The 56,718-nt window shown below is 68.0% G+C and carries 50 protein-coding genes (2 of these 50 running past the window's edge); 34 read left to right on the forward strand and 16 right to left on the reverse strand.

Annotated features, from left to right (window positions below; translation table 11 throughout):
* The 3 genes from ACIPR8_RS12895 to ACIPR8_RS12905 all read right to left on the reverse strand — a co-directional run.
* Positions 1-317 carry the beginning of a TonB-dependent receptor gene (locus tag ACIPR8_RS12895; RefSeq protein ID WP_446541288.1) on the reverse strand. Its footprint begins 2,029 nt before the window's first position, so only the first 317 of its 2,346 coding nucleotides appear in the window; it begins with the start codon at positions 315-317; its stop codon lies off the left edge, out of view.
* Positions 318-542: 225 nt separating this feature from the next.
* Entirely contained in the window at positions 543-1,544 is a 1,002-nt protein-coding gene (locus ACIPR8_RS12900) for an extracellular catalytic domain type 1 short-chain-length polyhydroxyalkanoate depolymerase (protein ID WP_192286453.1), read from the reverse strand.
* Positions 1,545-1,632: 88 nt separating this feature from the next.
* The gene (locus tag ACIPR8_RS12905; protein ID WP_446541289.1) at positions 1,633-3,036 is read right to left on the reverse strand and encodes a GntP family permease; all 1,404 of its coding nucleotides are present in this window, start codon (positions 3,034-3,036) and stop codon (positions 1,633-1,635) included.
* A gap of 156 nt (positions 3,037-3,192) precedes the next feature.
* On the opposite strand from ACIPR8_RS12905, the gene ACIPR8_RS12910 reads away from it, so the two are divergent.
* From ACIPR8_RS12910 to ACIPR8_RS12925, 4 genes are all read left to right on the forward strand, one after another.
* The gene (locus tag ACIPR8_RS12910) at positions 3,193-5,391 is read left to right on the forward strand and encodes a TonB-dependent receptor (protein ID WP_446541290.1); all 2,199 of its coding nucleotides are present in this window, start codon (positions 3,193-3,195) and stop codon (positions 5,389-5,391) included.
* Positions 5,392-5,401: 10 nt separating this feature from the next.
* Positions 5,402-6,280: an alpha/beta fold hydrolase gene (locus ACIPR8_RS12915; RefSeq protein ID WP_446541291.1), complete on the forward strand. Its 879-nt coding sequence runs from the start codon at positions 5,402-5,404 to the stop codon at positions 6,278-6,280.
* Entirely contained in the window at positions 6,277-6,756 is a 480-nt protein-coding gene (locus ACIPR8_RS12920) for a MaoC family dehydratase (protein ID WP_446541292.1), read from the forward strand. Before ACIPR8_RS12915 ends, ACIPR8_RS12920 begins: the two co-directional genes overlap by 4 nt.
* Before the next feature lie 81 nt (positions 6,757-6,837).
* Positions 6,838-10,179, forward strand: coding sequence for a hybrid sensor histidine kinase/response regulator (locus ACIPR8_RS12925; RefSeq protein ID WP_446541293.1), 3,342 nt, complete (start codon positions 6,838-6,840; stop codon positions 10,177-10,179).
* Between the two features lie 11 nt (positions 10,180-10,190).
* Here the strand turns inward: ACIPR8_RS12925 and ACIPR8_RS12930 are convergent, their stop codons facing one another.
* A complete protein-coding gene (locus ACIPR8_RS12930; protein WP_446541294.1) occupies positions 10,191-10,892 on the reverse strand; it encodes a response regulator transcription factor in 702 nt (233 codons plus the stop codon).
* 89 nt (positions 10,893-10,981) lie between these two features.
* On the opposite strand from ACIPR8_RS12930, the gene ACIPR8_RS12935 reads away from it, so the two are divergent.
* Both ACIPR8_RS12935 and ACIPR8_RS12940 read left to right on the forward strand, forming a co-directional pair.
* Entirely contained in the window at positions 10,982-12,820 is a 1,839-nt protein-coding gene (locus ACIPR8_RS12935; RefSeq protein ID WP_446541295.1) for a 3-hydroxybutyrate oligomer hydrolase family protein, read from the forward strand.
* 31 nt (positions 12,821-12,851) lie between these two features.
* Positions 12,852-14,510 (forward strand): fatty acid--CoA ligase, encoded by a 1,659-nt coding sequence (locus ACIPR8_RS12940; protein WP_446541296.1) that lies wholly within the window; start codon positions 12,852-12,854, stop codon positions 14,508-14,510.
* A 97-nt stretch (positions 14,511-14,607) separates the two neighbouring features.
* Here the strand turns inward: ACIPR8_RS12940 and ACIPR8_RS12945 are convergent, their stop codons facing one another.
* From ACIPR8_RS12945 to ACIPR8_RS12955, 3 genes are all read right to left on the reverse strand, one after another.
* Positions 14,608-16,293 (reverse strand): amidohydrolase, encoded by a 1,686-nt coding sequence (locus tag ACIPR8_RS12945; protein ID WP_446541297.1) that lies wholly within the window; start codon positions 16,291-16,293, stop codon positions 14,608-14,610.
* A gap of 89 nt (positions 16,294-16,382) precedes the next feature.
* Positions 16,383-17,036, reverse strand: coding sequence for a glycine zipper 2TM domain-containing protein (locus ACIPR8_RS12950; protein WP_446541411.1), 654 nt, complete (start codon positions 17,034-17,036; stop codon positions 16,383-16,385).
* 142 nt (positions 17,037-17,178) lie between these two features.
* A complete protein-coding gene (locus ACIPR8_RS12955) occupies positions 17,179-17,613 on the reverse strand; it encodes an OsmC family protein (protein WP_132864700.1) in 435 nt (144 codons plus the stop codon).
* 301 nt (positions 17,614-17,914) lie between these two features.
* Here ACIPR8_RS12955 and ACIPR8_RS12960 point away from each other — a divergent pair, with 301 nt between their 5' ends.
* From ACIPR8_RS12960 to ACIPR8_RS12975, 4 genes are all read left to right on the forward strand, one after another.
* A complete protein-coding gene (locus ACIPR8_RS12960) occupies positions 17,915-18,313 on the forward strand; it encodes an HU family DNA-binding protein (protein ID WP_132864701.1) in 399 nt (132 codons plus the stop codon).
* A gap of 201 nt (positions 18,314-18,514) precedes the next feature.
* Positions 18,515-18,820 (forward strand): DUF3861 family protein, encoded by a 306-nt coding sequence (locus tag ACIPR8_RS12965; protein ID WP_446541298.1) that lies wholly within the window; start codon positions 18,515-18,517, stop codon positions 18,818-18,820.
* 64 nt (positions 18,821-18,884) lie between these two features.
* Positions 18,885-19,424, forward strand: a complete 540-nt coding sequence (locus tag ACIPR8_RS12970; protein ID WP_446541299.1) for a hypothetical protein — start codon at positions 18,885-18,887, stop codon at positions 19,422-19,424.
* 74 nt (positions 19,425-19,498) lie between these two features.
* Positions 19,499-20,083 carry a DUF1439 domain-containing protein gene (locus tag ACIPR8_RS12975; RefSeq protein WP_132864704.1) on the forward strand — a complete coding sequence of 195 codons (585 nt, stop codon included), beginning with the start codon at positions 19,499-19,501 and terminating at the stop codon, positions 20,081-20,083.
* A 143-nt stretch (positions 20,084-20,226) separates the two neighbouring features.
* On the opposite strand, the gene ACIPR8_RS12980 is transcribed toward ACIPR8_RS12975, so the two are convergent.
* On the reverse strand, positions 20,227-20,694 hold the full coding sequence (locus ACIPR8_RS12980) for an SET domain-containing protein (RefSeq protein ID WP_132864705.1): 468 nt from the start codon (positions 20,692-20,694) through the stop codon (positions 20,227-20,229).
* A 260-nt stretch (positions 20,695-20,954) separates the two neighbouring features.
* Between ACIPR8_RS12980 and ACIPR8_RS12985 the strand changes: the two genes are divergently transcribed.
* The 19 genes from ACIPR8_RS12985 to ACIPR8_RS13075 all read left to right on the forward strand — a co-directional run bounded on the left by ACIPR8_RS12985 (position 20,955) and on the right by ACIPR8_RS13075 (position 40,783).
* Positions 20,955-21,401 (forward strand): SUF system Fe-S cluster assembly regulator, encoded by a 447-nt coding sequence (locus ACIPR8_RS12985; RefSeq protein WP_132864706.1) that lies wholly within the window; start codon positions 20,955-20,957, stop codon positions 21,399-21,401.
* Between the two features lie 18 nt (positions 21,402-21,419).
* Entirely contained in the window at positions 21,420-22,895 is a 1,476-nt protein-coding gene (sufB, locus tag ACIPR8_RS12990) for a Fe-S cluster assembly protein SufB (protein WP_132864707.1), read from the forward strand.
* Positions 22,892-23,302 carry a lysozyme inhibitor LprI family protein gene (locus ACIPR8_RS12995; RefSeq protein ID WP_446541300.1) on the forward strand — a complete coding sequence of 137 codons (411 nt, stop codon included), beginning with the start codon at positions 22,892-22,894 and terminating at the stop codon, positions 23,300-23,302. Before sufB ends, ACIPR8_RS12995 begins: the two co-directional genes overlap by 4 nt.
* A gap of 39 nt (positions 23,303-23,341) precedes the next feature.
* Complete coding sequence (gene sufC, locus ACIPR8_RS13000; RefSeq protein WP_132864709.1) at positions 23,342-24,106, forward strand: Fe-S cluster assembly ATPase SufC; 765 nt, start codon at positions 23,342-23,344, stop codon at positions 24,104-24,106.
* The gene (gene sufD, locus ACIPR8_RS13005) at positions 24,106-25,368 is read left to right on the forward strand and encodes a Fe-S cluster assembly protein SufD (RefSeq protein ID WP_446541301.1); all 1,263 of its coding nucleotides are present in this window, start codon (positions 24,106-24,108) and stop codon (positions 25,366-25,368) included. Before sufC ends, sufD begins: the two co-directional genes overlap by 1 nt.
* On the forward strand, positions 25,365-26,621 hold the full coding sequence (locus ACIPR8_RS13010) for a cysteine desulfurase (RefSeq protein ID WP_446541302.1): 1,257 nt from the start codon (positions 25,365-25,367) through the stop codon (positions 26,619-26,621). Before sufD ends, ACIPR8_RS13010 begins: the two co-directional genes overlap by 4 nt.
* Positions 26,622-26,804: 183 nt before the next feature.
* A complete protein-coding gene (locus ACIPR8_RS13015; protein ID WP_446541303.1) occupies positions 26,805-27,341 on the forward strand; it encodes a GNAT family N-acetyltransferase in 537 nt (178 codons plus the stop codon).
* On the forward strand, positions 27,338-27,670 hold the full coding sequence (locus ACIPR8_RS13020) for a non-heme iron oxygenase ferredoxin subunit (protein ID WP_313253862.1): 333 nt from the start codon (positions 27,338-27,340) through the stop codon (positions 27,668-27,670). The genes ACIPR8_RS13015 and ACIPR8_RS13020 overlap by 4 nt, the downstream gene beginning before the upstream one ends.
* Before the next feature lie 318 nt (positions 27,671-27,988).
* Positions 27,989-28,402, forward strand: a complete 414-nt coding sequence (locus ACIPR8_RS13025; protein WP_446541304.1) for a hypothetical protein — start codon at positions 27,989-27,991, stop codon at positions 28,400-28,402.
* A 162-nt stretch (positions 28,403-28,564) separates the two neighbouring features.
* Positions 28,565-30,871, forward strand: a complete 2,307-nt coding sequence (locus ACIPR8_RS13030) for a catecholate siderophore receptor Fiu (RefSeq protein WP_446541305.1) — start codon at positions 28,565-28,567, stop codon at positions 30,869-30,871.
* A 48-nt stretch (positions 30,872-30,919) separates the two neighbouring features.
* Positions 30,920-31,606: a Fe2+-dependent dioxygenase gene (locus ACIPR8_RS13035; protein WP_446541306.1), complete on the forward strand. Its 687-nt coding sequence runs from the start codon at positions 30,920-30,922 to the stop codon at positions 31,604-31,606.
* 143 nt (positions 31,607-31,749) lie between these two features.
* Positions 31,750-32,151, forward strand: coding sequence for a hypothetical protein (locus ACIPR8_RS13040; protein WP_132864718.1), 402 nt, complete (start codon positions 31,750-31,752; stop codon positions 32,149-32,151).
* Positions 32,152-32,276: 125 nt separating this feature from the next.
* A complete protein-coding gene (locus ACIPR8_RS13045) occupies positions 32,277-34,682 on the forward strand; it encodes a TonB-dependent receptor domain-containing protein (protein ID WP_446541307.1) in 2,406 nt (801 codons plus the stop codon).
* 167 nt (positions 34,683-34,849) lie between these two features.
* Complete coding sequence (locus ACIPR8_RS13050; protein WP_446541308.1) at positions 34,850-35,923, forward strand: acyltransferase family protein; 1,074 nt, start codon at positions 34,850-34,852, stop codon at positions 35,921-35,923.
* A gap of 80 nt (positions 35,924-36,003) precedes the next feature.
* Positions 36,004-36,648 (forward strand): PepSY-associated TM helix domain-containing protein, encoded by a 645-nt coding sequence (locus ACIPR8_RS13055; RefSeq protein ID WP_313253877.1) that lies wholly within the window; start codon positions 36,004-36,006, stop codon positions 36,646-36,648.
* 25 nt (positions 36,649-36,673) lie between these two features.
* Positions 36,674-37,195 carry a DUF2271 domain-containing protein gene (locus ACIPR8_RS13060; RefSeq protein ID WP_132864721.1) on the forward strand — a complete coding sequence of 174 codons (522 nt, stop codon included), beginning with the start codon at positions 36,674-36,676 and terminating at the stop codon, positions 37,193-37,195.
* A gap of 28 nt (positions 37,196-37,223) precedes the next feature.
* Positions 37,224-38,030 (forward strand): DUF4198 domain-containing protein, encoded by an 807-nt coding sequence (locus ACIPR8_RS13065; RefSeq protein ID WP_132864722.1) that lies wholly within the window; start codon positions 37,224-37,226, stop codon positions 38,028-38,030.
* Positions 38,031-38,201: 171 nt separating this feature from the next.
* On the forward strand, positions 38,202-39,176 hold the full coding sequence (locus tag ACIPR8_RS13070) for an FAD:protein FMN transferase (RefSeq protein ID WP_446541309.1): 975 nt from the start codon (positions 38,202-38,204) through the stop codon (positions 39,174-39,176).
* Positions 39,173-40,783 carry a sulfite reductase subunit alpha gene (locus tag ACIPR8_RS13075; protein WP_446541310.1) on the forward strand — a complete coding sequence of 537 codons (1,611 nt, stop codon included), beginning with the start codon at positions 39,173-39,175 and terminating at the stop codon, positions 40,781-40,783. The genes ACIPR8_RS13070 and ACIPR8_RS13075 overlap by 4 nt, the downstream gene beginning before the upstream one ends.
* A 62-nt stretch (positions 40,784-40,845) precedes the next feature.
* Here ACIPR8_RS13075 and ACIPR8_RS13080 read toward each other — a convergent pair whose 3' ends face one another.
* Both ACIPR8_RS13080 and ACIPR8_RS13085 read right to left on the reverse strand, forming a co-directional pair.
* On the reverse strand, positions 40,846-41,442 hold the full coding sequence (locus ACIPR8_RS13080; RefSeq protein ID WP_132864725.1) for a HutD/Ves family protein: 597 nt from the start codon (positions 41,440-41,442) through the stop codon (positions 40,846-40,848).
* A 180-nt stretch (positions 41,443-41,622) separates the two neighbouring features.
* Positions 41,623-43,455 carry a 3-hydroxybutyrate oligomer hydrolase family protein gene (locus ACIPR8_RS13085; RefSeq protein WP_446541311.1) on the reverse strand — a complete coding sequence of 611 codons (1,833 nt, stop codon included), beginning with the start codon at positions 43,453-43,455 and terminating at the stop codon, positions 41,623-41,625.
* Positions 43,456-43,570: 115 nt separating this feature from the next.
* Here ACIPR8_RS13085 and ACIPR8_RS13090 point away from each other — a divergent pair, with 115 nt between their 5' ends.
* A complete protein-coding gene (locus tag ACIPR8_RS13090) occupies positions 43,571-44,368 on the forward strand; it encodes a 3-hydroxybutyrate dehydrogenase (RefSeq protein ID WP_446541312.1) in 798 nt (265 codons plus the stop codon).
* A gap of 123 nt (positions 44,369-44,491) precedes the next feature.
* Positions 44,492-45,154, forward strand: coding sequence for a response regulator transcription factor (locus ACIPR8_RS13095; RefSeq protein WP_132864728.1), 663 nt, complete (start codon positions 44,492-44,494; stop codon positions 45,152-45,154).
* Positions 45,155-45,262: 108 nt separating this feature from the next.
* Here the strand turns inward: ACIPR8_RS13095 and ACIPR8_RS13100 are convergent, their stop codons facing one another.
* From ACIPR8_RS13100 to ACIPR8_RS13110, 3 genes are read right to left on the reverse strand one after another with little or no spacing between them, the layout of a single operon-like run.
* Positions 45,263-45,688 carry a DUF6691 family protein gene (locus tag ACIPR8_RS13100; protein WP_446541313.1) on the reverse strand — a complete coding sequence of 142 codons (426 nt, stop codon included), beginning with the start codon at positions 45,686-45,688 and terminating at the stop codon, positions 45,263-45,265.
* A complete protein-coding gene (locus ACIPR8_RS13105; protein ID WP_446541314.1) occupies positions 45,685-46,098 on the reverse strand; it encodes a YeeE/YedE family protein in 414 nt (137 codons plus the stop codon). Before ACIPR8_RS13105 ends, ACIPR8_RS13100 begins: the two co-directional genes overlap by 4 nt.
* Entirely contained in the window at positions 46,095-46,985 is an 891-nt protein-coding gene (locus ACIPR8_RS13110; RefSeq protein WP_446541315.1) for an MBL fold metallo-hydrolase, read from the reverse strand. The genes ACIPR8_RS13105 and ACIPR8_RS13110 overlap by 4 nt, the downstream gene beginning before the upstream one ends.
* Before the next feature lie 78 nt (positions 46,986-47,063).
* Between ACIPR8_RS13110 and ACIPR8_RS13115 the strand changes: the two genes are divergently transcribed.
* Positions 47,064-47,387, forward strand: coding sequence for an ArsR/SmtB family transcription factor (locus ACIPR8_RS13115; protein ID WP_446541316.1), 324 nt, complete (start codon positions 47,064-47,066; stop codon positions 47,385-47,387).
* Positions 47,388-47,459: 72 nt separating this feature from the next.
* Here the strand turns inward: ACIPR8_RS13115 and ACIPR8_RS13120 are convergent, their stop codons facing one another.
* Both ACIPR8_RS13120 and ACIPR8_RS13125 read right to left on the reverse strand, forming a co-directional pair.
* On the reverse strand, positions 47,460-50,795 hold the full coding sequence (locus ACIPR8_RS13120; RefSeq protein WP_446541317.1) for a PAS-domain containing protein: 3,336 nt from the start codon (positions 50,793-50,795) through the stop codon (positions 47,460-47,462).
* A 690-nt stretch (positions 50,796-51,485) separates the two neighbouring features.
* Positions 51,486-53,726: a TonB-dependent receptor gene (locus tag ACIPR8_RS13125; RefSeq protein WP_446541318.1), complete on the reverse strand. Its 2,241-nt coding sequence runs from the start codon at positions 53,724-53,726 to the stop codon at positions 51,486-51,488.
* Positions 53,727-53,887: 161 nt separating this feature from the next.
* Between ACIPR8_RS13125 and ACIPR8_RS13130 the strand changes: the two genes are divergently transcribed.
* Complete coding sequence (locus ACIPR8_RS13130) at positions 53,888-55,294, forward strand: GntP family permease (RefSeq protein ID WP_192286485.1); 1,407 nt, start codon at positions 53,888-53,890, stop codon at positions 55,292-55,294.
* Positions 55,295-55,885: 591 nt separating this feature from the next.
* On the opposite strand, the gene ACIPR8_RS13135 is transcribed toward ACIPR8_RS13130, so the two are convergent.
* Positions 55,886-56,293, reverse strand: coding sequence for a ComEA family DNA-binding protein (locus ACIPR8_RS13135; RefSeq protein ID WP_192287272.1), 408 nt, complete (start codon positions 56,291-56,293; stop codon positions 55,886-55,888).
* Positions 56,294-56,429: 136 nt separating this feature from the next.
* Between ACIPR8_RS13135 and ACIPR8_RS13140 the strand changes: the two genes are divergently transcribed.
* Positions 56,430-56,718: the start of a M20 family metallopeptidase gene (locus ACIPR8_RS13140; protein ID WP_446541319.1), read on the forward strand. The gene runs 1,205 nt beyond the window's last position; only the first 289 of its 1,494 coding nucleotides appear in the window; it begins with the start codon at positions 56,430-56,432; its stop codon lies off the right edge, out of view.

A 56,718-nucleotide genomic window follows, 5' to 3' on the forward strand; every position in this document is an offset into this window, starting at 1 on the left:
AAGCTCGGCACCCGGCCGGACAGCGCCAGCAGCGTGTCGTCGGCGCCTTCGGTATAGCTGCGCAGTGCTTCGCCCTGGACCACGCCAACCGAGACCGCGACGTCCTGCAGGTTCTGCTCGCGGCGCTCTGCGGTGACGGTGATGGTGTCCAGCGCGGTGGCCGCGCTGCGCTCGGCGCCTGGCGCGGCGTCCTGCGCCAGCGCGGACTGTGTGGCCAGCGGCAGGACCAGCAGAGCGCAAGCCTGCGCCAGCAGCGAGCGGCGCGGCAGCGTGCGGATGGAACGATTGAAAACACGTGAAACAGGGTGAAGCTGCATGGAGTTGCCCTTGGTTGGCAGGTGATGAGTCCGTTCGGCCCGGGCCGCACCGATGGCGCGGCATGAAAGCGCGCAGATCATCACTGCACAACATTGCAGTTGCGTAACACGGTCGCCCGCGTACGCGCCGGCCGGCCGACGGCCCGCCGTCCTCCATGCACCGCCGCCATCCCGGACCTGCATCAGGTCCGGGATGGCGGCAGGCAGATCACCAGGCGCCAGCGCTCAGCGCTGGTAGCCCTTCAGGAACAGCCAGGTGATCAGGGTTGCGTCCGGGCCCTTCGGGTCGGTGAACGGCAGCCCGGAGGTACTGCCACTCCAGGCATGCCCCATTCCGTGGATGACGTAGTGCTGGGCCAGCAGTTGTCCGCCATAGGTGTAGTTGTAGACGGTGTAGGCACGCCCGCCCGGCACTTGTCCGGCAATCGTGCTGGTGGGTACGTACTTGACCGAGTCGTTGTCGATGCCGTCATCGGCCAGGTCATTGGTCTGCAGGAACTGGCGCACCGCCTGCTGGCCGTTCACCGGGTTGACCGTGACATCGGCGCTGCCATGGAACACCAGCAGCGGGATCGGCCGTGGCGACGGCGAGCCCGAACACTCCCAGGCGCTGCGCCCGTTGCCGTCCGGGGAGTAGATGCTGCCGGCCAGCAGCGCGTAGGCGCTACCGGAAACGGTGGTCGCACCCTTGTACATGCCGCCGGAGTGCACCGCGCCGGCGGCGAACACGTCCGAGTAGCAGGCCAGCATGATCGAGGTCATCGCACCGCCGGCGGAGATGCCGGTGACGTAGACCCGCCGCGCATCCACGTTGTAATCGCCCTTCACCGCATCCACGATCCCGGCCAGGATCGACGCTTCGCCGCTGCCGCGCGCCTGGTTGACCGGCAGTTGCCAGTTCCAGCAACGTGCCGGGTTGGCGGTGACGTTCTGACGCGGGTACACCGTGATGTAGCCCTCCACGTCGGCCACGTCGTTGAAGCCGGAAGCCTCGCCCATCAGGTTCGGCCCGTTGACGCAGCCGTGCAGCACCAGCAGCAACGGCCGGGGTTGCGCCGGGTCGTAGCCGGCCGGTACCCACACCTGGTATTCACGGGCACCGTAAAGATTGCCGTATACGCCGAAATCCCAATGCCCCACCGCCTGCGCGTGCGCGGGGCCCGCCACTGCAAACCATGCACACAGGGCCAGCAGGCCCGCCTTGATCATCTCGATGCCGGATTTCATAGCCAGATCCTCATGCGTGAGTCGTGGATGAAGTCGTGCCGAAGTCACCACGGGGAGAAACACGCCCGCGGGTGTTGCCCTGCCGCCGTCACACCCAACCGGTTGCGTAATGGATGCCGATCACCACGAATACCGCGACCGTCTTGATGATCGTCACCGCGAAGATGTCCTTGTAGGCCTGCCGATGGGTCAGCCCGGTCACCATCAGCAGGGTGATCACCGCACCGTTGTGCGGCAGGCTGTCCATGCCACCGGAGGCCATCGAGGCGACCCGGTGCAGCACTTCCATGGGGATGCCGGCCGCCTGCGCGTTGGCGACGAAGGTCTCCGACATCGCCGCCAGCGCGATGCTCATGCCGCCGGAGGCCGATCCGGTCACGCCGGCCAGCCCGGTGACGGTGACCGCTTCGTGCAGCAGCGGGTCCTTGATCGCCCCCAATGCGTTGGCCACCACCATGAAGCCGGGCAGCGCCGCGATCACCGCGCCGAAGCCGTACTCCGAGGCGGTGTTCATCGCCGCCAGCAGCGCACCGCCGATGGCGGCCTTGGTGCCTTCGGCGAACTGGATGACCACCGGCCGCCAGGCCAGCACCAGCACCGTGGCGATGCCGACCAGCAATGCGCCTTCCACCGCCCAGATCGCGGCGATCTTCGGCACCTCCTGCACCACCGGTGCGGCCTTGCCGAGCACCGCGGGCACGAAGCTGTGCTCGGCCCCGTACCAGTGCGGGATCCCCAGCGTCAGCAGCTTGTTGGACACGAACACCAATACCAGCGGCAGCACCGCCACCCCGGCGTTGGCCAGCGTGGTGCCGGCGAACGGCGCCGGCTCGTTGACCAGCGTCGCCGGGTCGCCATACCCCTCGCCATGACGCGCGGCCACGCGGCGGCGCCATTCCAGGTAGGCCATGCCGACGCCGAGCACGAAGAGGCTGCCGAGGATGCCCAGCACCGGCGCAGCCCAGGTATCGGTGCCGAAGAACGTGGTCGGGATGATGTTCTGGATCTGCGGCGTACCCGGCAACGCATCCATCGTGAAGCTGAAGCCGCCCACCGCCAACGTGGCCGGGATCAACCGCTTGGGGATGTCGCTCTGCCGGAACATCTCCGCGGCGAACGGGTACACCGCGAACACCACCACGAACAGGGACACGCCACCGTAGGTCAGCAGCCCGGACACCAGCACGATCGACAGCATCGCCCGTTGCGGCCCGAACAGGCCGATCGCCGCCTGCACGATCGACTTGGAGAACCCGGACAGCTCGATCAGCTTGCCGAACACCGCCCCGAGCAGGAACACCGGGAAGTACAGCTTCAGGAAGCCCACCATCTTGTCCATGAACAAGCCGGTGAACATCGGCGCCACCAGCGAGGGGTCGGTCAGCAGCACCGCCCCCAGCGCGGCGATGGGCGCGAACAGGATGACGCTGTAGCCGCGGTAGGCCACCAGCATCAGGAAGCCCAGCGCGGCAAGCACGATCAGCAACGACATACGGCGCTCCCGGAAGAGGAGGCGCCAAGTATCCGGATATGGCCGCCGCTGCCGACTGGACCTAGGTCCACTCGCTGGGCCGGGGGGTACGCCGCTAGCCTAGGCTCCACGGGTGGCAATGGGCCATCCACAACGCACCTGCCTGGGGAGGACCGAATGAAGCGGAACTGTTTGAGCCTGATGATCGGCGCGCTGCTGGCCTCCGGGCCGGCACTGGCACAGGAGGCGCCGCAGGCCGCGCCGGCGGCGGACAGGGGCGCTTCGGCCACCAACCTGGACACCATCATGGTGACCGCGCGCAAGCGCGAGGAAACCCTGCAGGAAGTGCCGGTGGCGGTGACTGCGTTCACCTCCGAGGCGCTGGACAAGTTGAACGTGCAGGACATCGGCGACCTCGACGCCCAGGTGCCCAACCTGACCATCTACGCCGCGCGCGGCGCCAGCAGCACGGTCACCGCCTACATCCGCGGCGTCGGCCAGTCCGACCCCACCTGGGGCGCCGACCCGGGCGTGGGCATCTATCTGGATGACGTCTACATCGCCCGCCCGCAGGGCGCGCTGCTGGACGTATTCGACGTTTCGCGCATCGAGGTGCTGCGTGGCCCGCAGGGCACGCTGTACGGCAAGAACACCATCGGCGGTGCGATCAAGTACGTTTCGCGTGGCCTGCCGACCACCACCGAGGGCTTTGCCCAGGTCACCGTGGGCAACTACAACCAGCGCGATGCCAAGGCCGCCATCGGTGGCCCGCTGGGCGGGCCGGACAGCGGCCTGCGTGGCCGCATCGCGGTGGCCAGCATGAACCGTGACGGCTTCGGCGAGAATACCTACAACGGCCAACCGGTCAGCGACAAGCAGGTCAACGCCGCGCGCCTGAACCTGGGCGCCTACGCCGGCGACGATTTCGACGTGCAGTTCGCGCTGGACTGGATCGACGACCAGTCCGGCATGCGCGGCTCGAAGATGCTCGCGCGCAACCCGTTCTCCCCGGCCTACCCGCCGATGGACGACCGCTACGACATCCGTTCGGGCATGCCCAACGTCAACAGCGTGGAAACCAAGGGAGCCTCGGCGACGGTGAACTGGCGGCCCAACGAAGACTGGGCGCTCAAGTACGTGGTCGCCAAGCGCGAGTCCGACTCGCACTCCAACATCGACTTCGACACCACCCCGGTCAAGCTGGCCGATGTCGGCGGCTTCTACGAGGACAACCAGGTCAGCAACGAACTGCAGGCCAACTACGATGGCGGCGGGCGCGTGCGCGGCGTGGTCGGCCTGTACCAGTTCAGCGGCGAGGCCGGTGGCCAGATCCGCAACAACTTCTTCAACCTGCAGTTCGGCGACACCCGCGGCAAGGTACTCACCGACAGCGTCGCGCTGTATGCGGACTGGACGTTCGACCTGACCAGCAGGCTCAAGCTCGACGTCGGCGCCCGCTACACCGACGAGGACAAGCGCGCGATCGTGCTCAACCGCTTCTACGCCGATGCCACCTTCACCCGGCCGATCGCGGTGGCCGCCGACTTCGACAAGACCACCAACTTCAAGAACGTCTCGCCGAAGGTGTCGCTGGACTACCAGATCACCCCGGACATCATGGTCTACGGCCTGGCCACGCGTGGCTTCAAGTCCGGCGGCTACAACATCCGCGCCAATGCCGTGGCGGTGCCGCGCTCGGCCGAACCGTTCGACGACGAGACCGTGGACAGCTACGAGATCGGCAGCAAGATGGCCTTCCTCGACCAGCGCCTGTTCCTGAACCTGTCGGCCTTCCACAACAAGTACAAGGACATCCAGCTGTCGGTGTTCACCGGCATCGACACCAACGGCGATGGCGTGAACGATGCCTTCTTCGGCGACTTCACCAACGCCGGCAAGGGCACGGTCAACGGCCTGGAGGTCGAGTATCAGTACCTGCCGACCCAGAACTGGCTGATCACCGGCAACCTGGCCTGGCTGGACACCAGGTACGACGAGTACATGGACCGTGGCGTCAACGTCGCCGACCAGATGAAGTTCACCAATGCACCCGAGTTCTCCGGCGCGGTGAACGTGGAGTACCGCACCGGCCTGGCCAATGGCGGCAACCTGTCCGCGCGGGTGGGCTACAGCTACCAGAGCGAGGTCTGGCCGACCACCGACCTGAGTCCGGTGATCCGGCAGGATGGCTACGGCCTGGTCAATGCCGGCGTGATCTGGAAGCTCAACGATGCCTGGACGTTCTCCCTGCAAGGCACCAATCTTGCCGACAAGGAGTACCGCACCACCGGTTACAACATCCCGGCGGTGGGCACGCTGATCGGCTTCTACGGTCCGCCGCGCCAGTACAGCCTCAGCGTCCGCTACGACTTCTAGGAACCCCTGCATGACCCGGTCTTACGATGACCTGTACTGGAACAGCAGCGACGGCCTGCGCCTGCATGCACGTGACCACCGGCCGGCCGCGGGGACATCCCCCCGCGGCACGGTGGTGTGCATTCCCGGGCTGACCCGCAACGGCGCCGACTTCGACGCGCTGGCCACGATGCTGTCCGCGCGCGGCTGGCGCGTGCTGGCGGTCGACCTGCGCGGCCGCGCCGGCTCGGCGCGCGCACCCGACCCGTCCAGCTACAACCCCCGCACCTACGCCGATGACCTGGTCGCGCTGCTGCGCGCGCAGGGCATCGACAGGAGCGTGTTCATCGGCACTTCGCTGGGCGTGCTGGTCACCATCACCCTGGCCACGCGCGCCCCCGGGCTGATCGCCGCCGCCGTGCTCAACGATGCCGGGCCGAAGGTGCCACGCCAGGCGCTGGCACGGATCGGCAAGTACGCCGGCAAGCACCTGCCGCCGATGGACCTGGCGCAGGCCGCCGCCTACGCCGAGTCGATCGGCAAGGCATCGTTCCCGCGCTTCGGCGCCGACGACTGGCGTGACATGGCCACGCGCATGTTCCGCCAGCGCGACGACGGGCTGCTGGAACTCGACTACGACCCGGCCGTCATCCGCACCACCCGGCCCTGGGTGTTGTGGTTGCTGCGGCCGCTGCTGTGGCGCGCGGTCCGCACGCTCACCGGCCAGGCACCGACCCTGATCGTGCGTGGCGCGCTTTCGGACATCCTTCCGCCCGACGTGGCACGGCAGATGGCCGCCACCTCGGCGAACGCCCGCCTGGTCGAAGTGCCCGAGGTCGGTCACGCCCCGACCCTGTCCGAGCCGGAAGCGCTCCAGGCCATCCTCGCCTTGCTGGAGCGCGTGGCATGAGCACCATCGACGACCACCTGCCGCCGGCAGTGGCGGCACTGCAGCGTTGGGCCGAAGCCGAGCGGTTGGGGACGGGCGTGCAGGTGGGGCAATCCCGCATCGATGCGTTCGCCGATGCCACCGGCGACCACAACTGGATCCATGTCGATCCGGCTCGGGCGCAGGCCGAGCTGCCCGGCGGGCAGACCATCGCCCATGGTTTCCTGCTGCTCTCGCTCACCGTCCAGGACGACGTGGCCGCGCTGGCCGCGATCCCCGGCATCACCCGGGTGCTCAACTACGGCTTGAACAAGGTGCGCTTCCTGGCCCCGGTGCCCAGCGGCGCGGACGTGCGCGTGCGTTCGCGGCTGCTGTCGCTGCAATGCCGCCAGCCCGGGCAATGGCTGCTGACCCAGCACAAGACGGTGGAACTGCAGCCGACCGGCGACGTGGCGCTGGTGGCCGAACAGCTCGCCCTGGTCCTCATCGACCCCTAGCCCGCCACGCCCTCGCCGCGACCGCGCCACCGTGTCGACCGGCACCTGCCGGGCGGCTGGCCGGATCCCTACACTGGAGCGATGTTGACGCCCTCCATCGTCCTGTTGGCCTGCCTTGCCTGGACCGTGCTGCTGTTCGGCGTCGCGCTGTGGGGCGAACGCCAGGGCCATCGCCTGGCACGTGCCTGGCCGGTGATCTATGCGCTGTCGCTGGCGGTGCACTGCACCGCCTGGACCTACTACGGCGCCGCCTCGCAGGGCGCGCAATGGGGCTTCGCGATCCCGCCGACGCTGATCGGCATGGCGTTGATCTTCGCCTTCGGCATGCCGTTCCTGGCGCGGCTGAGCCGGCTGGCCAAGCAGCACAACAGCGCCACCATCGCCGACCTGGTGGTGGCACGGCTGCGCACCGACCAAGGATTGGGCATGACCATCACCCTGGTCGCGCTGATCGGCATCATTCCCTACATCGCCTTGCAGCTGAAGGCGATCAGCCAGGGCCTGGGCGCACTGCTCGGCGACCAGTTGGCCAGCGGCGGCGCGCCGCCGGACGTGTCGTTCTGGTTCGCGCTGACGATGGCGGCGTTCACCCTGCTGTTCGGCGCGCGCAAGGCGTCGGCCACCGAGCACAACCGCGGCATCGTGGTGGCGCTGGGGCTGGAGTCGCTGCTCAAGCTGGCCGCACTGCTGGCCATCGGCCTGTATGCGGCCCTGTCGGTACAGGCCGACAGCCCCTTGCTCGCACGCATGACGCAGCTGCCGCCGCCCGCAGTGGTCCCGGACTTCCTCACCATGGTCGCGCTCGGCGCGATGGCGGCCTTCACCCTGCCCCATCAGTTCCACGTCGGCGTGGTCGAACTGCGCCAGACCTCCGACCTGAGGACCGCGCGTTGGCTGTTCCCGCTCTACCTGCTGCTGATCGGGCTGCCGTCGGTGCCGATGGCGCTGTCCGGCGCGGCCCAGCTCGGGCAATCGGTATCGCCGGACGTCTACGTGCTGATGCTGCCGCAGGCCGCCGGCCACCATCTCCTGGCCCTGCTCGCCTACCTGGGCAGCCTGAGCGCGGCCACCGGCATGATGATCCTGTCCGGCCTGACCCTGTCGATCATGCTCGGCAACCACGGCTTCGGCTCGCGCCTGCTCGGCGGCATGCATGGCGACACCGGCGCCGACCTGCGCCCGCGCGTGATCGCGTTCCGGCGCGCCGGCATCCTGGCCGTGTTCCTGATGTCCTGGCTGTACAGCCGGGCGATGAGCGACACCGAAGCGCTCAGTGATTTCGGCCTGATGTCCTTCACCGCGCTGGCGCAGCTGGCGCCGGCGGTGCTGCTGGCGGTGTACCGCCCGCGCAAGTCCTCGCCGGCCATCATCGCCGGCATCGTGACCGGCTCGCTGGTATGGCTGTGGCTGGTGCTGCTGCCGATGATCGTCTCGCCGCCGGCCGCCTCGGCAGGGCTGCACTGGGTCGTGTTCTTCCCGCTGCGCGTGCAGCCGGGCCACATCGCGATCAGCATGGGCGTCAGCCTGCTGGTCAACCTGATCACCGTCGCGGTGATGGCGCGCGCGGTGCGCCCGTCGTTGCCGCAGCAACGCGAAGGCGTTGCCGCCGCCTCCATGCGCAAGACCGCCGGGCGCTTCCTCGGCCAGGAACGCACGCGGCAGCTGATGGCCGGGCATGCCGGGCAGATGCTGGACGACCAGCGCGTCACCGCCATCGAGCGTGAGCTCACCGCCGTGGTCGGTGCCGGGATGGCGCGGTTGCTGGTCGAGGCCGCGCGCGATGGCGGCGCCGCGCCACTGGAGGCGGTCACCCGCGCGGTCGGCGAAGCCACCCAGGTACTGCGCTTCAACCAGCGCCTGCTCGAAGCCGCGCTGGAGAACATGAGCCAGGGCATCAGCGTGGTCGACGCGCAGCTGCAGCTGGTGGCCTGGAACAGCCGCTATGCCGCGTTGTTCAAGTTCCCGCCCGAGCTGCTGCAGGTGGGCCAGCCGGTCGCCCATCTCACCGAGTGGGCAATGGGACAGCTGAAGATCGGCCAGGGCGGCGCCGATACCCCGGCCAAGGCGCTGAACCGGCGCGTGGCGCATATGCGGCGCGGCACGCCGCACCTGTCCGAGCGCATTTTCCCCGATGACACCATCGTCGAGATCCGCGGCAACCCGATGCCTGGCGGCGGTTACGTCGCCACCTTCACCGACGTCACCGCGTTCCGCCGCGCCGAGGATGCGCTCAAGCGCAGCAACGAGACCCTGGAGCGCCGCGTGCAGGACCGCACCGCGCGCCTGGAACAGGCCGTACACGAGGCCGAGCGCGCCAACGTGGCCAAGACGCGCTTCCTGACCGCGGTCGGCCACGACCTGATCCAGCCGCTGCATGCCGCCCAACTGCTGACCGACGCCATGTCGCAGCACCTGGAGTCCGAATTCCTGGACAGCTTCCTGCGCCAGATCCGCGGCGCGCTGGACTCCACCGACGACCTGCTCTCGGGCCTGCTCGACATCTCGCGGCTGGAAGCCGGCGGGCTGGTCGCCGACCCGCGCCCGTTCGCGCTGTCCAACGTGCTCGACCCGCTCGCGCAGGAATTCTCGGTGCTGGCCGCCGCACGCGGCCTGCAGTTCCGCTACGTGCCCAGCCGCGCCTGGGTGCACAGCGACCCGCTGCTGCTGCGCCGCGTGCTGCAGAACTTCCTGGCCAACGCCATCCGTTACACACGCAGCGGCGGCGTGCTGCTTGGTGTCCGCCGGCGCGGCGAGGCGCTGGTGGTCGGCGTGCACGACAGCGGCCCGGGCATCGCCGCCGACCAGCAGGGCGTGGTGTTCGAGGAGTTCCAGCGCGGCGACCGCAGCAACGGGCAGGGTTTGGGCCTGGGCCTGACCATCGCGCAACGCATCGCCGCCCTGCTGCATGCACCGTTGTCGCTGCACAGCGCGCTCGGCCGCGGCTCGGCCTTCGCCATCACGGTGCCGCGTGCCTACCCGGCGCGTGCGCCGCGCAACGACGCGCCCGCGGCCACCAGCACCATCAAGGGCACCCGCGTGCTGGTGGTGGACAACGACCCCGATGCGCTGGCGGCGATGCGGCAGATGCTGCTGGCCTGGGGCTGCGAGGTCACCGCGCTGGCCGATGGCGCCAACGTGGGCACCGCGGCGCGCGAAGCCGGGCTGTGGCTGTTCGACTACCACCTCGATGACGGCGACACCGGCATTGCCCTGTACGCGCGTCTGGCCACCGCGCACGGCCCGCGCGCGACCGTGATCCTCAGCGCGGACACCGGCAGTGACACCCGCGAGGCGGTGCGTGAGGCTGGCTTGTCACTGTTGAACAAGCCTTTCAAGCCGCTGGCGCTGCGCTGGGCGATCAACCACCTGCTGGCCGCGCGTGCCACCGGCGAGGACGCCGGCGCCACGGGGGGCCACGGCTGACCGGTGCCGGCTCAGGCCTCTTCGGCGACCTCGCGCTGCACCCGCGCGTCCGCGCCCTCGATCTGCCGGGAGGGATCGGCCAGGCCGAGCTCATGCAGGACGCGGATCGCCTGCGCACGGTTGCGCACGCCCAGCCGGCCCATGATGCGCGTCATGTGTGCCTTCACCGTTCGCAGCTGCACCCCCAGGCGGTCGGCGATCTGCTTGTTGAGCAGGCCTTCGGCGACCAGGCTCAACACCCGGTACTGGTGCGCCGACAGGCTGGACAGCCGCGCGGCCAGGTCGGCATCGCGGCTGAACGGCGCCACCCGCGCGACGGTATCGCGCAGCATCGCCGGTATCCAGCGCTCGCCTTCAAGCACGGTCAGCAGCGCCTGCTGCAGGTCCGCCAGCCCCGAACTCTTGGGCAGGTAACCGGCCGCCCCCAGGTCGATGGCACGCCGGATCACATGCGGTTCCTCGTTGGCCGAGACGATGATGATCGCCAGCCCCGGCTGCAGCGCGCGGATCGTCGCCAGCCCGGCCAGGCCGTGGTTGCCCGGCATGTGCAGGTCGAGCAGCATCAGGTCGATCGACTGGCCCTCGATGGCCTCCAGTACCCCGTCCAGTGAATCGGCCTCGCTGATCTGCAGGTCGACCACCGCTTCATCGGCCGCGCGATGCAGCGCGGCTCTGAACAGGGGGTGGTCATCGGCGATGAGCAGGGTTGGCATCTCGGGCCGAGGTTAGCAAATCCCATTGCAGCTGAGCACGGGGACCTAGGTACGCTGGTATCCCCGGACCGGATTGATAGTGTGGAGCGATGAACATTCCCTGCCGTGCTTCCCTGCTTTGCGCCGTGCTGCCGATCCTGCATGGCTGCATCCCCGTCGCGAACGCCGCCACTGCCCCCGCTGCCGCCCCGGTGTTCGAGCAATGGCGCGAGACATCCCATCGCGGCAGCGATGACCTGATGACAGCCGGGCTCGGTCTTGAAGGCCTGCGCGCCAGCGCGCCGCCGGCATTCGCCAAGCCCACCGCGCCCACCGCAGAGCAAGCGCGGCGCCGTGCGATCTGGAGCAGCTGGCGGGGCATCGCCGACCTGACCCCGGGTGGCGGCTTCGGTGAAATCTACGGCACGTTCCAGCCCGCACCGGGGCGCGAGTTCTCCGCCTACGGCCGCATCCCTGGTGCCCGCCAGCCGCACCGCGTGCTGGTGCAGATACCGGACACCTTCGACCCCGCACGCCGCTGCCTGGTCGCGACGGCGTCTTCCGGTTCGCGCGGGATCTACGGCGCGATTTCCGTGGCCGGCAGTTGGGGACTGGCCCACGGTTGCGCGGTGGCCTATACGGACAAGGGCGCCGGCAGCGATTACTACGATCTGGACGCAGGCATTGGCTTCCAGGCCGATGGCACCCCGGCTGCCGATGGCGCGTTGGCATTCGTCCCCGCGAAGGGAAGCGCTGCGCATGGGGTCGCGTTCAAGCACGCACATTCGGGCGACAACCCGGAAGCCGACTGGGGCCTGCACCTCGTGCAGGCCGTGCAGTTCGGATTGCAGGCGCTGGACCGTGCCTATCCGCAGTCGGCACCCTTCACCTCGGCCAACACACGCACGTTGGGCGTCGGGGTATCCAACGGCGGCGGTGCGGTGCTGCGCGCCGCCGAAATTGAAGGCGATTGGTTTGATGCGATGGTGGCCGGTGAGCCCAACGTATCGGTCGCAGGCGCCCCTCCGCTCTACGATTTCGTGACCCAGGCCGCGCTGCTGATGCCTTGCGCATTGCTGGCCATCGATGACCTGCCGCAGCCACCCGCGCAGGCCCAGACACGACCGGCCGGAATCCAGCGCTGCGCGGTGCTGGCATCCATTGGACAGGTGCAAGGCGCGGACACCGAAGCCCAGGCGCGGTCGGCATGGCAACAGTTGGCAAATGCAGGCCTGAGTGAACCCGCCCTGCGCGCAGCCGCGTTCTCGACCGGATTTGATCTGTGGCAAGCGATCGCCGCCACCTATGCGTCAGCCTATGGTGGCTATGCCGCAGGCAATCACCCCTGCGGGTACACCTTCGCCGCCGCTGGCCCGGATGGCAGGCCCGGCATCGCGACACCCGAGGTCCGTGCAGCCTGGTGGAGCGATGCCAGCGGCATCCCGCCAGGCAACGGCGTGATGCTGCTGTACGACGATCACGCGCTGCCCGCAGCGGATCCCCTGCCTGGCCTGTCCTGCCTGCGCTCGCTCTGGACCCACGATGGTGCAGGTGCCGAGCGCGTGCGCGCCGGCATTGCCCGTGCGGCCGCCAACCCGCCCCGCCCGGGCCTGCCGATCGTCGTCATCCATGGCATCGACGACGGACTGGTGCCGATCAGCCTGACCAGCGACCGCTACGTGCCGCAGGCGCGTGCGGCGGGCGCACGGATCGCCTATTGGCGGGTAGCCAACGCGCAGCATTTCGACTCGCTGCTGGCGTTCCCGGATTACCGCAAGCGCTATGTACCGCTGCTGCCCTACCTGTTCGCGGCCATGGACCAGGTCTGGAACCACCTCGAAAACCCGGCGCAGCCCCTGCCCCAGGATGCACTGATCACCCCCACCCCGCGCGCGGAAGCACCGCTGCAGCCCGCACAGTTGTCGCTCCCGGCGGCCTCCCGTCGCTGACACCCCGTTGCCTTGCCCCCAGGAATCGCCGATGCCCTCCACCACGCCGCCCGACTCCGGTCCCTACGCCTACCCGCTGCTGATCAAGCAACTGCTGCATACGCCGCTGGCAACCCGGCCCGGGCAGGAGATCGTCTACGGCGACGTGCGCCATGACTACCGCACGCTGCAGGCACGCATCGGCCAGCTCGCCGGCCTGCTGCAATCGCTGGGCGTGAAGCCCGGCGATACCGTCGCGGTGATGGACTGGGACAGCCACCGCTACCTGGAAAGCTACTTCGCCGTGCCGATGATGGGCGCGGTGCTGATGATGGTGAACATCCGCCTGGCCCCGGAACAGATCGCCTACACGCTCAAGCACAGCGGGGCCAGCGTGATCCTGGCCAACCGCGAGTTCCTGCCGGTGCTGGACGGCATCGCCGGGCAGTTGCCGGCGCTGCGCACGCGCATCCTGCTCGACGATGAAGGCGGCGCGTTGCCCGATGGCTTCGCCGCGGAGTACGAGGCCGGCCTGCAACAGGCCACGCCGGTCACGCGCTTCCCGGATTTCGACGAGAACACCCGCGCCACCACGTTCTATACGACCGGCACCACCGGCCTGCCCAAGGGCGTCTACTTCAGCCATCGCCAGCTCGTGCTGCATTCGCTGGCGGCGATGGCCACGCTCGGCAGCGCGCACCAGCAGGGTCGCCTGCACCGCGACGACGTGTACATGCCGATCACGCCGATGTTCCATGTCCACGCCTGGGGCCTGCCCTACGTGGCCACGCTGATGGGCATCAAGCAGGTCTATCCGGGCCGCTACCTGCCCGGGCGGCTGCTGGCGCTGATCGGCCGCGAGAAGGTGACCTTCTCGCACTGCGTGCCGACCATCCTGCACATGCTGCTGAACGACCCGGCCTCGGCGCAGACCGACCTGCGCGGCTGGAAGGTCATCATCGGCGGCGCCGCACTGCCACGCGTGCTGGCCCAGCAGGCGCTGGCGCGCGGCATCGACATCTTCGGTGGTTACGGCATGTCCGAGACCTGCCCGGTGCTCACCGTCGCCCAGCTCGACGGCGACGCACTGGCCGACGGCGAGGCCGATGTCGCGCTGCGCACCAAGGCCGGCATCCCCATCCCGCTGGTGGACCTGCGCATCGTCGACGAGGACATGCACGAGGTCGCCCACGACGGCCAGGCCACCGGCGAAGTCGTGGTGCGTGCGCCATGGCTGACCCAGGGTTACCTGCACGATCCCGCCGCGTCGGCCACCTTGTGGGCTGGCGGCTACCTGCACACCGGCGACATCGGCAACATTGACGCGGGCGGCTACCTGCGCGTGACCGATCGCATCAAGGACGTCATCAAGACCGGCGGCGAATGGATTTCCTCGCTCGCGCTGGAGGACATCATCGCCATGCACCCCGGGGTCGCCGAGGTCGCGGTGATCGGCGTCGCCGATCCCAAGTGGGGCGAGCGGCCGCTGCCATTGGTGGTCACGCATGCCGGCCGCGACGTGACCGAGCAGGAGATCATCGCGCTGGTCACCGCGCGCAGCCAAGCCGGCGACATCTCCCGTTATGCCATCCCCGAGCGGGTGCGCTTCGTCGACACCATCGCGCGGACCAGTGTGGGCAAGATCAACAAGCGCCGGCTGCGCGACCAGCATGACGCGCCGGCCGAACCCGGCGGCGCCGCATCCCCCTGAGGGAAGCCGCGCCCTTCACCGCGGGACCGGACCTGTCCTCCCGCGGCAGTGCCAGCGGCGCGCGTGGGCCGCTGGCACCTTGCCGGCAGACGCCGGCTCAACCCGCCGGCGCGGCCTCGGCGGTGTAGACCGGCTCGCCATCCACCCAGGTCGACAACACCTTCAGGTCATCCAGCTGCGCGGCATCCACCGTCAGCGGATCACGGTCGAACACCACGAAGTCGGCGCGCAGGCCCGCCTGCAGGCGGCCCACCTGCGCTTCGTCATGCCCGGCCCAGGCCGCATCGCTGGTGAAGCCGCGCACCGCTTCCTCCGCGCTCAGGCGCTGGTCGGGCTGCCAACCGCCCGGCGGCTGGCCGTCGCGGTCCTGGCGGGTCACCGCGGCGTACAGGCCCAGGCGCGGATCGACGTTCTCCACCGGGAAATCCGAACCCAATGCCAACCGCGCCCCACTGTGCAGGTAGCGCTGCCAGGCATACGCACCCAGGATGCGCTCCGGCCCGACCCGCTGCGCGGCCCATCCCATGTCCGAGGTGGCATGCGTAGGCTGCATCGAGGCGATCACGCCCAATCGGGCGAAGCGCGGGATGTCCTCCAGCGACACCACCTGCGCATGCTCCACGCGCCAGCGGTGGTCACTGCCCTTGCGCGCACCCAGCACCTTCTCGTAGGTATCCAGCACGATGCGGTTGCCGCGATCGCCGATGGCATGCGTGGCAACCTGCACCTTGCAACCTTCGGCCTTGCGCACAGCCACCTCGAAATCGGCCGGTGAAGTCACCAGCAGGCCGCGGTTGTGCGGGTCATCGCTGTAGTCGGCGAGCAGGGCCGCACCACGGCTGCCCAGCGCACCGTCCATGAACAGCTTCACGCCGCGCATTTCCAGGCGACCGCCCGGATGCTGGTACAGGCCGTCACGGCACAGGTCATCCAGCGCGGCCTGGTTGCCGTCGGCATAGGCATCGATGCGCAACGGCAGCTTGCCGGCGTCGGCCAGGCGCTTCATCAACGCCAGGTCCTCGCGCGAAACGCCCATGTCGTGCACGCCGGTCAGGCCGTTGCTCACCGCCGCCTGCAACGCGGCCAGCAGGCGCTTCTCGCGGGCGGCGTCGTCCAGCGCGGGGATCTGCGCGGTGACCAGGCTGGACGCCGCATCGACCAGCACGCCGGTCGGCGTGCCGGCGGCGTCGCGCACGATCCGTCCACCGTCCGGCTGCCAGTCCCCGGCCAACGGCTTGCCCGCCTTCTCGGCGATGCGCAGCGCGGCGCTGTTGACCCAGCCGGCGTGGCCGTCGACGCGGTCCAGGTAGACCGGCCGTTCCGGGAAGGCGGCATCCAGGTCGGCGACGGTGGGAAAGTCGGTGTTGTCCCACCGGTTCTGGTCCCAGCCACGGCCCTGCAGCCACTCTCCCGGCGCCAAGGTCTTCTCGAATGCCTTGAGCCGCTCCACCACCTCGCCGCGGGTGCGCGCGCCGGACAGGTCGGCCTGCGCCAGCGTGTTGCCCAGGTAGACCAGGTGCGCATGTGCGTCGATCAGCCCCGGCACCACCGTGGCCTTGCCGGCGTCGATGCGGGGTGCCTGCGGATGCTGCTTCAGCACCGCCTCGCGCGTGCCCACGCTGAGCACGCGGCCAGTCTGCGCATCCCAGGCCATCGCACCCACCACCGGCTGCGCCGGGTCTCCGGTACGGATGGTGTCGGCCACCAGCACCTTGACCTCGGCCTGGGCCGGGCTCAGGGACAGGCAGGGAAGCAACAGGGCAAGACAGGCGACACGGCGCATACGATCACTCCTGAACGGGACCCGGCGACTATGCCGCCATCCCGCAGGCATGACAAACCGCGGCCTGCGGCGTGCGCCGCAGGCTTGCCTCAGTCGGCGTTGACGTCCACCCGTACCCGGATGCGCTCGCCCGGGTGGTAGTCACGGCGGGTGTGGTACTCGCGGCCGGCGTACTCGTAGGTCACGTCATAGCCGTCCACGCGTTCGCTCTCGCTGCCATAGCCACCGGGCTCGCAGACGCGCACGTCGCCACGGCGGTAGTCCGGGCCACGGTTGCTGGCTTCGTAGATGGCGCGCCCGGCCGCGCCGCCGGCGATCGTTCCCACCGCGGTGCCGAGGTAGCGGCCGTCGCCACCACCGATCATCGCGCCGGCCAGGCCACCGATCACCGTGGCGATCTGGCGCCCGGCCTCGCTGCCCTGGCGGTACTGGCCATTGTCATTGCCGCGGTCGTCGTAACCGTCGTTGCGATAGCCATTGCCGTTGTAGCGACCGGTGTCGCGGTAGCCATCCTCGTTCACGTAGCTGCCATCGCTGCGCTGGTAGCAGCGCTCGTTGCGGCCGCCGTTGCCACTGACGATGATCGGGTCCACGCGCACCACCCGCGCGTAGTCGTAGGCCGGCCCGTTGTCGCCGGCATAGCCGCCGTCGCGGTAGCGGCCATCGTCATCGCGGTAGTCGGGACGGTACTGGCCGTCGTCGTAGTTCTGTGCGGACGCGGCAAAACTGGACAGGCCGGCCATGATCAGGACACCGGCGATAGGCAGCGAACGAAACATGGCAACAGGCCCCCGTGGTTGGATGGCGCGATGCTCGGGCGCGCCGGGTGAAACGTCCCTGAACCGGACCGGCGGGCCCTTCCCCGCCCGCCAGCCCCTGCCTGGATCAGGCGGAAAACTCGCTTTCCAGACTGATCGGCACCGCGCTCAGCGCCTTGGACACCGGGCAGTTCTGCTTGGCGTCGTCGGCAATCGCGCGGAAGCGTACCTCGTCCAGCCCCGGCACCACCGCCTTGACCTTCAGGCGGATCTGCGAGAACTGCGGCCCGCCTTCCATCGACAGGTCGACGTCGGCACGGGTATCGAGCGAAGTGGGCGGGAAGCCGGCCTCGCTGAGCTTGGCCGACAGCGCCATGGTGAAGCAGCCGGCGTGCGCGGCGGCGATCAGCTCCTCCGGATTGGTGCCCTTCTCCTCGCCAAAGCGCGTGCTGAAGGCATAGCGCGTGTTTTCCAGCAGCCCGCTCTGCGGCGTGGCCAGGCGGCCTTGGCCGGTCTTGAGGTCACCTTCCCAGTGCGCGGTGGCATGACGCGAAATACCCATGGTGGAACTCCTCGTGGTGGTTGGCAGCCCAGCCTAAGGCAGCGTTCGTTAGCGCATTGTGCGGTGCGTCGCCGATCACCTGGCCTGCCGTGGACATGCCGGGTGACGCCGCACTGTATCCCTGTCGATGCTGTTTTCCCCTGTGTTTTGGCATGTGGAAGCATGCACAAACCGGCCAGAAGCAATTTTTATGGGCTTTTTTGTCGATTGCCTATTGGCGGCATGCAATTCATGCCCTACATTTCGCTTGCCGACGGGGTCGGCACGACCAAACAACCAACCGTTCACGGAACAGGAAATCATGGCAAAGACCGCTAAAAAGGCTGCCCCGAAGAAGGCAGTGAAGAAAGTCGCCACCAAGGCTGCCGCCAAGCCGGCCGCAGTGAAGCCGATCAAGGAAGCTCTGACCAAGTCGGGTCTGGTTGCCCACATCGCCGAAGCCACCTCCGTCGCTGCCAAGGACGTGCGCGCTGTGTTCGCCGCCCTGGAAGGCGCCGTTGCCGCCTCGGTCAACAAGAAGGGCGCTGGCTCCTTCACCCTGCCGGGCCTGCTGAAGATCAGCACCGTGAACGTTCCGGCCAAGCCGAAGCGCAAGGGCATCAACCCGTTCACCAAGGAAGAGCAGTGGTTCGCCGCCAAGCCGGCCACCACCAAGCTGAAGGTTCGTCCGCTCAAGAAGCTCAAGGACGCCGCGCTCTGATCAGCGCGCCCCTTGTGGCGAACCGGACGGGACGGCGAAAGCCGTCCCGTTTCTTTTTTGGGCCCCATGGCGCGTAGGCGGACCACTGCGTTCCATCCACGCCGGACCCGGGCACACTGGAACACAGCGTCATGGTCCGGCGCCTCGCAACACCCCGATCGCGGGCCTATGGTGGGGCCATCCCCCTACCCCCACGCCATCATGTCCAGCAACGCGCACCGCTATCGCATCACCGTCACTCCCATCGAAACCGATGGCCAGCAGTGCACCGGGCGCTGCACGCTGGAGTTCGACCAGCGCACCACCTACAGCTGGATGAAGCAGTTCGAGCAGGCCCAGCGCCGACGCCGCCTGCCTTCCAACGACGACGCATCGCTGGTGGTCGCCACCGGCCTGCTGCACAGCTTGTCGGCCGCTTCGGGCCGGCACAGCAACGCCCTGGACAGCCTGCAGCCGGAACTGGACCAACTGCTGTTGAAGCTGGAAAAGCTGCAGCAACCCGGTTGAATGGCTGGCAGCCCCTGAACGGCAGCACGTAGACTGGCCACCACTTTTTGCAGAGGGTGCGCCGATGCGTGGTTTTCCGCTGTTGATCCTGGTCCTGCTGACGGCCGGCTGCTCCTGCCAGCGCACGCCCACCGATGATCCTGACAGCAGCACCCCGACCACCTCCGCGACCGACACCGGCACCACCGCGCGCGCAACCACCGCCACCGACGCCGCACCTGCCCCGGCGCGGCAGGCCGACCCTGACACCTTGCGCGGCGAGCAGACCACCCCCGAGATGACCGTGCACCGCTACCTGGAGCTGTTGATGACCGACCGTGCCAATGCCGACCGCATGTGGGCCGGTGGCCAGCCGGCACCGCAGCCCGATGATGCCGCCCTGCGCAGCATGCTGGTTGATGCCGGGTCATTGCGCATCCTCACCCGCGCCGCCGTACCACTGGATCGCGAAACGCCACATCGCGCCCTGGAAATCCCCGTCGACCTGCGCATGACCAAAGACGGGGCACCGCTGCGCTACAAGGGCTGGTACCGGGTCCGCCGCACCATCGATGGCGCGGGCTGGGAACTGAGCTCGGCGTCCGTACAAGTGGAATTGCAGTAAAAAGCCGCTAACCAGGTATTCACCTGCAGCGGGTATCGTGCTCACCCATCACCGTCCCCTCACGAGTTGACCCCATGAACCTGCGCCACCTGCTCCTGTCCGCCGTCGCCTGCATGGCCCTGGCCACCACCGCCCACGCCGCGCCGCAGGTCAACGGACGGCAGCTGACCGTGGGCGCCAGCGACGTGCAGGACTATCTGGACGGCAGCTTCCCGCGCACGCAGAAGGCGCTCGGCGGCCTGCTGGCGCTGACCGTCAGCGAGCCGCACCTGACCCTGCCGCAGGGCAACCGCCTGGACCTGGGCTTCGCCCTGGCCATGGCCGCCGGTGGCACCTCGATGCCGGTCGGCAAGGTGCAGATCAGCAGCGGCCTGCGCTACGACGCGCAGACGCAGGGCTTCCACCTGGACCAGCCGACCGTCGACCGCTTCAACCCGGCCATGGCCGGTGGCGAACTGGATTCCAGCACCCGCAGCCTGCTCAACAGTTGGCTGGCCGATTACGCCCGCCGCGAACCGATCTACAAGATCGACCCGACCATCGCGCGGGTGATGGGCGCCTTGCAGGTACAGTCGGTCGGCATCGAGAACGGCCGCATCGCGGTGACCTTCAACCAGGGCCTGGGCAACCTGGTGCCGCAGGGCCTGCTGGGCAAGTAAGCCCCTCCCGCATGCAGGCAGGAAGGCCGCGAAAGCGGCCTTCCGCGTTTGTGCGCCCCGCCGCCGGCATTCCCTCCCGGCCCACGCCACAACGGGAAAGGGCCGCGCAGGCGGCCCCTTCATTCACCCCATCGATGCGCGGGTCAGCGCTTGGGCTGCAGCATCGTGCCGGTGCACTTGGGCGAGCCGCAGCGGCATTCCCAGATCTTCTTCAGGCGCGCGGTGTGGCGCTCGGCCAAGGTGATGCCGTAGTTGTAGGTCAGCTCCTCACCCGGCTTGATGTCGCGGACGGCTTCGATGAACACCTTGTCGGCGGTGCGGTCGTCGCCCTCGGCTTCCTCGATCATCGCCTCGCAGTTCGGGTCGCAGCTGTGGTTGATCCAGCGCGCATCGTTGCCCTTGTGGTTGGCGTCGATGACGTAGTCCTCGTTCAGCGTGAACAGGAAGGTATGCCCGCTCTCCACGTCGCCGGTGTCATCGGCATCCACCTCGGCATGGGTCCGGCGCTTGCCCTTGTACTCGATGACGCGCTCGCCCTGCTTGATGTCGGCCACGGCGAACACGCCGTTGCCATGAATGCTGGATTTGCGCGCCTGGATCTTCTTGGGCATGTAAATGACCGGAAACGAATGAGAGGCGCAGATTCTCTCCCATCTGCGCCAATGACCCAAGTACGCGCCGGACCGGGGCCGGGCCATCGCGCCCCTCCGCGGACACGACCCCGCCCGGCGATCACGCCCCGGTGCCGGTACCCGCCGCCGGCCACGGCAGCCACCGCCGTCACCTGCCCCGCCCCTGCCTGAACAGGGCGCTTGGACTCGACCGGCGACAAAGCGTACAATTTTGGTCCGCTTTGAACCCACGTGCCGAGATGCTCCGCGTCACCAAGCTCACCGATTACGCCACCGTCGTCATGACCGTGCTCGCCGCACGGCCGGACGAAGTGCTGAGCGCGACCGAGCTGGCCGAGGCCGCCGGTCTGGAACCGCCCACCGTCAGCAAGCTGCTCAAGCCCCTGGCCCAGGCCGGGCTGGTGGAAGGCCTGCGCGGCGTGCGCGGCGGCTACCGGCTGACCCGCCCGGCCAGCGAAATCACCCTGATCGAGGTCGTCGAGGCGATGGAAGGCCCGCTGGCGATCACCGAATGCAGCCAGGGCCAGAGCCATTGCGGCATCGCCAGCCAGTGCGGCGTGCGCTCGAACTGGCGGCTGATCAACGATGTCGTCAGCGACGCCCTGCGCGCCGTCACCCTGGCCCAGATGCTGCATCCCTTACCGCTTGCCGACCGTCGACGGATCACCGCCGACGTCGTCTCCTGAACCACCGTAGGCAGCCCCATGGCCACCGAGACCATTGAAAACGTCGGCATCGCCGACACTCCGAACCGTGAAATCCACGAACAGCTGGGTCGCAAGTACGACGCCGGTTTCGTCACGGACATCGAATCCGATTCGTTCCTGCCGGGCCTGAACGAGGACGTCATCCGCGCCCTCTCGGCCAAGAAGGAAGAGCCGGAATGGATGACCCAGTGGCGCCTGGATGCCTACCGTCACTTCCTCACCCTGCGCCAGCCGGACTGGGCCAAGCTGCAGATCGGCCCGATCGACCTGCAGGCGCTGAGCTATTACTCCGCGCCCAAGGGCCCGAAGTACAAGTCGCTGGACGAGGTGCCCAAGGAACTGCTGGACACCTACGACAAGCTGGGCGTGCCGCTGCACGAACGCGCCAAGCTGGCCGGCGTGGCCGTCGATGCGGTGTTCGACTCGGTCTCCGTCGGCACCACCTTCCGCAAGGAACTGGCCGAGAAGGGCGTGATCTTCTGCTCGATCTCCGAGGCCATCCGCGAGCATCCCGAGCTGGTGCAGAAGTACCTGGGCTCGGTGGTGCCGGTCGGCGACAACTATTTCGCCGCGCTCAACTCGGCGGTGTTCTCCGACGGCAGCTTCGTGTTCGTGCCCAAGGGCGTGCGCTCGCCGATGGAACTGAGCACCTACTTCCGCATCAACGCCAACAACACCGGCCAGTTCGAGCGCACGCTGATCATCTGCGAGGACAAGGCCTACGTGTCCTACCTGGAAGGCTGCACCGCGCCGATGCGCGACGAGAACCAACTGCATGCCGCGGTGGTCGAGCTGGTGGCGCTGGAAGACGCCGAGATCAAGTACTCCACGGTGCAGAACTGGTACCCGGGCGACGAGAACGGCGTGGGCGGCATCTACAACTTCGTCACCAAGCGTGCCGAATGCCGTGGCGCGCGTTCCAAGGTGACCTGGACCCAGGTGGAAACCGGCTCGGCCATCACCTGGAAGTACCCGTCCTGCGTGCTGCTGGGCGACGACTCGGTGGGCGAATTCCACTCGGTGGCGCTCACCCACCACCGCCAGCAGGCCGACACCGGTACCAAGATGATCCACGTCGGCAAGCGCACCAAGAGCAAGATCGTCTCCAAGGGCATCAGCGCCGGGCGCGGCCAGAACACCTACCGCGGCCTGGTCAAGGTGGACCGCAACGCCGAGGGCGCGCGCAACTACACCCAGTGCGACTCGCTGCTGATCGGCAAGAAGTGCGGCGCGCACACCTTCCCCTACATCGAGGTGAAGAACCCCAGCGCCACCGTCGAGCACGAGGCCACCACCTCCAAGATCTCCGATGACCAGCTGTTCTATTGCCGCGCGCGCGGCATCGACCAGGAGAACGCGGTGTCGATGATCGTCGACGGCTTCTGCAAGCAGGTGTTCAAGGAACTGCCGATGGAATTCGCGGTGGAAGCCAAGAAGCTGCTGGAAGTGTCGCTGGAAGGCTCGGTCGGATGAGCCGCCTGCCCCTGCTCCTGCTGGCATTGCTGCCGGTGGCGGCCTCGGCCGCCTCTCCGGGCAACGCCTGCGACGATGCCCGCACCCAGCTGGATATCAACGAATGCGCCGCGCGTGAAGCCGACGCCAGCGATGCCGAGCTCAACGCCGTGTACCGGCAGGTGATGCAGAAGCTGCAGGGCCAGCCGGTGGCCATCGAGAAGCTGCGCAGCGCCCAACGCCTGTGGATCCAGCTGCGTGATGCCGACATCGACGCACGCTACCCGGTGGGCAAGGACGAGAACCCGCGCGTGATGTACGGCTCGATGTACCCGATGCTGTACTCGGCCAACAAGGCCGAGCTCACCCGGCAGCGCACCCAGTGGCTGCGCGCCACCTTCCTTGATCGCGCCGAAGGCGAGCTCTGATCGCCCCGCCCCACATTCAAATTTGAAGACCGCACCCTCATGTTGAAGATCGAAAACCTCCACGCAAGCATCGGCGACAAGGAAATCCTCAAGGGCCTGTCGCTGGACGTGAAGCCCGGTGAAGTCCACGCCATCATGGGCCCGAACGGCGCCGGCAAGTCCACGCTGGGCAACGTGCTGTCCGGCCGCGATGGCTACGAGGTCACCGAAGGCAGCGTGCAGTTCGAAGGCAGCGACCTGCTGGAGCTGGAACCGGAAGCGCGCGCCGCCGCCGGCCTGTTCCTGGCCTTCCAGTACCCGGTGGAAATCCCCGGCGTGAACAACACCTACTTCCTGCGTGCCGCGCTCAATGCCCAGCGCAAGGCGCGCGGCGAGGAAGAACTCGATTCGATGCAGTTCCTGAAACTGGTCCGGCAGAAGCTGGCCGTGCTGCACCTGAAGGACGAGTTGCTGCACCGGGGCGTCAACGAAGGCTTCTCCGGCGGCGAGAAGAAGCGCAACGAGATCTTCCAGCTGGCCGTGCTGGAGCCGAAGCTGGCGATCCTGGACGAGACCGACTCGGGCCTGGACATCGACGCGCTCAAGAGCGTGGCCGACGGCGTCAACGCGCTGCGTTCGCCGGAGCGCTCGTTCCTGGTCATCACCCACTACCAGCGCCTGCTCGACTACATCAAGCCGGACGTGGTGCACGTGCTGGCCAATGGCCGCATCGTCAAGAGCGGTGGCCCGGAACTGGCGCTGGAGCTGGAAGCACACGGCTACGACTTCCTGAAGGACCGCGTGGTGCGCGAGGCGGCCAAGTAATGAGCGTCCTGCTGGATTCCCTGGCTGCCGGCTTCTGCGGCAACACCGAACGCGCCGAACTGCTCGAGGCCGCGCTGAAGACCGGCCTGCCGGCCGCGCGCAGCGAGGCCTGGAAGTACACCTCGCTGCGCCAGTTCGAACGTCGCAGCTTCAGCGCCGCTCCGCTGCAGGCACCGGCCATCGATGCCGCGCAGGTGGCCGACATCCCCACCCCGCGCCTGGTGTTCGTCAACGGCCGCCCCAGCAGCGACCTGAGCGACCTGGCCGGCGTGGATGCGGGCGTGCAGGTACGCACCCTGTCGGCGGTGAAGCAGCAGGAGCCGGAAGCCGTCCGCTTCCTTGGCCGCCGCTTCGACCGCGCCGAGGAGATCTTCGCCCAGCTCAACGCCGCGCTCGCCGATGAAGGCGTGCTGGTGCAGGTGGCCGACGGCGTCCACAGCGATACCCCGCTGCACCTGGTGTTCGTCAGCACCGGCGACGGCAGCGACCGCGCGTGGCATCACCGGCACCTGGTGGAACTGCGCCGCGGGGCTTCGCTCAGGCTGGTCGAGCACCACCTGCACGACGGCGACAGCGCCAACTTTGACAACACCCTGGTCCACGTCCACCTGGCCCAGGATGCCCAGCTGGCGCACGCCCGCGTGCAGGCCGGCAGCAGCCGCGACACCCACCTGCTGCGCACCGACGCCGTGCTTGCGCGCGACGCGCAGTACCGTCGCATCGACCTGGAACTGGGCGCGGCGCTGACCCGCCATGAGCTCAACGTGCGCCTGGAAGGTGACAACGCCAGGCTGGTCGCCAACGGCGTGCTGCTGGGCAATGGCCGTCGCCACATCGACACCCGCCTGGGCATCGACCACATTGCCCGCGACACCAGCGCCGAGCTGGTCTGGCGCGGCGTGGCCGCCAACCGCAGCCGCGTGGTGTTCCATGGCGGCATCAACATCCGCGAAGGCGCCGATGGCACCGATGCCAACCTGTCCAACAAGAACCTGCTGCTGTCCGCCGACGCCGAGATCGACACCCAGCCGACGCTGGTGATCGATGCCGACGAGGTCAAGGCCGCGCATGGCGCCACCGTGGGCCAGCTCGACGCCAATGCGCTGTTCTACCTGCGCACCCGTGGCGTGCCGGCCGAACAGGCCCGCGCCATGCTCAGCGCGGCGTTCTGCCACGAACCGCTGTCGGCCGTGGAAGGCATCCTCACCGAGAAGCTGGCCCGGCACCTGGACCAGGCACTGCAACAGGCTGGCATGGCATGAACCTCTCTTCACCGCGTCCGATCCACCCTCCGGCCACCGCTCCGGACTGGGACCGTGTGCGCGCCGATTTCCCGCTGCTGATGCGTGAAGTCAACGGCAAGCCGCTGGTGTACTTCGACAACGCCAACACCGCGCAGAAGCCGCTGCAGGTGATCGGTGCGGTGGACGAGTTCTACCGCCGCTACAACGCCAACGTCAGCCGCGCGGTGCACGCGCTCGGTTCCGAGGCGACCGAGGCCTACGAAGGGGCACGCGCCAAGCTGGCGCGCTTCCTCAACGTGCGCGGCGACGAGCTGGTGCTGTGCAGCGGCACCACCTTCGCGATCAACCTGGTCGCGTATTCGTGGGCACTGCCGCGCCTGAAGGCCGGCGACGTGATCCTGGTCTCACGCATGGAACACCACGCCAACATCGTGCCGTGGCAGCTGGTGGCGCAGCGTACCGGCGCGACCCTCCGCGTGGCCGAGATCCTGCCCGACGGTTCGCTGGACCTGGATGCCCTGCACGCGGCGATGACCCCCGAGGTGAAGCTGCTGGCGGTGACCCACGTCTCCAACGTGCTGGGCACCATCAACCCGGTGCGCGAGATCTGCCGCGAGGCACGCCGGCGCGGCATCGTCACCATGGTGGATGGCTCGCAGGCCGCCCCGCACCTGCGCGTGGACGTGCAGGCCATCGGCTGCGATTTCTACGCCATCACCGGGCACAAGATGTGCGGCCCGACCGGCACCGGCGCACTGTGGGCACGCCGCGAGCTGCTGCAGGAAATGCCGCCGTTCCTGGGCGGTGGCGAGATGATCAAGGAAGTCAGCTTCGACGGCACCGTGTTCAACGATGCCCCGCACAAGTTCGAGGCCGGCACGCCGAACATCGCCGGCTTCATCGGCCTGGGCGTGGCGGTGGACTACCTCGACGCGCTTGGCCGCGACCACATCGCCGACCGCGAGCAGGCGCTGCTGGCGCATTTCACCGAGGAGCTGCAACGCATCGACGGCGTGCGCATCTTCGGCACCACGCCGCACAAGGCGGCGGTGGTGTCGTTCCTGGTCGAAGGCGCGCATTCGCACGACCTGGCCACCCTGCTCGACCTGCAGGGCGTGGCCGTGCGTTCGGGCCAGCATTGCGCGCACCCGCTGCTGCAGTACTACGGCGTCGCCGCCACCTGCCGCGCCTCGCTGGCCTTCTACAACACGCATGACGAGATCGAGTCGTTCATGGTGGCCCTGAAGAAGGTCCGCACCCTGCTGGGCTGAGGCCAGGAGCGGCCTCGGCCGCGAAAGCCCTCCCCCTTCGCCGCGCGAAAGGGAGGGCCCAAGGCGGTAGGGCCGAGCCACGCGCGGTACTGTCTCCGGACACCCCGGCCACGCGCCGCCTCCTTCCCGGACGCGCCGTGCACCGCCGCTTCCCCTTCGCCTCGCGCGCACTAGAATGTGGGGATGAACGAGCTGACTTTCCGTACCGCGACCGCCGCCGACATCCCGGCCCTGATTGAACTGGTGACTTCCGCCTACCGTGGCGATGCCTCCCGCGTCGGCTGGACCACCGAGGCCGACCTGCTCGATGGCCAGCGCGTGGACGCCGATGGCATCCTGGCCGACATCAACCGCGCGCGCAGCGTGGTCCTGCTGGCCGAACAGGACGGCCAGCTGATGGCCTGCTGCCATGTCGCCGATGAGAACGGCCACGGCTATTTCGGCATGTTCGCGGTCAACCCCAAGGCGCAGGGCGGCGGCGTCGGCAAGCAGGTGATGCAGTACGCCGAGCGCTTTGCCGCCGAACGGTGGCAGCTGCCGACCATGCAGATGACGGTGATCGACTGCCGCGACGAACTGATCGCCTTCTACGAACGCCGCGGTTATGTGCGCACCGGCATCAAGAAGCCCTTCCCCTACGGCGATGCCCGCTACGGCCTGCCCAAGCGCGATGACCTGCAGTTCGAAGTGCTGGAGAAGCCGCTGGGAGCGGCGGCATGAGCGAGACCTGGACCTTCATCTGCGCCAGCGAGGAACTGCTGCCCGGGGAAATGAAGACCGCCTTCGACGAGGTCACCGGTACCCCGCTGGTCGTCTTCAACCTTGATGGCGAGCTGTACGCCCTGGAAGACCAGTGCAGCCATGAGGAGTTCGAACTGTCCTCCGGCGTGATCGACCCGGCCGAGGGCAGCATCGAGTGCATCCTGCACGGTGCCCGCTTCGACATCCGCGATGGCCGCGCCCTGTGTGCGCCGGCCTATTCCCCGGTGCCCAAGTTCCCGGTCAAGCGCGAACACGGCGGCATCTGGTCGCGCGACGACCGCGACTGAGCCTGCAGGCCTCGCCCGTCGCCACGGCGGAGGCCGCTCGCCCGACAGGGCCACCGGGCAACGGCCGTCTGGCCGCCGGCCCCTGACGCGGGGGGCCGGCACGCGGCTGGCGGCCGTCGGCTGCTTGCCGCGCCCCCTTCCCCACTCCCCCTTTGGCCTGCCGGCCGGGCAGCGCCTGCCCGGGTGATTCGTCGGGCGTCATGGCCCGGCGGGCCCACTCAATATTGATAACGCAAACAATTCTCAATAAGATGCGCATCCATTGCGTCCTGCAATGATTTCTTAACACGCCTGTCTTCGATGCCCGCTTCCAGCGCCATGGCCATTCAGCGATTCGCCGCCCAGCTGCGGCAGCGCCAGCCGTGGCTGATGCTGGCACTGGGCCTGCTGATCGCCTGGGCGATGCTCGGCCATGCCGTGGCCGCGCCCGGCGCGTTGGCACCCAGCGCGTCCGTCGACCTGGTCAGTGCCCTCCCCGGCGGTGGCCAGCCCGGGGACCTGCCGGACATGGCTGCCATTTCCGAGTCCGGGGCCGAAAGCCTGCGCAGCGCGCGGCCACGTCCCGCGTCCACCGGCAGCCTGCCGCCGCGGGCCCTGCCGGCACCGCCCAGCCGCACGTTCCTGAGCGCAGCGACCGATACCCGCCTGCGCCAGGCGCTGGAAAGCGCACATCGCTATCCGCGTGCGCCCTACCTGCTGATCAATCGCGGCCACGCCCCTCCGCGGGTCTGAGTCCACGCGCCGCGCGGGCCTTGTCCGTTGCCGCCCGATCGCCGCACTCCGGCCTGCCGGCCGCCGTTGGCTCCCCCGTTCGATCAAGCCGCTTCCGGCACGTCTGCCTGGCTGCCCTTGCTCCTTTCCATCATCCCCCTCCCACCGACCTTCCGGACTTCCATGAGCCATATCAAGAGCCGCAAGCACGCCTCCCCGACGGCGCGCGTCACCACCCTCGCTTCCGCCGCCGGCCTTATCACCGGCCTGGGCCTGGCCGCACTGCCCGCACTTGCCCATGCCGAGGACAACGAGCGCGGCCCGCGCACCCTTGAGCAGGTCGAAGTACATGCGACCAATGGCTTCAAGACCGAGAAGTCGGCCAACGGCAAGTACACCCAGACCTTGCAGAACACCCCGCAGACCATCCAGGTCATCACCGGTGACCTGTTCAACCAGCAGGGTGCCACCACCCTGACCGAAGCTCTGCGCAACAGTGCCGGCGTCGGCACCTTCTACGCCGGCGAGAACGGCAACACCAGTACCGGCGACACGGTGTACATGCGGGGCTTCGACAGCTCCAGCAGCATCCTGGTCGACGGCATCCGCGACCTGGGCTCGATCTCGCGCGATGTGTTCAACACCGAGCAGGTCGAAGTGCTCAAGGGGCCCGCCGGCACCGACATCGGCCGCACCGCACCAACCGGCGCGATCAACATGATCAGCAAGCAGGCCAACCTGCGTGACGCTATCTCCGGCAGCCTGTCCGCCGGCGTGGATGGCCAGCAGCGCGCCACCGCGGACTGGAACCAGACCCTGGGCGCCACCTCGGCATTGCGCCTGAACGCGATGTGGCAGGACAGCGATGTCCCCGGGCGCGACCACGTCAACAACAAGCGCTGGGGCATCGCACCGTCGCTGGCCTTCGGCCTGGGGACCAGCACCCGCTACTTCCTCAACCTGCAATACCTCAAGCAGGACAATGTCCCGGACGGCTTCGTGCCGACCATTGGCCTGCCGGGCTGGAGCCCGCAAGCAGGCCTGGAGCAACTGGCCGGCCACCCGGTCAACCCGGAGAACTTCTACGGCACGCGATATGACCATGACGACGTGACCTCGCAGCAGGCCACGTTCCGCTTCGAGCATGACTTCTCGGACACGCTGAAGCTGACCAACACCGCCCGCTGGGGCAAGACCGAGCAGGACTACCTGCTGACAGCCTTCATGTCGACCGGCGGCGCGACCGGCAACATCAAATGGACCGATGCCAATGATCTGTCCACCTATACGATGAACCGCAGCAACTTGACCTACAAGGATCAGGAAAACACCATCCTGACCGATCAGCTCAACCTGCGCGTGGATTTCACCACCGGCAGCGTGCAGCACAACCTGAGCACCGGCCTGGAGTTCACCCGTGAGGAACAGAAGAGCTGGGGCAAGGCAGGCACCGTTGGTGCTGGCTGGGGCCCGGCCAACCTGTATGACCCGGACTGGAACGCCTCCGGCCTGGTCACCACCCGCAATGGTGCCAACAGCGAGGGCAAGACCACCACTTCCTCGCTGTATGTGTTCGATACGCTGAAGTTCAGCGAAAGCTTCATGCTGACCGCCGGCATTCGTGCCGACCACTACAAGACCGAGTACAGCAGCCTGGCCGCATGCGGTGGCCGTGGTGGCCCGGCCTGCGGCAGCCTGCCGACCGGCACGGTCATCGCCCTGCCCTCCCAGGAAGACTCCGACACGCTGATCAACTGGAAGCTCGGCGCGGTCTACAAGCCGAACGAAACCGTCAGCCTGTACGCCAACTACGCGCTCTCGCAGCAGCCGCCGGGCGGCAGCAACTTCCAGCTCAATGAGACCGCTGGCAACGTTAACAACATCAACATGGACCCGCAGGAAGCTCGCACCATCGAGCTGGGCACCAAGTGGAGCTTCCTGGACGATGCGCTGGCGTTGAACGTGGCCCTGTTCCGCACTGAAGTGACCAACGAGATCACCGGCAGCGCCGCCGAGGGCTACTTCCAGAACGGCCAGAAGACCGTGGAAGGCGTCGAGATCTCCAGCGTCGGCCGCATCACCGACAACTGGTCGGTGTCGGCGGGCTATACCCACATGAACACCCGCGTCGACACCGGCAGCCTGGTCACCGCCGACGGCACCAACAACCTCACCTACACCCCGGATGAGGCATTCACCGCCTGGACCAGCTACGACTTCCCGTTCGGGCTGACGCTGGGCGGCGGCGCCCGCTATTCCGGCCAGATGCATCGCGGCACCGATGGCGCTGCCGGCACCCCCGCCTTCACCAAGTCCTACACCGTCTACGACGCCGTGGCGTCCTATGCGATCAACGACCACCTGGTACTGCGCTTGAACGCCTACAACCTGTTCGACAAGCAGTATGTCGCGGCAATCAACAAGAGCGGCTACCGTTACACCCCGGGTACCCCGCGTACCTTCGTGTTCAGCGCGGACTTCCGCTTCTGAGCCAGGTGGCGCGGAGGCTTGCTCTCCGCGCCACTTCCGGAAATTTCCATGCTGCTGCATATCCCCAATGTACTTACCGCCACCGAACTGGCCGTCATCCGCCAGACGCTGGATGACGCCGACTGGACCGATGGTCGCGAGACCGTCGGTCATCGCGGCGCACAGGTAAAACGCAACGAACAACTGCCGGACAGCTCACCACTGAAGGCCTCGCTGGGGGCGATGGTGCTGGCCGCGCTGGAACGCAACCCGCAGTTCTTCGCCGCCGCGTTGCCGCTACGGATCCTTCCCCCGCGCTTCAATCGCTACCAGGGCGGTGGCGAGTATGGGTTTCATGTCGATGGTTCGGTCATGACCATCGGTCAGGGCCCGCAACGAACCCACCTGCGCTCCGATGTTTCCTGCACCCTGTTCCTCTGCGGGCCGGAGGAATACGACGGCGGTGAGCTGGTGATCAGCGACACCTACGGCGAGCACGAGGTCAAGCTGCCTGCCGGCGACATGGTGGTCTATCCCTCCAGCAGCCTGCACAAGGTCCAACCAGTGACCCGGGGTGCACGGCTGGCCTCTTTCTTCTGGGTGCAGAGCATGGTCCGCGACGACAGCCAACGCCGCCAGCTGTGGGAACTGGACCTCGCCATCCAGCAACTGACCGTGGATGTCCCGCAGCATCCGGCACTGGTCAATCTCACGGGCATCTATCACAACCTCCTGCGCCAGTGGGCCGAGACCTGAGCACGTAACGCCCCGGCTGCAGCGCCAAAGGCGTCGGGACATTACCGATAGTGGTTATCATTTGCAAAAGCTAACGCGTCCCATCTAAAATTCCCGCCCGAAACGCATGGCCTTCCTGTCGTGCGCATCACCGGGGATTTCACGTGTACCAGCTGCAGCGCCAACAGGACGTGGCCATCGTCGCGCATCGCGCCAGCGCGATCCGCCCGGTGGCGTTGTGCGCGTTGCTGCTGCTGTCGCTGCTCGCCTCGCTGTGGCAGCACGGCACCCACCTGCCACGCCTGGGCGGCGCCCAGAGCACCTGCGCCACGGCGGGCGAGGAACGTGGCGAAACCCCGCTCGAAGAACAGGGCCCGGCCAAGCTGCGCCGGGCCGCCCCCCTGCATGCGGCGCGTGCCGCCCTGCCCCATCCCGGGTTCCTGCCGCGTCGTGCCGCCGTTGCACGCGCCGTCGCACCCGTGCCGATCCCCGCCGCATCGCATCAAGCCCCGCCCGCCCTGCACAGTCCGCGCCAACAGCGCGGGCAGGCACCGCCACTGGCCTGACCGCGTCACCACGGGCCGGGTCCGGCCCTGGCTCCCTGCTCCTTCCTGCCGCAGCAGCGGCCGCACGCCAACGCGTGTGGCACCGGCCTGCGCACCGCTCATCCATCTTTCCCGAGGTTGCTTCCATGGCTGCCAGCCATCGTTGTCGTGCGTCCGTTTCCCGCCACCTGCTCACCGCCGCCGTGCTCGGCGCGCTGTCCGTCTCCGCCCACGCCAGTGGCACCGGGGCCCCCACCACGCTGGACAAGGTGGTGGTCACCGCCGCCGGCTTTGAACAGAAGATCGTCGATGCGCCGGCCAGCATCAGCGTGGTCAGCCGCGAGGAACTCGCGCTGCGCCCCTACACCAGCCTGATCGACGCACTGCGTGACGTCGAAGGCATCGACGTGGGCATGGAAACCACCGACAAGAACGGCCGCGCCACCATCTCCATGCGCGGCATGCCCTCGGAATACACGCTGGTCCTGATCGACGGCCGCCGCCAGAGCAACGTCGGCAACCTGTACCCCAACAACTTCGGCGGCGGCCAGTTCGCCTACCTGCCGCCGCTTGATGCCATCGAACGCATCGAAGTGGTGCGCGGCCCGATGTCCACGCTGTACGGCGCCGACGCGATGGGCGGCGTGATCAACGTCATCACCCGCCGCAACAAGGGGCAGTGGAGCGGTTCGTTCACCCAGGGCTTCACCGTGCAGCAGGACAGCCAGTTCGGCGACGCCCGCACCAGCGACCTGTATCTCAGCGGCCCGCTGGTCAAGGACACGCTGGGCCTGACCGTGCGCGGCAGCTGGTATGACAGTGACGAATCCTCGCCGGAGTGGTCGGCCCTGCCGCTGCCCGATGGCAGCAGCTGGGAGCGCGCGCTCGGTTTCGGCGGTGGCGGCAAGGCCGTGGCCAACACCAACTGGAACACGGGCATGCGCCTGGACTGGAGCGTGTCAGAGAACCACAGCCTGTGGCTGGACTATGACCTCTCCCGCCAGAAGTACGACAACAGCAAGGGCCAGACCGGCACCCTGGACGGACTGGAGAGCCTGTGGCGCAGCGGCGTGGCCACCATTCCCAACGGCAGTGGCGGCACCACCAGCCGCCGCGTGGTGCAGCCGCGCGTGGGCTATACCGCCTACCAGCGCTACGAACTGGACCAGCTCGCCCTGACCCACCAGGGTCGCTATGACTTCGGCACCTGGCAGACCAGCCTGGCCCGCACCCAGAGCAACAACCTCGGTCGCTCGCTGCCGTTGACGCTGGAAGAGCGCGCCGACCTGCAGACCCTGTGGAACGACGTCTGCAGCCGCCGCGGCCAGGCCGCCAACTGCAACATGACCAACGGCAACGTCTCGATCCTCAACGATGCCGAACGCGCCCGCCTGCAGGCCTTCCTGCCGCGCCCCCTGCGCACCATGGAACTGGACGCGCTGGTGCTGGACACCCTGCTGGACCTGCAGTTCGGCGCGCACCAGCTCACCCTGGGCGGCCAGTACAACAACACCGACATGACCGACGGCGTGTTCGGCATGGACGGTGCCGGCTACAAGGACAACGTCCAGCAGAAGCACCGCACCTGGTCGGTGTTCGCCGAGGACAACTGGTCGCTGGCCGAGCGCCTCACCGCCACGCTCGGCCTGCGCTATGACCACCACAACATCTTCGGCAGCCATGTCAGCCCGCGCGCCTACCTGGTGTGGAACGCCAGCGATGCCTGGACCGTGAAGGGTGGCATCAGCACCGGCTACAAGACCCCGCGCCCGGACCAGCTGTTCCCCGGCGTCACCGGCTTCGGCGGCCAGGGCGTGATCCCGATGGTGGGCTCGCCCAACCTCAAGCCGGAAACCAGCACCAACTACGAGATCGCCAGCTACTACGAGGGTGAGCGCTGGGGCTTCAACGCCACCGCCTTCTTCAACCGCTTCGAGGACAAGATCGCCAGCGGCGGCAGCTACCCGAACTGCGAGGTCGCCCCGGCCGGCGGTGGCTATTGCGTCGATGTCGGCCCGGGCTGGGCAGCGCTGGGCTACAGCGTCTTCGGCCAGAGCGTGAACCTGGACAAGGCCGAGACCCGCGGCGTCGAGCTGGCCAGCCATGTCGACCTGCTCGCCAACCTGCAGCTGCGCGGCAACTACACCTGGACCAAGAGCGAGCAGACCAGCGGCACCGGCAAGGGCCTGCCGATCGCCGGCAACCCCGCCAAGCACATGGCCAATGCCAGCCTCAACTGGCAGATCAGCGATGCGCTGAGCCTGTCGCTGATCGGCGAAGGCCGCTACGACCGCTACCGCGACACCCTGCCGGACGCCAACGGCAACCCGCAGACCCGCTATTACGAGGACTACACCCTCTTCCATCTCGGCGGCAGCTGGAAGGCCACCCCCTGGCTGACCTTCAACGCACGCGTGAACAACCTGTTCGACAAGGACTTCGTTTCGCAGTCGTGCCTGCTGACCTCGCCCAGCGAGTACAGCTGCGTGGACGACTACGCGGTCAAGGAGCAGCGTCGCAGCTACTGGATCTCGCTCAACGCGCGCTTCTGAGCCGTTGCCCGCCGCCGCCCCCACGACGGGCGGCGGCAGGGCCCGTGCCGCACCCGTACAGGCCCTGTTCCGGCCGCTGAACCGTGGCGGCCGGCGGCGCCGTCCATCGGCAACACACGGCGCGGGCACGATGCTAGAGTCCGCACACTCTGAGCTTCCCCGTCGTGATGGCCACCCGCCCTTTTCATTCCATCCAGGCGTTGCGCGCCATTGCCGCCCTGCTGGTGGTGCTGTTCCACCTGCAGATCGTGGAGGACAAGTACACCGCCGGCATGCCGCTGCTGCCGGGCTTCATCCGCCATGCCGACAGTGGCGTGGACCTGTTCTTCGTGCTGTCCGGTTTCGTGATGACCACCATCGCCGCCGGCAGCTACGGTTCACCGCGTCAGGCCGGGCGTTTCCTGGTGCGACGCAGCTGGCGCGTGCTGCCGCCCTACTGGTTCTACACCACCGTCGTGGTGGTGCTGATGCTGGTCGCCCCGGGCATCGCCAACAGCGCCTACCAGGAGCAGAGCGTGCTGGCCTCGTACCTGCTCTGGCCACAGCCGCAGTTGCCCCTGCTGACCGTCGGCTGGACCCTGATCCACGAGATGTTCTTCTACCTGGTGATGGCCGGGATGATCGCCTTCGCGCGCGAGACCTGGTTGCCGGCACTGCTGCTTGGCTGGGGTGCCCTGACCCTGGCAGCGCACTTCCTGCTCGATGCCGGTGCGCCATGGCAGCAGGTCGCCAGCAGCCCGCTGACACTGGAATTCATTGCCGGCGCACTGGTCGGGCTGTACTGGAGGCACCTGCCTGCACCCATGGCCTTGCCGGTGGCCGTTGCCGGTGCGCTGGGCCTGGCCGGCGCGATGCTGCTGTTGTCCGAAGCCGGCGGCCCGCCCCCTTCCATGGCGATGCGCCTGTGTGCCTTCGGCCTGCCGGCGGCCCTGCTCACGCTGGGGCTGGTGCGCTGGGAACGTGCCGGATCGCCCCGGGTCCCGCTTCCATTGCTGCGGATCGGCGACAGTTCCTACTCGCTGTACCTGAGCCATGTGTTCGTGATCTCCGCCGCCGGGCGGCTCTGGCAGGCGAGCGGCTGGAACCACGGCCCCTGCCAGTCCGGGGCCTTCATCGCGCTCACCGTCCTGGCCTGCATCGGCGCCGGCTGGGCCTCCTGGCGCTGGCTCGAGCAACCCTTGCAACGCCTGCGTCCGGGCCGACGCGCGCCGCGGCCCGATACCGCGGCGGCCAGCGGGTGAGGCCGCGATACAATTCGATACAAATTGCGAATCATTCTCATTAATGATCTAATTCCCGGTCTCCCATCCGCTTCGTTCCCGTGTCCGCAGACCGCGCTTCCACCAACACCGTGCAGCAACAGGCCAGCCGCGGCTTCTGGCTGCGCACGCTGCACCAGTGGCACTGGATCAGTTCGGCGGTCTGCCTGATCGGCATGTTGCTGTTCTCCATCACCGGCATCACCCTCAACCACGCCTCGAAGATCGAAGCCAAGCCGCAGGTACAGAACCTGCAGCTGGAGCTGCCGGCGCCGGTGCTCAAGGCGCTGGGTACGCGCGAGGATGGCAACGCGCCGCTGCCGGCGCGGGTCTCGGACTGGCTGTCGGCGCGGCTGGACGTCTCCATCGGCCAACGCCCGGCCGAGTGGTCGCCCGAGGAGGTCTACCTGTCCATGCCCGGGCCCGGTGCCGATGCGTGGCTGAGCATCGACCGCGAGACTGGCGCGGTGGAGTTCGAGAAGACCCGCCGTGGCTGGGTGTCCTACTTCAACGACCTGCACAAGGGCCGCAACGCCGGACCGGGTTGGGGCTGGTTCCTGGACCTGTTCGCCGTGGCCTGCCTGGTGTTCTGCATCACCGGCCTGTTCCTGCTGCATCTGCACGCGCGGCAGCGGCGCATGACCTGGCCGCTGGTCGGCCTGGGCCTGCTGATCCCGCTGCTGATCGCCCTGCTCCTTATCCACTGATCGTCATTCCTCCCGGAGTCGCACCATGCGCGTCACCCTGACCATCGCCCTGAGCGGCCTGATCGCCACCGCCCCGGCCGCCTACGCCGCCAGCCTCGACGTCAACGTCGAAGTGCCCAAGCTCAACGTCGCCGAATACCACCGCCCGTATGTCGCGGTGTGGATCGAGGGTGCCGACCAGAAGGTCGCCGCCAACCTGTCGGTCTGGTACCAGCTGCGCGACACCGCCGAGGGCCATGGCACCAAGTGGCTGCCGGACCTGCGCCAGTGGTGGCGCAAGAGCGGCCGCACCCTGCAGGTGCCGGTCGATGGCGTCACCGGCCCGACCCGCCCGGTCGGCAAGCACCAGCTCAGCTTCAACGACCGCCAGCCGCAGCTGCGCGGCCTGCCCGCCGGCCAGTACACCCTGGTGGTGGAAGCCGCCCGCGAGGTCGGTGGCCGCGAGCTGCTCAAGATCCCCTTCACCTGGCCGGCGCGCAGCGTCCAGAACGGCAGTGCCCAGGGCACGTCCGAACTCGGCGCCGTCACCCTGTCCGTCAAGCCCTGATCCGCACCACCGCACTGGAGCCCACCGAATGAAGCGTTCCCTCCTGATTGCCGCCGCCATCGCCGCGCTGGTTCCGTTCACTGCCTCGGCCCACAAGGCCTGGCTGCAGCCGTCGCAGACCGTCATCTCCGGCACCAACCCGTGGATCACCGTGGACGCGGCCGTCTCCAACGACCTGTTCTACTTCAACCACGTGCCGCTGCGCATCGACAACCTGGTGATCACCGCACCGGACGGCAGCACCGTGCAGCCGCAGAACGTGGCCACCGGCAAGTACCGCAGCGTGTTCGACGTCGAACTCACCCAGCAGGGCACCTACCGCCTGGCCAACGTCAACGCCGGCCTCTCGGCCACCTGGCAGGAAGACGGCAAGCCCAAGCGCTGGCGCGGCAACGCCGAGAAGTTCGCCACCGAAGTGCCGAAGAACGCACCGGAGCTGAAGGTCTCCGAGACCGCCGGGCGGGTCGAGACCTTCGTCACCAACGGCGCACCGAACGACACCGCGCTCAAGCCGACCGGCAAGGGCCTGGAGATGGTGGCCGTGGGCCACCCGAACGACCTGTTCGCCGGCGAGGCCGCCAGGTTCCGCCTGCTGGTGGACGGCAAGCCGCAGGCCGGCCTGGAAGTGGAGATCACCCGCGGCGGCACCCGTTACCGCAACGCGCAGGAAGAGATCAAGGTCACCACCGACGCCAACGGCGAGTTCTCGGTGACCTGGCCGGAAGCCGGCATGTACTGGCTGGAAACCGGCACCGAGGACAACAAGACCACGGTCGCGCAGGCCAACGTGCGTCGCCTGACCTATGTCGCCACGCTGGAAGTGCTGCCGCAGTAAGCAATTGCTCAAAGTCCCTCTCCCGCCTGCGGGAGAGGGGTTGGGGTGAGGGCACGAGGAGCGGCCCCGTCGCCGATCAACGTCAGCAAGAACGCTCCCCCATCCGCCCCTTCGGGGCACCTTCCCCCGCACACGGGAGAAGGACAAAAGGCTCCCCGATTCCCGACACTGATGTCCCCCAACGCCGACATCGCCGCCCTTGGCGGCCACACCATGGGCACCACCTGGAGCGTCAAGCTGGTCGCGCCACGCAGCCGTGACCTGCATGCGCTGCACGCGGGCATCCAGGGGGAACTCGATCGCGTGGTCGCGCAGATGAGCACCTGGGAACCAGACTCGGACATCAGTCGCTACAACCGTGCCGCTGCCGGCCACTGGCAGCCGCTCCCCGAGGACTTCTGGACCGTGCTCAGCGCCGCGCACGAGATCGCCCGGCGCAGCGACGGTGCATTCGATCCCAGCATCGGCCCCTTGGTCGCGTTGTGGGGCTTCGGTGCACAGGCGCGCGCGCAGCGCGTACCCGACGCTGCAGAAAGGACAGCGGTCGCCCGCCGCTGCGGCTGGCAGAAACTTCAGTTGGATCAACCGGCACGCGCTGCGCTGCAACCCGGCGGCCTGCAGTTGGATCTGTCCGCCATCGCCAAGGGCTATGGGGTGGACCTGGTCAGCCATTGGCTGCGTCGCAACGGCGTCGAGGCGGCGCTGGTCGAAGTCGGCGGCGAACTGCACGGCTACGGCCGCAAGCCCGACGGCCAGCCCTGGCGCGTGCTGGTCGAGTCCGCGCCCGAGGAGGATGCCGGTGCCGAGTACCCACCGCGGGTGCTGGCACTGGACGATCTGGCCATCGCCACCTCCGGCGATCGCTGGCACCACTATGACCACGATGGCGTGTCCTACAGCCACACGCTGGATCCGCGCACGCAGGCCCCGGTCACCCGCGCCGCGGCCGCGGTGACGGTGATCGATCGCCAGGCCATGCACGCCGATGCCTGGGCCACCGCATTGACCGTGCTGGGCACCGAACAGGGCTTGGCCTTTGCCCGGGCGCAGGGGCTGGCCGCGCGCTTCGTCTCGCGCGATGGCAGTGGCCTGCAGGAAGCCATGACCCCCGCTTTCCAGCAGTACCTGGACGCAGACGCCGCATGAGTACCCCCCGCTTCAATCGTGCGCTGTTCGGCAACCTGGCCGTGATCGCGGTGCTGGTGGCCGTCGCCGTGCTGCTGCTGCGCCTGCACCTGGGCGAGGGCTGGTGGCTGGCCTCGCCACTGCCCTGGCAATGGTGGAGCGCGGCGGGCGTGGGCGCGGTCTATGCGTTTGCCTGTTTCGTCCTGTGGTGGCGCGTGCGCCCGCGCAAGGAGCCGGCCAGCGACACCGGGCAACCGCCGCTGCTGATCGTCTGGGCCAGCCAGACCGGCTTTGCCCGACAACTGGCCGAACGCAGCGCCCAGAGCCTGCGTGCCGCCGGCCATGCCACCCGCCTGCGCGCACTGGACCAGGTCGACGCCGCCCTGCTGGGCAGCAGCCACCAGGCGTTGTTCATCGCCAGCACCACCGGCGAAGGCGACCCGCCGGACCATGCACTGGCCTTCCTGCGCCGGGTAATGCCGCAGGCAAGCGCGTTGCCGGAACTACAGTACGCGGTGCTCGCCCTGGGCGACCGCAGCTACGAACACTATTGCGCCTTCGGCCACCAACTCGATGCATGGCTGCGCGCACATGGCGCGCAACCGTTGTTCGACCTCGTCGAGGTCGACAACGCCGATCCCGATGCCTTGCGCCATTGGCAACAGCTGCTCGGCCAACTGGGCGGCACCACCAGCAACGTGCCGGACTGGAGCGCGCCCGAGTACCAGCCCTGGCAGCTGCAATCGCGCCGGCTGCTCAACCCCGGCAGCGTCGGCGGCCCGGTGTTCCACCTGGCACTGCAACCGGCCGAAGGTGCGCTGCCATCCTGGCAGGCAGGCGACATCGCCGAGATCGGGCCGCGCCAATCCGCCGCGGCGGTGCAGGCCTGGATGCAGGCGCATGGATTCGACCCCGGCACCCGCTTGCCGGACGGTCGCCTGCTGGCCGAACTGCTCGCTGCCTCGCAGTTGCCGGAGCATGCCGCCGACATCGACATCGCTGCCCTCGCCGCCCAGCTCAGGCCGCTGCCGCATCGCGAGTACTCCATCGCCTCGATGCCCGGCGAAGGCAGCCTGCAACTGATGCTGCGCCGCCAGCTGCGCCCGGATGGCCAACCCGGCCTGGCCAGTGGATGGCTATGTGACTACACCCAACCCGGTGACCGCATCGACCTGCGCCTGCGCAGCAACGCCAACTTCCATCCGCCGGCCGCAGACGTCCCGCTGATCCTGATCGGCAACGGCACCGGCATCGCCGGCCTGCGCGCGCACCTGCGTGCGCGCATCGACATCGGCGCGCGCCGCAACTGGCTGCTGTTCGGCGAGCGCCATGCCGCCCATGACTTCCACTTCGGCGACGAGCTGCAGCAGTGGCAGCGCGAAGGCTGGATCGAACACCTCGACGCGGTCTTCAGCCGAGATGGCGGCGCCTTCCACTACGTGCAGGATGCGCTGGCCGCGCACGCGCCGCGGTTGCGCGAGTGGATCGACCACGGCGCCACCGTGCTGGTCTGCGGCAGCCTGCAGGGCATGGCCCCGGCGGTGGACGCGGTGATCCTCGATGCCCTTGGCAGCGAGGCCCACGAAGCCCTGCGCATCGCCGGCCGCTACCGGCGCGACGTGTACTGAGTACTCCCAACGGGTAGCGCCGAGGCTTTCCCGCCAGCACCGCAGCGGAGCCGGGCTCCGCTCTACCGCGTCACTGCCGGAGTCACCCGGATCGCCAGCAGCTCGCCGCCACCGTGCAGCGTGAAGCGCTCGCGTGCCCCGGCACCCAACCAGGCGGTATCGCCTGCGGACAATGCCGGCAGCACATCGCCTTCGAAGCGGGCCTGTCCGGCCAGCAGGTGGATCGCCCAGGCCGCCTGCGGCTCGGTGAAGAACAGCATGTTGCCGACCAACGGACGATGCAGCAGCTCGGCATTCACCTCATCCCGCCGCCACATCAGGTTGAAGTCCTGGGTGAAGCCATCGACCAGCTCGCCCGTGATCACGTCCTCACCCGCGAAACGCAGCCGCTGGTAGGGCGGCAACAGGGTTTCGCAGCGACCATCGGCAAAGCGCAGGCGCAGGCCTTCGCCCTGCAGCAGCACCAGCTCGCGCTCGATGCCCGGGAAGGCGGAAAACGCGGCGTCCTGCTCGATCTCGGCGATGGACAAGCGCAGCTGCCAATCGCCCTGCTCGGGCAGGCGCAGGATCTCGCGGGTCCAGCCCAGCCCGTTGCGCCAGCGCTCGCGCTGGTACTGGGCGGCGGGAATGACACGGGAAGAAAAATTCAGAAGGTCCATGCGCGCATGATGCCATCGCCCGCGCGCGGCAGGGCGCCAGGACGGCAGGAGCGACTTCAGTCGCGAAACCAACAATGCCCGCATGAACGCAGAAGCCTGCCATCCGAAAATTCAGATGACAGGCTTCATGCGCCCAGCAATCTCAACGGCTTCGCGGCTGAAGCCGCTCCAGCCGTGGGGTCAGCGCGGCACGGCCAGGTGCTCGGCGGTCAGCGGCTGGCCGGCACGCGGCGTAGTCGCGATCACCGCATCGGCCGGCAACGCGGTGCCGTTGTCCAGGCGCGCTTCCACGCGGTCCAGTGCGGCGTACACATACGGCAACAGCGGCAGGTAGCGCGCGCCGTAATCCGGCAGGCCCAGGAACCCGTCGAAGTGCTGCACGTGCTGCACCTGCCAATAGCTCACCTCACGCCCCGCCGCCTTGGCGGCAGTGGCGTAGGGCTTGCTGCTGAAGGCCGGCGGGATCAGCCCATCGTCGGTGCCATGCACCACCATCACCGGCAGCCCCTTGCGCGGCAGCCCGGCGCGAGTGGCCTGGACACCGGCCTGCACGCGCTTGGCATCCTCGCCCTGCCCGTCCCACAAGCCGCGCAGGCATTTCAGCCCGGCGTAGGTCAGGTCCGGCAACTGCACCTTGCTGTCGAGCAGGCCGACGCCGGCGCCCGGCGGAATACCGCTGCCATCGGAAATCCATGCCGCACGCTCGGCGGCGCTGGCCACGCGCGGGGAGAAGTCCGGGTTCTGCGCGGCAAAGCTGAAGCCGCACGGATGCTCGCCCACGCCATAGCGGCCATAGGCCGAAGCGTAGGTCGCGGCGATCGCACGCCACAGGTCGAAACCGGTCGACAACGCGCCCGCACGCAACGCGGCATCGGTCCAGCCCTTGCTCAGCATCAACGCGTAGGCCGACTGCGCCTGCGCGGCCGGCGTCGCCCCGCTGATCACGCCCTCGCGGGCCAGCGTGGCGCAGCGCACCGCAGCGCCCGCCTGCAATGCGGCGGTCAGCGGCGGTTGCGGCAGGTTGCTCATGTGCAGCTGCGCGCACGGCATCAGCAGCGCGGCTTCGGTGGTGTAGTCGTACAGCGCACGCGCGCCAGGGCCATCGGAATAGATGCTCGGCTCACCGGCCACCACCGCATCCAGCCAGTCACCGTCCATCTCGGCCGCGCGCAGCACCGCGCCGCCGCCGTTGGAGATGCCCACCGCGATGATGCGGGTGTTGTCGAAGGTGAACGGCGCCGCCTGCGGATAGGCCTGGCCCAATGCCAGCAACGCGAACTCGGCCGCCTGCTTCACGTGCCGGCCCCAATCGGCCTCCGGGTTGTCCTTGGAATGGGCGTGCTTGAAGGCCACGCCCGATGCGTTGACCGGCGCATCCGGCGCGAACGCCAGGTCGGCGACCTCGCCCAGTGCACCGACGCTGCCATTGGCGCGCACGCCCTGCTGTGCGTCCAGGTCGTAGTAGTCGCTGCCGGCGCCCTTGTCGGTGTAGACCACCGCACAACCCTTGGGCAGCCCCCAGGCCGCTGCCACCGACACCGCGCCGTAGATGCCACGCGAGCCCGAGGCCGGGGCCACCAACACGCAGCGCTTGGCCAGGTCGAAGTTGTCCGGCACCTGCGCCAGCACCCGGTGCGGCTGCCTGGCACCCGGCAGGCGGGCATAGGCCGAGTACTCGCGGCCCGGCGCCGGCGCCAGGCTGCCGAACAGCTCGCCATAACCCCCGCCCGGGGCGAGGTCGGCGATGCCACGCCAGCTGCCCCACAGGGCGCGGCGGCGCAGTTCCTCGACGGTCGGCGCGGTGGCGTCGGCGAAGGCCGGCGGGGCCACGCTGCGCAACCCGGCCAGCCCGAGGCCGGCGGTGAGCAGGTCGTCGCTGCCGCGGTGTTCGCTACGGAGTTCGTTGCTGAACATGGAAGGCTCCACGGACTTGGAGGCGGGGCCGCTGGCGCAGGAGGCCAGGCTCAGTCCGACGAATAGGCCGCAGGCGGCGCGCAGTAAGGATTGGCTCATGGGCGCACACTAGCAGAGGCCCACGGGCCGGCTCATCGTACTTTCGTACCACACGCTTTTAGCACCCCGGCTGCTACGTTTTCCGTACTTTCCCCACTGTTCTACGGAGTCCCCCATGGACCGCTTCCTGCAAGGCCGCACCGCGCTGGTGACCGGCAGTACCTCCGGCATCGGCCTGGCCATCGCACAGGCGCTTTCGGCGGCCGGCGCGCGCGTGGCCATCAACGGCCTGGGTACGCCCGAGCAGATCGACGCCGCGCTCAAGAGCGTGGCCGATGCCGGTAGCGAGGCCCGTCACTTCGGCGCGGACCTGCGCAAACCCGACGAGATCACGACCCTGCTTGAAGCCGTGCAGGCCTGGGGCCAGGTCGACGTGCTGGTCAACTGCGCCGGCATCCAGCATGCCGCGCCGCTGGCCGAGCAGCCGTCACAGAAATGGGACGACATCATTGCCATCAACCTCAGCGCCGCCTTCCACACCATGCAGCACACTCTGCCGGGCATGGCCGAGCGTGGCTTCGGCCGGGTGATCAACATCGCCTCGGTGCACGGGCTGGTGGCCTCGAAGAACAAGGCGCCCTACGTGGCCAGCAAGTTCGGCATCGTTGGCCTGAGCAAGGTGGCCGGGCTGGAATACGCCGCCGCCGGCAGCCGCGACAGCGGCGGCATCACCGTCAACTGCATCTGCCCGGGCTGGGTCGAAACCCCGCTGATCGAGCCGCAGATCCAGGCCCACCGCAACGGCGGCAGCCGCGACGACGGCGTGCGTGCCCTGCTTGAGGAGAAGCAGCCCAGCCTGCGCATGTCGCTGCCGGAGGACATCGGCGCGATGGTGGTGTGGCTGTGCCGCCGCGAGGCACACAACGTCACCGGCGCGGCGATGCCGATGGATGGCGGCTGGACGTCGCAGTAAGTGCACGCACGCCGACGACACCGGCCAACCGCATCCGCGCATGCTGCGCGTTGATGCGGTTGCGTTTGTCGCCGCTTCGGCCTTTACTCACCGCTTCCGTCGTCCACACGCGCCCGCCCCAGAATGCCCAGCCTGCTGATCGCCGACGACCACCCCCTGTTCCGCGCCGCGCTGCGTCAGGCTGCCAGCGACGCGGTCAGCGGCATGCAGGTGCGCGAGGCCGAGTCACTGGAAGGCGTGCTGGCCGCATTGGATGACGCCCCGGAAACCGACCTGATCCTGCTCGACCTGCACATGCCGGGCAACCACGGCCTGGCCGGTCTGGCGGCGATCCGCGCGCAGCACCCGGGCGTGGCGGTGATCGTGGTTTCGGCCAACGACGACCCGCGCGTGGTCCGGCGCGCCCTTGACCACGGTGCCGCCGGCTACCTGCCCAAGAGTTCGGGCCTGAACGAACTGCACGACGCCATCCGCAGCGTGATGGCCTGCGAGCAATGGTTGCCGGCCTCGCTGCGCGCCTCGGTGGCACGCGCGCAGTCCTCCAGCCACGACAGCGAACTGGCCGCACGCCTGGCCAGCCTGTCGCCACAACAGTTCCGAGTGTTGGTGCTGGTCGCCGAAGGGCTGCTCAACAAGCAGATCGCCGACCGCCTGGACGTGCAGGAACGCACGGTCAAGGCGCATCTGTCCGCCATCTTCGAACGGCTGGGCGTGCGCAACCGCACCCAGGCCAGTGTCGTGCTGCGCGAGCTTGAACTCAGCGACCCCGCCCGCCAGGTGCTCTGACCCACGCGTGCGGGAGCGGCCTCGGCGGCGAAGCAGGAATCGCGTGACTGCAATTGCGCGATGTGGCCTGGCGCTGGAACGGGACCGGCTTCGCGGCCGAGGCCGCTCCTACCGCCCGCCCAGCCAACGATGCAGGTACATGCCCAGCAGCATCGCCGGCACGAACCACAACGCTTCCGGCGACAACACGCCCAACCCCACCAGCGCTGGCCCCGGGCAGTAGCCGGCCAAGCCCCAGCCGATACCGAACAACGCCGCGCCGAACAGCAACGGCCGGTCGATCTGCTTGAGTGCCGGGATCTGGAACCGCGCCGCCAACACCGGTGCCGGCCGGCGCAGCACGAAGCGGAACAACACCAGCGTGGTGAGCACCGCACCGCCGAGCACGAACAACAGGGCCGGGTCGAAGTCACCGGACACGTCCAGGAAGCCGCGGATGCGCTGTGGATCGGTCATGCCCGACACCGCCAAGCCCAACCCGAACAGCGCGCCGGAAAGCAGCGCCGCCAGGGTGATGCGTGCATGCGTGCTCATGCCACGTGCCTCACGATGAAGGTGGTGATCACCGCGGTCAGCATGAAGGTCAGCACCGCTGCCAGCGACCGCAATGACAGCCGCCCCAAGCCGCACACGCCATGCCCGCTGGTACAGCCATTGCCCATCCGCGTACCGATGCCCACCAGCACGCCGGCCACCACCAGCAACAGCGGCGGAAACCCCTGCCGCGGCACATAGGCACCGGGCACCGACCACAACCAGGCCGCACCGGCGCCGACCAGTCCGATCAGAAAGGCCAGCCGCCACGCGATTTCGCCCCGCTTCGGCAGCAGCACACCGCCGAGCATGCCGCTGATGCCGGCGATGCGGCCGGTCAACCACAGCAGCAGGGTCGCCGCCATGCCGATCAGCACGCCGCCCAGCAGCGCGCTCATCCACGTGTTCATCGCGCATCACCCATCTGGTCCAGCGGCAGGCGGAAGTAGCGCACGCCATTGGCATCGGGTTCGGGCAGGCGGCCACCGCGGATGTTGACCTGCAACGCGGGCAGGATGAGTCGCGGCACCGGCAAGGTCGCATCGCGCTGTTGGCGCAGTTGCACGAAGGCCGATTCGTCGACGCCGTCCTTCAGGTGCGCATTGCCGGCACGCTGCGCGGCGATGCTGGTCAGCGGTTCGGCCTCACGGCGCGTGCCGGGGTAGTCATGGCACAGGAAGATCCGCGTATCCGCCGGCAACGCCAGGATCTTCTGGATCGAAGCGAACAGGCGATGCGCGTCGCCGCCCGGGAAGTCGGTGCGCGCCGTGCCGGTGTCGGCCGCAAACAGGGTGTCACCAATGAAGGCCGCATCGCCGATCACGTACGTCAGCCCGTCATCGGTATGCCCGGGCGTGGCGATCACACGCACCGGCAGGGCGCCGATCGCGAACTGGTCCCCATCGACGAGCAACCTGTCGAACTGGCGCCCATCGGCGATGAATTCCTCGCCCAGCCCGAACAGCGCCTTGAACCGCTCCTGCACCTGCACGATGCCGCGCCCGATCGCCACCTGCGCCTGCAGGATGTCGGCCAGGTAACCGGCCGCGCTGAGGTGATCGGCATGCGCGTGCGTCTCCAGGATCCACGTCACCTGCAGCGCCTTGCCGCGCACGAACGCCAACAGCGCATCGGCCGATGCCGTGCTGATCCGTGCGCCGGCCGGCTCGTAGTCCAGTACCGGGTCGATGATCGCCGCGGCGCCGCCCTCGCCTTCGTACACCACGTACGTGAACGTGCCGGTGTCCTTGTCGAAGAACGGTTCCACCTGCGGATGAAGCCGGGTTGCATCGCTCATGGCCTGCACCTTTGTAATTTAGATTTTTCTAAATTAAACTCCTCTCACCTGAAGCGCAACCCCCCGAAAGCTGGCCCGATGAACACGCCCGACATCGATGCTGCGGACATGCAGTCCCACGCCGAGCAAGCCGCCGCCCTGCTCAAGTCACTCGCCCACCCGGCACGCCTGCGCGTGCTGTGCCACCTGGTGGACGGCGAGGCGTCGGTGAGCGAACTGCAGGCGCAGGTGGCGTTGTCGATGTCGGCGCTGTCCCAGCACCTGGCACTGATGCGCGACGCAGGCCTGGTCATCACCCGCCGCGAGGCGCAGACCATCTACTACGCGCTGGCCGACAGCCCCGCACTGGGCGTAATGCATGCGCTGTATGAAGCGTATTGCGGCAAGGGAAAGCGCCGGTAGTCCGCGGGACGGACTCCCGCCGCATTCCCGATCGCGTTGGGCAAGGGCTTCATCCCGGCCTGCGCCGCCTCGCTATCGCTGCGTCACCGTCCGCGCCGCCAGCAGGCGGTCCAGGATCGACTTCAACGCCAACGGCCGCGCCGGCTTCTGCAGCAGGGTCAGCCCCTGCTCCAGCACGTCACGCCGCGTGGCCAGGCTGTCGTCCGCGCTGAGGATCAACGTCGGACGGGCGCCGTAGCGCTCGGCCAGGCGCGCCTGCAGCGCCGTGCCGGTATCGCCGTCGTCCAGGTTGTAATCGAACAACCACAGCGCCACGGCTTGCCGTTCCATCGCCGCGACCGCATCGGCTTCACCGGATCCCTCGGCCACCGCGTAGCCCCAACCGCGCAGCAGTCCCGCCAACGCCGCCAATGCCGCCGGATCGTTGTCCACCACCAGCACCGGCGTGGCCTCCCCGGCGGGCGCGGCACGCTCGTGGAGTGCAACCGGCGGCGCCGATGCCGCCAGGACCGACACCGAGAAAACCGTGCCGCGCCCCTTGTCACTGCGCAGCCCCAATGGCGCATGCAGCAGGCCGGCGATGCGGTCGGCAATCGCCAGCCCCAACCCCAGTCCCTGGCCACTGGTTTCCTCGCCGCGCCGGAACTCCTCGAAGATCCGACGCTGCTCGCTGCGGGCGATGCCCGGCCCGGTGTCATGCACCTCGATGCGTATCCTGCCCGCTTCCCGCCGCACGCCCAGCAGCACGCCGCCGCGCGTGGTGTAGCGCACCGCGTTGGCAAGGAAGTTCTGCAGCACCCGCCGCAACAGTTGCGGGTCGCTGTTCACCCACGTGCGGGTAGGCAGGTAATGAAAGGCCAGGCCGCGTGCCGTGGCCAGCGCGCGGAATTCCGATGCCAGTGGATCGAGCACCTCGGCCAGCGGCATGTCGCGCGGCTGCGGCACCAGTCCGCCGGCCTCCAGCCGCGACATGTCGAACAAGCCGGTCAGCAGGTCCGTGGTCGAATCCAGCGCGCCCTGGATCTGCACCACGGCCTGCTGCTGCTCCCCGCCATCCACCTGCTGTGCCAGGCGGTCGGTGAACAGATGCGCCGCATGCAGCGGCTGCAGCAGGTCATGGCCCACCGCGGCGAGGAAGCGGCTCTTGGCATCATTGGCACGCTCGGCCTCGCGCTTGGCCGATTCCAGCAGCGCGGTGCGCTCGCCGACGCGTTGCTCCAGCGTTTCGTTGCTGCGCTTGAGCTCGCGCTCGCTGCGCCGGAAGGCGGTGACATCGGTGAACGTGGCCACGAAGCCGCCCCCCGGCATCGGATTGCCACGGATCTCCACGATGCTGCCATCGGGAAACACCCGCTCGGTCAGGTGCGGCGTGCCGGCGCGCATGAAAGCCAGGCGGCGGTCCACCGCGCGCTCGTCGCGCCCGCGCTGCGGCATGGCCTGCAATGCCCAGCGGGTCAGGTCCATGATCGGACGCCCCACCTGCAGCAGTTCCTCCGGGAAACCGAATATCCGCGCATACGGGCGGTTCCACGCCACCAGACGCTGGTCGCGGTCGATCACGCTGATGCCCTGGCTCATGTTCTGCAGTGCCGCCTCCAGTACCTGCTGGCTGAAGCGCAGGTCCTGCGAGGCCTCGCTGACGATGGCGGCCACCGCCGCCAGCTCGCTGCTCTCCCGGCGCGCGGCATCCAGCAGCAGGCGCGCCGATGCGGCACCCAGCACGGCAGACAGTTCCCGTTCGACCCGCGCTTCGATCGGGGTCGGTACCGGGCCGCTGCGCGGCGCATCGGCAAGCAGCCGCTGGACCTGCTCCAGCGGCAGGAAGCGACGCCCGGCATCGCGCAGTGCATCGGCATCCAGGCTGCGGCTGGCGCGGTCGGGCGTATCACGCCGCCATACCATCGCCAGCAATGTGACCGCAGTGCCGACGAACAGGCTGGCACCCACCGCCCGGCCCAGCGCGGTCCATCCGGTCAGGCCGAACAGCCCCTGCGGCGCCAGCCACTGCCAGCCGAATGGACCGTCCACCAGCCAGCCCGGTGCGCGGCCGCTGCTTTCCAGCAGGGACGGCAGCAACAGTACCCATGCCCAGGTGAGGAAGCCGGCCAGCACGCCGGCGATGGCCGCACGCGGGGGGGTCTGCGGCCGCCAGATCGCAAAGCCCAGTACCGGCACCAAGGTGGCCAGCGCCGAGAACGAGATACCACCGATGTCGGCCAGCACGTTGCCGCCACCGATCAAGCGGCTGTATGCCCATGCCAGCAGCATGATCAGGCAGATGCCGGCACGGCGCAGCCAGACCAGTTCGCGGCGATGGTCGCGTCCACCGGCACGCCGCCACGCACCGCGCAACAGGCCCGGCGCGAACCAGTGGTTGCCGATCATCAGGCTCAGTGTCAGCGTGCTCACCACCACCATGCCGGTGGCCGCGCTCAGGCCGCCGAGGAAGGCAAACAGCGCAATCCCTTCGTGCCCGGCCGAGAACGGCAGCGCCAGCGTGTACATGTCAGACGGCACGCTGTTGCCCAGCAGCGCGGTGCCCGCACGTGCCAATGGCAGGATCGGCAGCGCGATCAACAGCAGGTAGAGCGGGAACAGCCAGCGCGCGGTGCGTACATCGGCCGGGTCGCGGCACTCAACCACGCTGACATGGAACTGGTGCGGCAACAGGAACATCGCCAGCCCGCCCAGCAACATCAGCGGCACGAACCCGCCCCCGGGGGCATCGGCGGCCGGGGCCGGCATCGACGGCAGGCCCTTCAGCCCGAACCACACGAACAGGCCCAGTACCAGCATCGCGCACAGCTTGAACACCGACTCCACCGCCATCGCCAGCACCAACCCGCGGTTGTGTTCGGACACATCCGCGCGCCGCGCGCCAAACAGCATCGCGAACAGGGCCATCGCCAGCGCCACGTACAGGGCGCTGTCCTGCCAGGGCGAACCGCCCTGCCCGGCATCGACCGCACGCGAGGTGATCATGCCGAAGCTCATCGCCACCGCCTTCAACTGCAGCGCGATGTAGGGAATCAGGCCAAGCGCGGCCACCAACGTCACCGTCGCCGCCAGCCAGGCATCGCGCCCGAGCCGCGCGGCGATCAGGTCGGCCAGCGAGGTGGCATTGGTCTCGCGCGCAAGCCGCACCAGGCGCACCATCACGCCCATCGCCAGGGCGTAGAACAGGATGGCCCCGACGAAGGTCGGCGGCAGCGGCCAGCCATAGCGCGCGGCCTGCGTCACCGTGCCGTAGAAGGTCCACGAAGTGCAATGCACGGCCAACGACAACGCGTAGACATGCCGCCAATGCCGCGCGAATGCGGTCGGTCGACGCTCGCCATACAACGCCGCGCCGAACATCAGCGCCAACCAGGCCAGGCCCGCCAGCGCCACCGTCACCAGACTCAACATGTACGCCGCTTCCCCGAATGCATCGGCGCAGGATACGGAGTAAGCCCTCACCGCAGAAGGGCCTGCCCTCACCCCAACCCCTCTCCCGCCTGCGGGAGAGGGGCTCAGGTTTGCCTGGGCTGTGGCTTTGAAGCCCCTCTCCCGCAGGTGGGAGAGAGGGGCTCAGGTTTGCTTCGGCTGTGGCTTTGAAGCCCCTCTCTCGCAGGCGGGAGAGAGGGGCTCAGGTTTGCTTCGGCTGTGGCTTTGAAGCCCCTCTCCCGCAGGGGGGAGAGAGGGGCTCAGGTTTGCTTCGGCTGTGGCTTTGAAGCCCCTCTCTCGCAGGCGGGAGAGAGGGGCTCAGGTTTGCTTCGGCTGTGGCTTTGAAGCCCCTCTCCCGCAGGCGGGAGGGAGGGGCTCAGGTTTGCTTCGGCTGTGGCTTTGAAGCCCCTCTCCCGCAGGGGGGAGAGAGGGGCTCAGGTTTGCTTCGGCTGTGGCTTTGAAGCCCCTCTCCCGCAGGCGGGAGGGAGGGGCTCAGGTTTGCTTCGGCTGTGGCTTTGAAGCCCCTCTCCCGCAGGCGGGAGAGGGGTTGGGGTGAGGGCCGCTCTGGCACACGTACCCAAGAACGAACAAGGCCCTTCCCGCTACTGCGGGAAGGGCCATCGCTTCTGCTTCGATTCGCGTCCCGGTGCCGTCACCGGCCCTGGCGCTGCATCAGAAGTTGTAACGCACCGACACATACCAGTTGCGCGGCAGACCGTAGTACGCGGTCTGGATGTTGCCCACGCTGGCAAACTCCTGGCCTTCGGTCATGTACTGCTTGTCTGTCAGGTTGCGCACGCCCGCACGCACCTGCCAGCTCATCTGCGGCGAATCCCACACGCCGTAGGCGCCGAGCAGCGTGTACGCGTCCTGGCTCAACACGGCACGGTTGTCCACCGACAGCCAGGTCTCGCTGCGGTAGGACACGTCGCCGCCCAGCGTCAGGCTGCCGCTGTCACCCAGCGGGAACACGTGCTGCAGTGCCACGCGCGCGGTCCAGTCCGGCGAGAACGGCACGTGCGCGTGGCTGACGTTCGGGTCGAAGCCCGGGTAGGACGGATCCAGGCGGAAGTCCTCGAACTTGTCGTACTTGGCGTCCATCCAGCCCACCTGCGCGCTCAGCGTGGTGGACTCACCCAGCAGCGCGCTGCCTTCCAGCTCGATGCCCTTGATGTTCAGCTTGGCGGCGTTCAACACCGGGAAGGTGCCCACGTCCTGCGACACACGGGCCTGGAAGTCGCTGTAGTTGCTGTAGAACGCCGCCGCGCTGCCGCGGAAGCGGTGGTCGGCCGAGCTGCCCTTCAGGCCCAGCTCGTAGGTCCACACGTATTCCGGATCGAACTTGGCATGCTCGGTGTCATACACGGTGTTGGCGCGACCATTGAAGCCGCCCGATTTGAAGCCGCGGTTGGCCGACACATAGCCCATCAGGTTGTCGCTGAAGGCCTTCTGCAGGCTGATCGACGGGGTCACGGCGGTCCACGATGCCTTTGCATCGAAGGCCACGGTGCCATTCAGGCCAGCGAACGGCGCGCCCCAGAACGTGCTGGTGGAACGCTCGTAGTCCTTCTTGTCCTTGGTCCAGCGCACGCCGGCGGCCACGGTCCAGCTCGGCACGAACTCCCAGTTCACGTGGGCGAAGGCGGCGGTCGAGGTGGTGGTCAGGTCGTCGTCGATCGTGCGCAGGAACGGCACCTTGGCGCCCAGGAACGAGAACAGGTCATCGGCATACGCCTCCTGGTACGACGGCACGTTCTCCTTCATGTAGTACGCGCCGAAGGTGGCATGCAGGTTGGAACCATTGTCGTAATGGAGCTGGAATTCCTGGCTCTTCTGGTTCTGGTCCAGCGCCACCAGCACGTCGCCCAGCTCATACTCGGACGCATCGATGTCGATGTACGACTCGGTCTTGAGCTTGCGGTAGGAGCTGATGCTCTTCAGCGTCCATTGCTCGTTGATGTCCCAATCCATCGCCAGCGACGCACCGGAGTGCTTCAGGTACTGGCCCTGGCCATCGTCGAACGAGGTCCGCGCGCGACGGTTCCATTCACCGGTTTCACCCGGCTTGAGCACGATCGCGCCGCCCGGCGCCAGGCTGGTCTGGACCAGGTTGGCCATCGGCCGGCCCAGGGTCAGCGCCGCATCCTGCTTGGTGGTATCCAGCGACAGCACCGCGCTGAAGTTGTCGATCGGCTTGAAGGCCAGCTTCAGGCGCAGCGCTTCGGTGTCGTCGTCGTTGTAGCGCTTGCCGGTGTCGGCGTCCTTCACGTAGCCGTCGTTGGTGATCTTGGCACCGGCGATGCTGCCGGCCACCGTATCGCTCAGCTGGCCGGACACGTAGAAGCGGCCTTCCAGGCGACCGTAGTCACCGGCGGTCACTTCCACCGCGCCGCCCTCGTTGTCGAACGGGTTCTTGGTGGTCAGCTTGATCGCGCCGCCGGTGGAGTTCTTGCCGTACAGCGTGCCCTGCGGGCCACGCAGCACTTCCAACTGCTGGATGTCGAACAGCGAGAACAGCGCGCCGTTGATGCGCGAGTAGTACACGTCATCGACGTACATGCCCACGCCCGGGTCGAAGGTCTGCAGGGCATCCGGCTGGCCGATGCCACGGATGAACACGTTGACGCTGTTGGCCGAGCCACGGCCCTGGGCGATGTTCATGTTCGGCACCGCGCCCTGCAGGCCCTCCACGGTCGAGGCCTGCAGGTCCTTGATCTGCTCCTCACCGAAGGCGCTCACCGCCACCGGTACGTCCTGGATGGACTCGCTGCGACGGCGTGCCGTCACGGTCACTTCGTCCAGCTGCGTGGCCTGGGTGCCCGCCGCCGTGGCCTGCTGCTCCTGGGCCTGCACGAATGCGGCCGGCGCCAGCAGAATGCCGCCGATGGCCATGCTCAGATACTTGCGCTTCATTGGTCTCCCTCCTCCCGGGTATGACGCAGCGGCAATGGGATGCCGCCATGCTGCGCACGTTAACGACGCGTTAGCCGGCCGCGTATCGTCCCTTCGTACAGTGGGCCGGCCGCCCGCGCGTCCCGATACTCGCCGGCAACGTATTGGCCGGGGAGCCGTGGATGTCGTTTCTGATCGTATTGGCGGCCCTGTGCTTCCTGATGTTCGTGGCCTACCGCGGCTACAGCGTCATCCTGTTCGCCCCGGTGGCCGCGCTGGGCGCGGTGCTGCTGACCGACCCGACCCTGGTCCAGCCGATGTTCACCGGGCTGTTCATGGACAAGATGGTCGGCTTCCTCAAGCTGTACTTCCCGGTGTTCGTGCTCGGCGCGGTGTTCGGCAAGCTGATCGAGATTTCCGGGTTCTCCAAGTCCATCGTCAGCGCCACCATCAAGCTGGTCGGTGCCCAGCGCGCGATGCTGTCGATCGTGCTGGTCTGCGCCGTGCTGACCTACGGCGGCGTGTCGCTGTTCGTGGTGGTGTTCGCGGTCTACCCGTTCGCGGCCGAGCTGTTCCGCCAGAGCAACATCCCCAAGCGGCTGATCCCCGGCACCATCGCGCTGGGGGCCTTCAGCTTCACCATGGATGCCCTGCCGGGCACGCCGCAGATCCAGAACATCATTCCGTCGGCCTTCTTCGGCACCAACAGCTGGGCCGCCCCATGGCTGGGCGTGATCGGCACCGTGGTGATCATGTTGCTGGGCATGAGCTACCTGGAATGGCGCCGCCGTACCGCCATCGCCAAAGGCGAAGGCTATGCCGGCACCGGCGAGGAGCTGCGCAACGAGCCGGAGGCCTTCCGTGGCGACAAGCTGGCCCACCCGCTGCTGGCGATCCTGCCGCTGATCCTGGTCGGCGTCTCCAACTTCCTGTTCACCCGCTGGATCCCCGGTTTCTACGGTGAAACCCAGTCCTTCCTGCCGGCGGTCATCGGCAATCCGGCCCCGGTGGTGCAGGAGGTCTCCAAGATGGCCGCTATCTGGGCGGTACAGGGGGCGCTGCTGCTCGGCATCCTCAGCGTCATCGCCTTCGCCTGGAAACCCGTGGTCACGGCCTTCGCCGAAGGCACCAAGTCGGCCATCGGCGGCGCCATGCTGGCCTCGATGAACACCGCCTCGGAGTACGGCTTCGGCGCGGTCATCGCCGCCCTGCCCGGCTTCCTGGTGGTCTCCAACGCCTTGGGCGCGATCCCCAACCCGCTGGTCAACGAAGCGGTGTCGGTCACCGCCATGGCCGGCATCACCGGCTCGGCCTCGGGCGGCATGAGCATCGCGCTGGCCGCGATGGCCGATAGCTTCATCGCCAATGCGCACGCCGCGGGCATCCCGATGGAAGTCCTGCACCGCGTAGCGGCCATGGCCTCCGGCGGCATGGACACGCTGCCGCACAACGGCGCGGTGATCACCGTGCTGGCCGTCACCGGCCTGACCCACCGCCAGTCCTACAAGGACATCTTCGCCATCACCCTGATCAAGACCCTGGCGGTATTCGCGATCATCGCGGTGTATTACATGACCGGGCTGGTTTGATACCGGAACAGGGAACTCGGAACTCGGAACTCGGAACTCGGAAAGGCTGCCATGTGATCGCAGCGCCATGTCATTGCCCGCTCTGGCCCTGAACCTCTTGCGGCTCGCGGCGGCGGCCATCACCGCCAGCGCTCAAAGCGCCCCCTCCAACCCTCCCCTTCGCTGCACGGCAGGAAAGGAGCAGAACAGCAAAGGCAATGGCGGAAGCCAATTGCTCGCCACTGTTCGCGCCGCAGAATGCAGGTAGAGGACCGTTTGCACGCCTTTGGCATGCGGCCGGATGAACGCCAATGGCCATGACGCAGGGCCGGAGGTTTGCTCCGGAGGATTGCGAAGGGATGCCCGGATTGGCAACAAGCCACGCCTTTCCTGCAGCATTCCAGCATGCAATATTCCAGACACGAGAAAGGCGCCCCACGAGGCGCCTTCTGCTCTAACCAAGCCCAAAAAAGAACGCCCGGCTGCACGTCACTGTGCAACACCGGGCGATCTCACTTCCCTGTTGGCGTCCTGCCTATCCCCAGCGTCCTGGCCCTTTTGGGTTCCTGGTGGTCCGCCCTCCTGGCGGAACACGAATAAGTCACGTCCTTGTCAGCGCCTTTCGATCGGTTTGACTGCCGGTGTTCCTGCCGGCCTCCTGCTGTCGGCGGGGGCAGCTCCAGCCCTCGCCTCGATCAGGTCTCGATTCCGTTCGACCGTCTTCAGCCCGATTCCCTTCACCAGCGCCAGTTCCTCGACACTCTTGAAGGGGCCGTTTGCCTGTCGATGATCGATGATTGCCTGCGCCTTTGAGGGGCCGACATTCACCATCACCTGATCCAGCTCCGCCGCGGAGGCGGTGTTGATATCGACCTTGTCCGTGGCTTTCGCCGATAGGGTCAACACCAACGCCAGAACCAGTGACTTCAGCATCACGGTGAAAAGCTTCATCACTACTCCTTGTGGTTTGGGACCGCTCCCCGGCATTCCCGCCGGTGGAACAAGTGTTCCGCACCACATGAACATAGGCTATCCGTCACGCCTCGTTTACACAGCCGGCGAACATCCCGACGTCTTGTAGGAAAACCCCTACAAGGCCCATTCAAGGGCAGCGGGCGTAGAATGGTTGCACCTGACATTGCTACCGGAGATCCAGATGGACAGCGCCAAGATCGGCCAATTTCTCAGCGACAAGTGGGACAACGACATCGTCCCGCAATTGGTCGATTACATCCGTATCCCCAACAAGTCGCCGATGTTCGACGCCAACTGGGTCGCCAACGGCTACATGGACCAGGCCGTGGGCCTGATGGAGAACTGGGCCAAGGCGCAGAAGATCCCCGGCCTGCAGGTTGAAGTGGTGCGCCTGGAAGGCCGTACCCCGCTGATTTTCCTGGAAATCCCGGCCACCGGCCCGGAGACGGGCGACGACACCGTGCTGCTCT

The organism is Stenotrophomonas sp. LARHCG68, from assembly GCF_052871705.1.

What these genes read in the sequence shown, in the direction of transcription:
- ACIPR8_RS13115 (WP_446541316.1), top strand. Translation starts at nt 47,064, where the DNA reads ATGAACACGCCCGACATCGATGCTGCGGACATGCAGTCCCACGCCGAG.
- ACIPR8_RS13110 (WP_446541315.1), bottom strand. Translation starts at nt 46,985, where the DNA reads ATGAGCGATGCAACCCGGCTTCATCCGCAGGTGGAACCGTTCTTCGAC.
- ACIPR8_RS13050 (WP_446541308.1), top strand. Translation starts at nt 34,850, where the DNA reads ATGGCCACCCGCCCTTTTCATTCCATCCAGGCGTTGCGCGCCATTGCC.
- ACIPR8_RS12955 (WP_132864700.1), bottom strand. Translation starts at nt 17,613, where the DNA reads ATGGGTATTTCGCGTCATGCCACCGCGCACTGGGAAGGTGACCTCAAG.
- ACIPR8_RS12985 (WP_132864706.1), top strand. Translation starts at nt 20,955, where the DNA reads ATGCTCCGCGTCACCAAGCTCACCGATTACGCCACCGTCGTCATGACC.
- ACIPR8_RS12960 (WP_132864701.1), top strand. Translation starts at nt 17,915, where the DNA reads ATGGCAAAGACCGCTAAAAAGGCTGCCCCGAAGAAGGCAGTGAAGAAA.
- ACIPR8_RS13030 (WP_446541305.1), top strand. Translation starts at nt 28,565, where the DNA reads ATGAGCCATATCAAGAGCCGCAAGCACGCCTCCCCGACGGCGCGCGTC.
- sufC (WP_132864709.1), top strand. Translation starts at nt 23,342, where the DNA reads ATGTTGAAGATCGAAAACCTCCACGCAAGCATCGGCGACAAGGAAATC.
- ACIPR8_RS13010 (WP_446541302.1), top strand. Translation starts at nt 25,365, where the DNA reads ATGAACCTCTCTTCACCGCGTCCGATCCACCCTCCGGCCACCGCTCCG.
- ACIPR8_RS13090 (WP_446541312.1), top strand. Translation starts at nt 43,571, where the DNA reads ATGGACCGCTTCCTGCAAGGCCGCACCGCGCTGGTGACCGGCAGTACC.
- ACIPR8_RS13035 (WP_446541306.1), top strand. Translation starts at nt 30,920, where the DNA reads ATGCTGCTGCATATCCCCAATGTACTTACCGCCACCGAACTGGCCGTC.
- ACIPR8_RS13125 (WP_446541318.1), bottom strand. Translation starts at nt 53,726, where the DNA reads ATGAAGCGCAAGTATCTGAGCATGGCCATCGGCGGCATTCTGCTGGCG.
- ACIPR8_RS13025 (WP_446541304.1), top strand. Translation starts at nt 27,989, where the DNA reads ATGGCCATTCAGCGATTCGCCGCCCAGCTGCGGCAGCGCCAGCCGTGG.
- ACIPR8_RS12910 (WP_446541290.1), top strand. Translation starts at nt 3,193, where the DNA reads ATGAAGCGGAACTGTTTGAGCCTGATGATCGGCGCGCTGCTGGCCTCC.
- sufD (WP_446541301.1), top strand. Translation starts at nt 24,106, where the DNA reads ATGAGCGTCCTGCTGGATTCCCTGGCTGCCGGCTTCTGCGGCAACACC.
- ACIPR8_RS13135 (WP_192287272.1), bottom strand. Translation starts at nt 56,293, where the DNA reads ATGTGGTGCGGAACACTTGTTCCACCGGCGGGAATGCCGGGGAGCGGT.
- ACIPR8_RS13020 (WP_313253862.1), top strand. Translation starts at nt 27,338, where the DNA reads ATGAGCGAGACCTGGACCTTCATCTGCGCCAGCGAGGAACTGCTGCCC.
- ACIPR8_RS13065 (WP_132864722.1), top strand. Translation starts at nt 37,224, where the DNA reads ATGAAGCGTTCCCTCCTGATTGCCGCCGCCATCGCCGCGCTGGTTCCG.
- ACIPR8_RS12930 (WP_446541294.1), bottom strand. Translation starts at nt 10,892, where the DNA reads ATGCCAACCCTGCTCATCGCCGATGACCACCCCCTGTTCAGAGCCGCG.
- ACIPR8_RS12980 (WP_132864705.1), bottom strand. Translation starts at nt 20,694, where the DNA reads ATGCCCAAGAAGATCCAGGCGCGCAAATCCAGCATTCATGGCAACGGC.
- ACIPR8_RS12945 (WP_446541297.1), bottom strand. Translation starts at nt 16,293, where the DNA reads ATGCGCCGTGTCGCCTGTCTTGCCCTGTTGCTTCCCTGCCTGTCCCTG.
- ACIPR8_RS13070 (WP_446541309.1), top strand. Translation starts at nt 38,202, where the DNA reads ATGTCCCCCAACGCCGACATCGCCGCCCTTGGCGGCCACACCATGGGC.
- ACIPR8_RS12900 (WP_192286453.1), bottom strand. Translation starts at nt 1,544, where the DNA reads ATGAAATCCGGCATCGAGATGATCAAGGCGGGCCTGCTGGCCCTGTGT.
- ACIPR8_RS13085 (WP_446541311.1), bottom strand. Translation starts at nt 43,455, where the DNA reads ATGAGCCAATCCTTACTGCGCGCCGCCTGCGGCCTATTCGTCGGACTG.
- ACIPR8_RS12975 (WP_132864704.1), top strand. Translation starts at nt 19,499, where the DNA reads ATGAACCTGCGCCACCTGCTCCTGTCCGCCGTCGCCTGCATGGCCCTG.
- ACIPR8_RS13080 (WP_132864725.1), bottom strand. Translation starts at nt 41,442, where the DNA reads ATGGACCTTCTGAATTTTTCTTCCCGTGTCATTCCCGCCGCCCAGTAC.
- ACIPR8_RS12940 (WP_446541296.1), top strand. Translation starts at nt 12,852, where the DNA reads ATGCCCTCCACCACGCCGCCCGACTCCGGTCCCTACGCCTACCCGCTG.
- ACIPR8_RS13045 (WP_446541307.1), top strand. Translation starts at nt 32,277, where the DNA reads ATGGCTGCCAGCCATCGTTGTCGTGCGTCCGTTTCCCGCCACCTGCTC.
- ACIPR8_RS13060 (WP_132864721.1), top strand. Translation starts at nt 36,674, where the DNA reads ATGCGCGTCACCCTGACCATCGCCCTGAGCGGCCTGATCGCCACCGCC.
- ACIPR8_RS12950 (WP_446541411.1), bottom strand. Translation starts at nt 17,036, where the DNA reads ATGGCCGGCCTGTCCAGTTTTGCCGCGTCCGCACAGAACTACGACGAC.
- sufB (WP_132864707.1), top strand. Translation starts at nt 21,420, where the DNA reads ATGGCCACCGAGACCATTGAAAACGTCGGCATCGCCGACACTCCGAAC.
- ACIPR8_RS12925 (WP_446541293.1), top strand. Translation starts at nt 6,838, where the DNA reads ATGTTGACGCCCTCCATCGTCCTGTTGGCCTGCCTTGCCTGGACCGTG.
- ACIPR8_RS12965 (WP_446541298.1), top strand. Translation starts at nt 18,515, where the DNA reads ATGTCCAGCAACGCGCACCGCTATCGCATCACCGTCACTCCCATCGAA.
- ACIPR8_RS12970 (WP_446541299.1), top strand. Translation starts at nt 18,885, where the DNA reads ATGCGTGGTTTTCCGCTGTTGATCCTGGTCCTGCTGACGGCCGGCTGC.
- ACIPR8_RS12935 (WP_446541295.1), top strand. Translation starts at nt 10,982, where the DNA reads ATGAACATTCCCTGCCGTGCTTCCCTGCTTTGCGCCGTGCTGCCGATC.
- ACIPR8_RS13120 (WP_446541317.1), bottom strand. Translation starts at nt 50,795, where the DNA reads ATGTTGAGTCTGGTGACGGTGGCGCTGGCGGGCCTGGCCTGGTTGGCG.
- ACIPR8_RS13100 (WP_446541313.1), bottom strand. Translation starts at nt 45,688, where the DNA reads ATGAGCACGCATGCACGCATCACCCTGGCGGCGCTGCTTTCCGGCGCG.
- ACIPR8_RS13095 (WP_132864728.1), top strand. Translation starts at nt 44,492, where the DNA reads ATGCCCAGCCTGCTGATCGCCGACGACCACCCCCTGTTCCGCGCCGCG.
- ACIPR8_RS12915 (WP_446541291.1), top strand. Translation starts at nt 5,402, where the DNA reads ATGACCCGGTCTTACGATGACCTGTACTGGAACAGCAGCGACGGCCTG.
- ACIPR8_RS12995 (WP_446541300.1), top strand. Translation starts at nt 22,892, where the DNA reads ATGAGCCGCCTGCCCCTGCTCCTGCTGGCATTGCTGCCGGTGGCGGCC.
- ACIPR8_RS13075 (WP_446541310.1), top strand. Translation starts at nt 39,173, where the DNA reads ATGAGTACCCCCCGCTTCAATCGTGCGCTGTTCGGCAACCTGGCCGTG.
- ACIPR8_RS13015 (WP_446541303.1), top strand. Translation starts at nt 26,805, where the DNA reads ATGAACGAGCTGACTTTCCGTACCGCGACCGCCGCCGACATCCCGGCC.
- ACIPR8_RS13105 (WP_446541314.1), bottom strand. Translation starts at nt 46,098, where the DNA reads ATGAACACGTGGATGAGCGCGCTGCTGGGCGGCGTGCTGATCGGCATG.
- ACIPR8_RS12920 (WP_446541292.1), top strand. Translation starts at nt 6,277, where the DNA reads ATGAGCACCATCGACGACCACCTGCCGCCGGCAGTGGCGGCACTGCAG.
- ACIPR8_RS12905 (WP_446541289.1), bottom strand. Translation starts at nt 3,036, where the DNA reads ATGTCGTTGCTGATCGTGCTTGCCGCGCTGGGCTTCCTGATGCTGGTG.
- ACIPR8_RS13130 (WP_192286485.1), top strand. Translation starts at nt 53,888, where the DNA reads ATGTCGTTTCTGATCGTATTGGCGGCCCTGTGCTTCCTGATGTTCGTG.